41 protein-coding genes and 2 tRNA genes (1 of these 43 cut by a window edge) are annotated in these 45,351 nt (G+C 45.1%); 25 read left to right on the forward strand and 18 right to left on the reverse strand.

Translation table 11 applies throughout. The annotated features are described in order from the left end of the window. The 6 genes in view from AAKU64_RS10100 to AAKU64_RS10125 are tightly spaced (at most 21 nt apart) and all read left to right on the forward strand, a layout consistent with a single transcriptional unit that may run on beyond the window. On the forward strand, positions 1-523 hold the 3' portion of the coding sequence (locus tag AAKU64_RS10100; RefSeq protein WP_354362080.1) for a WbqC family protein. Its footprint begins 179 nt before the window's first position; 523 of the gene's 702 nt are visible here — the last part of the coding sequence; the start codon falls outside the window, past its left edge; the stop codon is at positions 521-523. Continuing rightward, positions 520-1,158 carry a class I SAM-dependent methyltransferase gene (locus AAKU64_RS10105; protein WP_354362081.1) on the forward strand — a complete coding sequence of 213 codons (639 nt, stop codon included), beginning with the start codon at positions 520-522 and terminating at the stop codon, positions 1,156-1,158. Before AAKU64_RS10100 ends, AAKU64_RS10105 begins: the two co-directional genes overlap by 4 nt. Then, the gene (locus AAKU64_RS10110; RefSeq protein ID WP_354333679.1) at positions 1,151-1,810 is read left to right on the forward strand and encodes an acetyltransferase; all 660 of its coding nucleotides are present in this window, start codon (positions 1,151-1,153) and stop codon (positions 1,808-1,810) included. Before AAKU64_RS10105 ends, AAKU64_RS10110 begins: the two co-directional genes overlap by 8 nt. Before the next feature lie 8 nt (positions 1,811-1,818). Next, positions 1,819-2,766, forward strand: a complete 948-nt coding sequence (locus AAKU64_RS10115; RefSeq protein ID WP_354362082.1) for a glycoside hydrolase family protein — start codon at positions 1,819-1,821, stop codon at positions 2,764-2,766. A 21-nt stretch (positions 2,767-2,787) separates the two neighbouring features. Continuing rightward, positions 2,788-3,621, forward strand: a complete 834-nt coding sequence (locus AAKU64_RS10120) for a phytanoyl-CoA dioxygenase family protein (protein ID WP_354362083.1) — start codon at positions 2,788-2,790, stop codon at positions 3,619-3,621. A gap of 14 nt (positions 3,622-3,635) precedes the next feature. Beyond that, positions 3,636-4,460: a phytanoyl-CoA dioxygenase family protein gene (locus AAKU64_RS10125; RefSeq protein ID WP_354334987.1), complete on the forward strand. Its 825-nt coding sequence runs from the start codon at positions 3,636-3,638 to the stop codon at positions 4,458-4,460. On the opposite strand, the gene AAKU64_RS10130 is transcribed toward AAKU64_RS10125, so the two are convergent. Beyond that, positions 4,453-6,108 carry a GGDEF domain-containing protein gene (locus AAKU64_RS10130; RefSeq protein ID WP_354334989.1) on the reverse strand — a complete coding sequence of 552 codons (1,656 nt, stop codon included), beginning with the start codon at positions 6,106-6,108 and terminating at the stop codon, positions 4,453-4,455. The genes AAKU64_RS10125 and AAKU64_RS10130 overlap by 8 nt on opposite strands. A gap of 162 nt (positions 6,109-6,270) precedes the next feature. Further along, positions 6,271-6,918 (reverse strand): response regulator, encoded by a 648-nt coding sequence (locus AAKU64_RS10135; RefSeq protein WP_354334991.1) that lies wholly within the window; start codon positions 6,916-6,918, stop codon positions 6,271-6,273. A gap of 122 nt (positions 6,919-7,040) precedes the next feature. On the opposite strand from AAKU64_RS10135, the gene greB reads away from it, so the two are divergent. After that, on the forward strand, positions 7,041-7,589 hold the full coding sequence (gene greB, locus AAKU64_RS10140) for a transcription elongation factor GreB (RefSeq protein ID WP_354334993.1): 549 nt from the start codon (positions 7,041-7,043) through the stop codon (positions 7,587-7,589). 146 nt (positions 7,590-7,735) lie between these two features. Here greB and AAKU64_RS10145 read toward each other — a convergent pair whose 3' ends face one another. The 4 genes from AAKU64_RS10145 to AAKU64_RS10160 form a co-directional block, all read right to left on the reverse strand. Further along, a complete protein-coding gene (locus AAKU64_RS10145; protein ID WP_354334995.1) occupies positions 7,736-10,060 on the reverse strand; it encodes a RelA/SpoT family protein in 2,325 nt (774 codons plus the stop codon). 51 nt (positions 10,061-10,111) lie between these two features. Beyond that, on the reverse strand, positions 10,112-10,315 hold the full coding sequence (gene rpoZ, locus AAKU64_RS10150; protein WP_322118235.1) for a DNA-directed RNA polymerase subunit omega: 204 nt from the start codon (positions 10,313-10,315) through the stop codon (positions 10,112-10,114). A gap of 14 nt (positions 10,316-10,329) precedes the next feature. Continuing rightward, positions 10,330-10,971, reverse strand: a complete 642-nt coding sequence (gmk, locus tag AAKU64_RS10155; protein WP_322118236.1) for a guanylate kinase — start codon at positions 10,969-10,971, stop codon at positions 10,330-10,332. A 137-nt stretch (positions 10,972-11,108) separates the two neighbouring features. Beyond that, positions 11,109-12,008, reverse strand: coding sequence for a YicC/YloC family endoribonuclease (locus AAKU64_RS10160; RefSeq protein ID WP_354335016.1), 900 nt, complete (start codon positions 12,006-12,008; stop codon positions 11,109-11,111). Positions 12,009-12,429: 421 nt separating this feature from the next. On the opposite strand from AAKU64_RS10160, the gene AAKU64_RS10165 reads away from it, so the two are divergent. From AAKU64_RS10165 to AAKU64_RS10205, 9 genes are all read left to right on the forward strand, one after another. Further along, a complete protein-coding gene (locus AAKU64_RS10165) occupies positions 12,430-13,443 on the forward strand; it encodes a serine/threonine protein kinase (protein WP_354334997.1) in 1,014 nt (337 codons plus the stop codon). 127 nt (positions 13,444-13,570) lie between these two features. Then, complete coding sequence (locus tag AAKU64_RS10170) at positions 13,571-14,506, forward strand: PP2C family protein-serine/threonine phosphatase (RefSeq protein WP_354362084.1); 936 nt, start codon at positions 13,571-13,573, stop codon at positions 14,504-14,506. 74 nt (positions 14,507-14,580) lie between these two features. Continuing rightward, positions 14,581-15,312 (forward strand): ribonuclease PH, encoded by a 732-nt coding sequence (gene rph, locus AAKU64_RS10175; RefSeq protein ID WP_322118239.1) that lies wholly within the window; start codon positions 14,581-14,583, stop codon positions 15,310-15,312. 214 nt (positions 15,313-15,526) lie between these two features. After that, positions 15,527-16,114 (forward strand): RdgB/HAM1 family non-canonical purine NTP pyrophosphatase, encoded by a 588-nt coding sequence (gene rdgB, locus AAKU64_RS10180; RefSeq protein WP_354335002.1) that lies wholly within the window; start codon positions 15,527-15,529, stop codon positions 16,112-16,114. Continuing rightward, the gene (gene hemW, locus AAKU64_RS10185; RefSeq protein ID WP_354335004.1) at positions 16,111-17,370 is read left to right on the forward strand and encodes a radical SAM family heme chaperone HemW; all 1,260 of its coding nucleotides are present in this window, start codon (positions 16,111-16,113) and stop codon (positions 17,368-17,370) included. Before rdgB ends, hemW begins: the two co-directional genes overlap by 4 nt. Positions 17,371-17,658: 288 nt before the next feature. Further along, positions 17,659-18,861 carry an EAL and HDOD domain-containing protein gene (locus tag AAKU64_RS10190; RefSeq protein WP_354335006.1) on the forward strand — a complete coding sequence of 401 codons (1,203 nt, stop codon included), beginning with the start codon at positions 17,659-17,661 and terminating at the stop codon, positions 18,859-18,861. Next, on the forward strand, positions 18,862-20,928 hold the full coding sequence (locus tag AAKU64_RS10195) for a putative bifunctional diguanylate cyclase/phosphodiesterase (protein WP_354362085.1): 2,067 nt from the start codon (positions 18,862-18,864) through the stop codon (positions 20,926-20,928). A gap of 67 nt (positions 20,929-20,995) precedes the next feature. Then, a tRNA-Ser gene (locus tag AAKU64_RS10200) sits at positions 20,996-21,085 on the forward strand. Positions 21,086-21,228: 143 nt separating this feature from the next. Next, complete coding sequence (locus tag AAKU64_RS10205) at positions 21,229-22,173, forward strand: patatin-like phospholipase family protein (RefSeq protein WP_354362086.1); 945 nt, start codon at positions 21,229-21,231, stop codon at positions 22,171-22,173. Positions 22,174-22,338: 165 nt separating this feature from the next. Here the strand turns inward: AAKU64_RS10205 and AAKU64_RS10210 are convergent, their stop codons facing one another. Further along, positions 22,339-22,854, reverse strand: a complete 516-nt coding sequence (locus AAKU64_RS10210) for a C40 family peptidase (protein ID WP_354362087.1) — start codon at positions 22,852-22,854, stop codon at positions 22,339-22,341. A gap of 327 nt (positions 22,855-23,181) precedes the next feature. On the opposite strand from AAKU64_RS10210, the gene AAKU64_RS10215 reads away from it, so the two are divergent. The 4 genes from AAKU64_RS10215 (at position 23,182) to greA (ending at position 28,890) form a co-directional block, all read left to right on the forward strand. Further along, a complete protein-coding gene (locus AAKU64_RS10215; protein ID WP_322119342.1) occupies positions 23,182-23,589 on the forward strand; it encodes a GlcG/HbpS family heme-binding protein in 408 nt (135 codons plus the stop codon). 331 nt (positions 23,590-23,920) lie between these two features. Continuing rightward, the gene (gene carA, locus AAKU64_RS10220; RefSeq protein ID WP_354335317.1) at positions 23,921-25,096 is read left to right on the forward strand and encodes a glutamine-hydrolyzing carbamoyl-phosphate synthase small subunit; all 1,176 of its coding nucleotides are present in this window, start codon (positions 23,921-23,923) and stop codon (positions 25,094-25,096) included. Positions 25,097-25,098: 2 nt separating this feature from the next. Continuing rightward, positions 25,099-28,317: a carbamoyl-phosphate synthase large subunit gene (gene carB / locus AAKU64_RS10225; RefSeq protein WP_354335315.1), complete on the forward strand. Its 3,219-nt coding sequence runs from the start codon at positions 25,099-25,101 to the stop codon at positions 28,315-28,317. A gap of 96 nt (positions 28,318-28,413) precedes the next feature. Beyond that, the gene (gene greA, locus AAKU64_RS10230; protein WP_322121594.1) at positions 28,414-28,890 is read left to right on the forward strand and encodes a transcription elongation factor GreA; all 477 of its coding nucleotides are present in this window, start codon (positions 28,414-28,416) and stop codon (positions 28,888-28,890) included. 119 nt (positions 28,891-29,009) lie between these two features. Here greA and AAKU64_RS10235 read toward each other — a convergent pair whose 3' ends face one another. Continuing rightward, positions 29,010-29,486, reverse strand: a complete 477-nt coding sequence (locus AAKU64_RS10235; protein WP_322119339.1) for a YhbY family RNA-binding protein — start codon at positions 29,484-29,486, stop codon at positions 29,010-29,012. Between the two features lie 32 nt (positions 29,487-29,518). On the opposite strand from AAKU64_RS10235, the gene AAKU64_RS10240 reads away from it, so the two are divergent. The 5 genes from AAKU64_RS10240 (at position 29,519) to AAKU64_RS10260 (ending at position 34,879) form a co-directional block, all read left to right on the forward strand. After that, a complete protein-coding gene (locus AAKU64_RS10240) occupies positions 29,519-30,160 on the forward strand; it encodes an RlmE family RNA methyltransferase (protein WP_354335313.1) in 642 nt (213 codons plus the stop codon). A 147-nt stretch (positions 30,161-30,307) separates the two neighbouring features. Next, positions 30,308-32,194: an ATP-dependent zinc metalloprotease FtsH gene (gene ftsH, locus AAKU64_RS10245; protein ID WP_354335311.1), complete on the forward strand. Its 1,887-nt coding sequence runs from the start codon at positions 30,308-30,310 to the stop codon at positions 32,192-32,194. 66 nt (positions 32,195-32,260) lie between these two features. Further along, positions 32,261-33,103, forward strand: coding sequence for a dihydropteroate synthase (gene folP, locus AAKU64_RS10250; RefSeq protein WP_354335309.1), 843 nt, complete (start codon positions 32,261-32,263; stop codon positions 33,101-33,103). 15 nt (positions 33,104-33,118) lie between these two features. Beyond that, positions 33,119-34,462, forward strand: a complete 1,344-nt coding sequence (gene glmM, locus AAKU64_RS10255; RefSeq protein ID WP_354362088.1) for a phosphoglucosamine mutase — start codon at positions 33,119-33,121, stop codon at positions 34,460-34,462. A gap of 340 nt (positions 34,463-34,802) precedes the next feature. Beyond that, positions 34,803-34,879, forward strand: a tRNA-Arg gene (locus AAKU64_RS10260). Between the two features lie 326 nt (positions 34,880-35,205). Here AAKU64_RS10260 and AAKU64_RS10265 read toward each other — a convergent pair. The 10 genes from AAKU64_RS10265 to AAKU64_RS10310 all read right to left on the reverse strand — a co-directional run bounded on the left by AAKU64_RS10265 (position 35,206) and on the right by AAKU64_RS10310 (position 44,923). Then, positions 35,206-36,990: a hypothetical protein gene (locus AAKU64_RS10265; RefSeq protein ID WP_354362089.1), complete on the reverse strand. Its 1,785-nt coding sequence runs from the start codon at positions 36,988-36,990 to the stop codon at positions 35,206-35,208. 1,123 nt (positions 36,991-38,113) lie between these two features. Beyond that, positions 38,114-38,470, reverse strand: coding sequence for a VRR-NUC domain-containing protein (locus tag AAKU64_RS10270; protein WP_354362090.1), 357 nt, complete (start codon positions 38,468-38,470; stop codon positions 38,114-38,116). Between the two features lie 158 nt (positions 38,471-38,628). Then, positions 38,629-41,004: a phage/plasmid primase, P4 family gene (locus AAKU64_RS10275; RefSeq protein WP_354362091.1), complete on the reverse strand. Its 2,376-nt coding sequence runs from the start codon at positions 41,002-41,004 to the stop codon at positions 38,629-38,631. A gap of 100 nt (positions 41,005-41,104) precedes the next feature. After that, positions 41,105-41,440, reverse strand: coding sequence for a hypothetical protein (locus AAKU64_RS10280; protein ID WP_354362092.1), 336 nt, complete (start codon positions 41,438-41,440; stop codon positions 41,105-41,107). After that, entirely contained in the window at positions 41,440-41,631 is a 192-nt protein-coding gene (locus tag AAKU64_RS10285; RefSeq protein WP_354362093.1) for a MerR family transcriptional regulator, read from the reverse strand. The genes AAKU64_RS10280 and AAKU64_RS10285 overlap by 1 nt, the downstream gene beginning before the upstream one ends. A gap of 129 nt (positions 41,632-41,760) precedes the next feature. Further along, positions 41,761-42,381, reverse strand: coding sequence for a hypothetical protein (locus AAKU64_RS10290; protein ID WP_354362094.1), 621 nt, complete (start codon positions 42,379-42,381; stop codon positions 41,761-41,763). Positions 42,382-42,585: 204 nt separating this feature from the next. Next, positions 42,586-42,897: a HigA family addiction module antitoxin gene (locus AAKU64_RS10295; protein ID WP_354362095.1), complete on the reverse strand. Its 312-nt coding sequence runs from the start codon at positions 42,895-42,897 to the stop codon at positions 42,586-42,588. 4 nt (positions 42,898-42,901) lie between these two features. Further along, positions 42,902-43,216 carry an addiction module antidote protein gene (locus AAKU64_RS10300; protein WP_354362096.1) on the reverse strand — a complete coding sequence of 105 codons (315 nt, stop codon included), beginning with the start codon at positions 43,214-43,216 and terminating at the stop codon, positions 42,902-42,904. Next, the gene (locus AAKU64_RS10305; protein ID WP_354362097.1) at positions 43,213-43,539 is read right to left on the reverse strand and encodes a type II toxin-antitoxin system RelE/ParE family toxin; all 327 of its coding nucleotides are present in this window, start codon (positions 43,537-43,539) and stop codon (positions 43,213-43,215) included. Before AAKU64_RS10305 ends, AAKU64_RS10300 begins: the two co-directional genes overlap by 4 nt. 46 nt (positions 43,540-43,585) lie before the next feature. Further along, positions 43,586-44,923 (reverse strand): tyrosine-type recombinase/integrase, encoded by a 1,338-nt coding sequence (locus AAKU64_RS10310; protein WP_354362098.1) that lies wholly within the window; start codon positions 44,921-44,923, stop codon positions 43,586-43,588. Between the last annotated feature and the right edge of the window lie 428 nt (positions 44,924-45,351).

The raw sequence follows: 45,351 nt of genomic DNA on the forward strand, positions 1-45,351 counted from the left end.
CGGAAATAGTCAGAACAAATTAATTTGTGAGTTATCTATTTTTGATGAATCTAAATGGCGTGAAAAGACCTTAAAAACAATTACTCAGTCTTATTCGCGTGCCCCATATTTTCGTTCTGTAATGTCTTTGATTGAAGAGATTTTTGGCTATAACGAGAGTTCTCTGGATAAATTTCTACTTCATAGTCTAGGTAAATTTGTCGATTATCTTGGTATCTCAGTTGAAATTATTTCCAGCTCAAGAAAATATGGGAATAATCATTTGAGAGCGCAAGATAGAATTATTGATATCTGCCAAAAGGAACAGAGCCAGAACTATATTAATCCTATTGGTGGCGTTGATCTTTATTCAAAAGAGTCATTCGCTAAACATGAGCTTTGTCTGCATTTTTTAAAAATGAGAGAGATCGAATACAAACAATTTCAATCTAAGCACTTACCATTTTTATCCATTGTTGATGTGTGTATGTTCAACAGTAGTAAGGAATTAACTGCATTGCTCGCAGAGAAGGAGTTGTGTTGAGCCAAGCAAAATATAATTCGATTATTCGTCATTATGAAGAATGCTTTGAGCGTCATGGCGACACGCATCTTGGAGTTGATTGGCCGAACGAACTTGATGCTGCCAAGCGTTATTCTGTGATGCTGGATGTACTCAGAAATCCTTTGGATGGTATGAGCTTATTGGATTTTGGCTGTGGTGCTTCTCACCTTTATCCGATTTTAAAAAAGACTTTTCCATCGATTACTTATGCTGGTCTGGATGCATCACAAATATTTTGTGATTTTTCCCAAAAAAAATATCCCGAAAATACTTATTATTGCCTTGATGTGATACAGCAAGCTGATCAATTGCCTGGTTTTGATTTCATCGTAATGAATGGGGTGTTTACTGAAAAGAGGGGACTTGATTTTGATGAGATGTTTGATTATTTCAAACAACTTCTCCGTATTGTTTTTTCAAAAGCACGGGTTGGAATTGCTTTTAACGTGATGTCGACGTTTGTAGATTGGGAGCGTGATGATTTGTTTCATTTGCCTTTAGATTTAGTCGGTACTTTTCTTACGCGTGAATTAAATCGTCATTTCGTTATACGTAACGACTATGGATTGTATGAATATACAGTCTACGTTTATAAGGAGTCTTGTTATGGCTAAAGTCATTATATTTGGGATAAAGGATTTTGCTGAGCTTGCTCACTTCTATTTGAAAAACGATTCTACTCATGAAGTCGTCGCCTTTAGCGTTAACCGAGAATTTCTACCTGAGGATAAAAAATTTAGAGGTTTACCCGTCGTTGCATTTGAAGACGTAGATAATATTTTTCCGCCTGAAGAATTTATGTTCTTTGCGCCCATGTCACCTAAACATATGAACGCTGATCGACAAGCAGTCTACGAGGCGATAAAGAAAAAAGCGTACCAATGTATAAGCTATGTCAGCACGAAGTTGACGATGTTTGACAACCCTATTGGAGAGAATTGTTTCATTCTTGAAGATAATACGATTCAACCATTTACTACGATAGGAAACAATGTTGTCCTGTGGAGTGGTAATCACATAGGTCATCACGGTGTGATCGCTGATCATGTGACGGTGACATCGCACGTCGTTATTTCTGGACATTGCAAGATCGATTCCTTTAGTTTTTTTGGCGTCAACTCAACTATTAGGGATGGCATCCATATCGCACAAGGTAGTTTTATTGCAATGGCATCCGCAATTACGGCTGATACCGAAGAATGGAGCGTTTATAAAGGCAATCCTGCCGTAAAGCAAAATATTCCCAGTACCAGAATTAAATTCTAAGAGTGATGATGAAACCATTCAAATGGGAAAAACATGGTTTGATCTATTGTCTTGATGATCAAGTTTCGTGGGCAAAAGGCTATACACAAATGCCAACTGTTGATGCCATGTGTGACCGGGGTATTGATATTTTTTTTAGTAGCCGTGATCAGTTAAACAGAAGTTTGATCGGACGACTGACACTGGATCGTGACAATCTAAAACGTATCGTTGATGTGCAGCAGAGTCCCGTTCTGGAGTTAGGCGATCTTGGTACTTTTGACGATTGCGGAGTAATGCCATCTTCCCTGGTAAATTTTGAGGGGAGAAAGTATTTGTACTATATTGGTTGGAACGTCCGCAATACAGTGCCATATCATAATTCGGTTGGTTTGGCTGTAAGTGAGGACAAGGGGCTCACATACCAAAAAATTTTCACTGGCCCGATTATGGACAGAACACATGATGATCCATATTTTTGTGCCACCACATGTGTCATTGTAGAAAATGGCATTTGGCGTAATTGGTATTTGTCATGCACAGGATGGTTTGTGGTGAATGGAAAGCCTGAGCCTCGCTATCATTTGAAGTACGCAGAGTCATTGGACGGCATCAATTGGAAAAGAAGCGGTACGATAGCAATTGATTATATGGATCAAAATGAAGGTGGAATTGCCAGAGCTACGGTGATTAAAGATGGATCTCTTTATCGTATGTGGTTCAGCTACCGAAGTATATTGAACTACCGCAGCGATAGTCATAGCAGTTATCGAATCGGGTATGCAGAATCAAGTGACGGTATTTCTTGGAAACGACAGGATGATCGCGCTGGGATTGATGTCAGTGGTCAAGGTTGGGACGCTTTCATGCTGGCCTATCCAGAAGTTGTTGATATTGATGGCCGAAAATTCATGTTTTACAACGGGAACGGCTTTGGTCAATCAGGGATAGGATATGCCGAGTTACTGGCTGAATAATTGAAAACAGATCGGATATCTATGGACTCTTCACCTTCTAGTACACAGTTATCACAATACCTTAACGATGGTTACTTGATTGCTTCCGATCTCATTCCGGTTGATGACGTACTGGCGGTCAGAAATTCTTTGATTAAGACATTTCAAGATCAAACTGGTGAAGTAACTAAGGGTTTTTCTAATCAGTTATTGTATTCGTTGATGCAAAAATTATTTGATCACGATATTCATCAATACAAAAAAGTCGTTGGTGCTTTATGGCGGAAGTTGGATGTGAATCAACTGACGCATCATCCCAAAGTAATTCAATTTCTCAGAAAAGAATTTGGATGGAATGATTTTTTTATTCCTGGTGGGCAGGTCGTGCTGATCATGTCACATCAGCTGAAAATACCCGGCGGATATTTTGGACTAGCACCGCATCAAGATTTTCCTTCTGTCCAAGGAAGCCTTGATGGCGTCGTTGTTTGGATACCTTTAGTCGAGGTCGATGAGCATAATTTCCCTTTAGAGATCATTCCAGGTAGCCATAAAAATGGCATTTTGCCCTTCACTCAAGATGCAAGCAGTTCTTGGGTCATTCGTGATGACCAATATGCGGAGAGCGACTTTATACAAGTGAAAGCGAAGCCCGGTGATGTCGTCTTCATGTCCTTATTCACACTACACCGAAGTTCACTTATAGGCGACGATAATAGCTATCGTCTGGCTTTATCTTCGCGTATTGATAATGCAGGTGAGCCTACGTTTATTGAGCGTGGATATCCTTCGGCTTATATGCGTAGCGTCCACAGAGATCCGATGCAAGCTGGTTTCCCGACAATTGATCAAATTCAGAATGTTTTTAAATTATAAGAATGGATCTAAAAATGTCTTCAATGATTGCAAGCGACTATATTGAGCAAGTCCGAAAAGATGGATATGTATTAATAAAAAGAGCGATAGATCCATCCATTGCACAAAATTTATTAGACTTCGCCACATCTTTTGAATATTCAGATGTTGAAAGGGATGCTTTACTCAAAAATCAACAGCGATTGAATGGCTACGGTAATAATATTTTTAATATCGCACTCAAGCGCCCGGATATTCTGCCTCTATTCATTCGTGGTGTTCAGGGCGAGATTATGAAAGGATTGCTTAATGATCGCTACTATTCGAGCATTCCTGCTGATTTGCCTAATTACATTATGCGTGCGATGTTATTGCGCAGCTCCTTAGGTGCAATGCCATACCATATTGATTCATTTATTCCCTATCAAGGAGATCACACTTCGGTCGTGCAATCGGCGATATTTTTGAATAACTCCACCATGGAAAATGGTTGTACCTTGCTAGTTCCAAGATCGCATTTGACGGGAGAATACGCCCCTCAAGGCGACAACCCGGATGCAATCGCATTGGAGGCAGAAATGGGCGACATTGCTATATGGGATAGCAGAATTTGGCATGCCACTTTAGAAAATACTGCTAAAACAGACCGGTGGGCATTGATAGGAACATTTGCTCGCTGGTATATTAAACAGGCTTTCGATTATCCGCGTGCCATTTCAAATCAAATGTACGAATCTTTGGCCGTAGACGAAAAAATTGTGTACGGATATTGCTCGTACACACCATTAAATGAATTTGAAAAAACGGAATTAAAAACAGGGATCGATAACATCAAAAGACCTCCAAATTCATTTAAGTAGCTTTTACCACCCGATTCTTTCCTGTTTTCTTAGCTTCATACATTGCTTTGTCCGCTCGCTTTACGACGGAATCTTGCGGTTCTTTAGGCGCACGTAATGCAACTCCGGCACTAAATGTGATGAATAATCGTTGTTCATTGGCAGTGAAAAAATGTGTGGTCAATTCTCGTTGTACTCTGGTCATCGCCAAGGCAGCCTCATCAAGACTTGTTTCTGGCATAACGATTAAAAATTCTTCTCCGCCGTAACGCGCAATTACATCAATCGATCGTAACGTTTGTTTTACGATACGTACCAGATGTACCAGAGCGTCATCGCCAGCCGAGTGACCGTAGGTGTCATTTAATTTTTTGAAGTTGTCCAGATCAAGCATGGCGGCGCAAAGCGGGGTGCCGCGACGATCCGCACGATCTGCTTCCCGTTCAAATACATCGTCTAGTCCACGGCGATTTAAGCTACCGGTTAATTGATCCTCCCGCACAAGCTCGCTCATGTGGGCGAGCTTGTCCTCTAATTCTTTGATGCGGGTTTCCGCTTCTTTGACTTCTTTTTGGGCGCCCAACATCATTTCATGCGACCGCATTGTTTCTGACTGGACAGTACGCGTTTCGTTGAGAATGGCACCGATCAATTGATTGACTTCATTGGGGTTGCTAGTGCTACTCAACTGGTGGGAGTAGCCATCCATCTTGCTATGATAGGTCTCAGTACTCACAGCCATTACACTTAAGCGATCGATGAAAGTCGCCATCATATTTTTGACGGATGTTTTTGACTCGTCAATACTATGTTTGAGTACGCCTTGCTTATAAATCACATCTTTTAAGCTGCGCGTCGCTTCTTCCAGTGCACGATGGTCTATTGGACCCGCGATCAAGTTCCTTACGACTTCGATCTGTCCACGCAACCAATTATCTTCATCTAGTAGCTCATGCACGTTATCTAGTAACAATCCAAAGAGCCGAAGTAAGAGTTCTTGCTGTTCTCCGGTATCACCACTTTTTAATTCAATTTGGAAGCATAGTTGTTTCAGGCGAGAAGCTATTATATTGAGTGCCGGTTCGTTATCCGCGTCACGTACTGCAACACCAATTGACTCTGACTCTGCAGCTAATTGTGGCGTTGATTTGAGTACAGAAGCTAATGCCAGTGCGAGCGTGCGGTATAGCAAATCTTGCAAAATTCGTTGACGTCCATCTTCTAAGGGTAAGTCATCAACTAGAGAGATTTTGTTAGTCGCCGGTGGCACAATTGGATCAACCAGGCTAATGGAATTAGCTGGTTTTGCCAGTGTTTTTTCTGCTAATTGGGACAAGCCTTTGCTGTAATCCTCCCAATCTCCGGTTTTAATTGCACGGCTAAAGCGGTGTCCAAAATTAACCAGATCGCCCTGAGATTGTTGCAGGCTTTGTGCGAAGCTCAGTAGCAAGGTTTCTGCCGCAGATGGTTCTGGTGTTTTCTCTTCGGTGGGCTGGACTGTAGCGGGTTTCTCAATTTCTACAGGATCTGTAACACCCGAAATTTCTTGGTACAGTTTTTTATAAGCATCCGGTGTTGGGGCAATTCTTTGAATCGCTAAACGTTTAAATGTTTCTCGGGCGATGTCTGTCGGGCTCTTGAATTGCGGATTATTTTGATTATTTGACATGATGCTTCCACGCTTGATGCTTTAGGTAAGAGGGAATGTCCTTGCGTAAAGATTTTATTCTAATTCTGATGTAAATCTATTCTTTTACAATTGAATTTTATGTAAGCAATTCATGTGGCTAGCTTACTCGGTTCAATTGGTAAATTGATCGATTTCATCAGCTTACTCAACCAACTGATTTTTAATCGCGTAGTGAGTCAATTCAGCGTTATGGCGTAGTTTCATTTTAAGTAATATTCTTGCGCGATACTCGCTAATAGTTTTTACCGATAGTGATAGTTCCCGTGCGATATCGCTGACGTTTTTACCGGAGGCGATCATGGTCATGGTCTGGAATTCACGGTCGGATAAAGTCTTGTGCAGCTCACCTTCGTACTCTTGATTTAAATTATTCGCCATTTCTTGCGCTAGCTCTGGGCTAATATATTTGAGTCCCGACGCTAGCTGTCGTATCGCCCGCAGAATTTCATCTGCGCTGGCTTGCTTATTTAAATAGCCGGAAGCGCCGGACTTGTGGGCGCGCACCGCATATTGATCTTCGCGGTGGATAGAAAACATCAAAATGGATACTTGAGGAGATTCTTTTTTGATTTGTTTCAGGACTTCAATGCCATTTTTATCTGGCAGAGAAATATCTAACAACATAATGTCGTACTCAAGCTGTCGTGACAGTTTAATGGCATCAAATCCGTTTTCTGCCTCGCCAACGACGACGATATCTTCGGTGCTACCAATAATTTGCTTTAGACCTTCTCGTATGACTGCATGATCGTCGACGATGATAAGTTTAATTGCGGTGGTATCTGTCATGCATGGACCTTGTAGGGCTAGTTCTAAACGAAGAGGGTGTGTTCATCTCTATTCTATAAGGCTTAGTGTTGCTGTGGTAGTTAGAGCAGAAGAATTTTACCTAAGTCCGTTACAATAGAAAGATGAATAAAGCATTTGTAAAAGAAACTGAGCAAGACGATGATCAGGAGTTTGGCATGCCTGAAATACCTGCTGGCGTAAAAAATTATATGACACCAGACGGACATCAAAAAATGAAGGCAGAGTTTTTGCACCTCATGGATGTAGAACGACCTGAGGTAGTGAATATTGTCCATTGGGCTGCATCGAACGGCGACCGGTCTGAAAACGGAGACTATATTTATGGTAAGCGTCGGTTACGTGAAATTGATAGACGCATACGGTTTTTAACCAAGCGTTTAGATTTGGCAGAGGTCGTTGATCCCAGAGTGCATCATGGCTTGGATCAAGTATTTTTTGGTGCCACCGTCACCTACGAAAATCAACATGGCGATGAGCTTACAATTACTATCGTTGGCGTTGATGAGTTTGATCCGCTGGCGGGGAGAATTAGTTGGGTATCGCCAGTTGCACGGGCATTAACCAAGTTCAAAACAGGTGATACCGTTACATTGCGGACACCTGCTGGTGTGGACGAGTTAACGATTACCGACGTGCAGTATCCGGAGTAATTGAATCCAGAGAATTTCTGTAAGTTCTGCTAAATTTTTATAAGATCGTTGCTTGGTAGTTGGTATCAAGCTCAGAACGAGCGGTAGGAAGTGTCGAGAGCTTGCGCAATATGGTCGCTACGTTAGTCGCGCAATTGGCTATGTACTTAACCGCGCTCTCGCCATATTTTGGTAACGCCAGCCAGATGCTTAATATTGCGCATCATGCGAGCCAGGTGGATGCGATCTTCTATTTGTATCGTGAAATGGATATTGGTCATATCGTTGGCTTGACCATCTTCTATGCTGACATGGCTGATGTTGGCATCGCATTCACCAATTTCAGCTGCAATTTTTGCCAGCGCACCGCGTTCGTTATTCACCATGACTACAATGCGGCTGTCAAAGCGACGGTTTAATTCATCTCCCCAACTGACATCAATCCAACGATCTGGTTCTTTGACTTGCATGCGTTTGGCATTTTCACAGTCGTCTGTGTGAACAATCAATCCTTGATCGCGCTTGAGCTGTCCGATAATGCCGTCACCCGGAATCGGCATACAACATGGCGCCAGTTGTACTGAAATACCTTCACTGCCATAAATGATGACAGGATCGCGTTTGCCGGATTTTTCTCCAGCCAGTTCTTGAAATGGAATCGATGACGAATCGTCTTCTACCAAATCTAATATATGACGCGCTACCAGCGCTGCCATACGTTTGCCTATGCCAATATCGGTATATATTTCATCCAGAGTTTTGGCCGTGGATTCATTGAGTAATTTTTCAATTAAGCTGGAAGGCAACACTGGATTGAGGTGAACATCCAGTAGTGCTTGCGACAGCAATTGTTTACCTAGTTCAGTGGACTCATTGAGGTTGATGGTACGTAGATAATGACGTATTGCGGATCGTGCTTTACCTGTCCGCACATAGGTTAGCCAGTTCGGTGTTGGACGAGAGTTTGGCGAAGTAATAATTTCAACGATATCGCCGTTTTTTAACTCAGATCGTAACGGCACTGGTTCATGATTTATGCGTGTAGCGATTGCCTGATCACCAATATCTGTATGGATGTTATACGCAAAATCTAGTGCTGTCGCACCTCGCGGCAGCGCAATAATTTTTGATTTTGGTGTGAAGACGTAGACCGAATCAGGAAACAAGTCGATCTTCACATGTTCTAAAAATTCTGCCGAATCACCGGTTTGTTTTTGAATATCCAGCAACGATTGCAACCATGCATGTGTACGCTGTTGCAGATCCGTCAGACTGCCTTCTTCATTTTTATACAGCCAATGTGCAGCCACTCCAGATTCTGCAACGTGGTGCATATCTTGAGTACGGATTTGGAATTCCACCGGCGTACCGTATGGGCCGATCAAGGTCGTATGAAGCGACTGATAGCCATTCGTTTTGGGAATGGCGATGTAGTCTTTAAACTTGCCTGGCATGGGCTTGTACAGCGCGTGCAAGGTCCCCAGCGCAAAATAGCTATTCGGGAAATTATCCACAACAATACGAAAACCATATACATCCAGCACTTGAGAAAAACTCAGGTGCTTGTCGTGCATTTTGCGATAAATACCATACAGCGTTTTTTCGCGGCCATATACCTGCGCATTTAAGCCACCGTCTTTAAGCGCTGTTTTGACTGCTTCCATAATCTTGTTGACGACTTCGCGTCGGTTACCGCGCGCTGCTTTTACTGCTTTTGATAAAGTGCGGTAGCGCATCGGGTAGAGATGCGCAAACGCTAAATCTTGTAGTTCACGATAAATATTATTCAAACCCAAACGATGTGCGATTGGCACATATACTTCCATCGTTTCGCCTGAAATTCTGCGCTGCTTTTCTGGCCGCATCGCACCTAGCGTGCGCATATTGTGCAAGCGATCGGCAAGCTTAACCAAGATCACGCGTACGTCGCGCGCCATCGCCAACAACATTTTGCGGAAGTTTTCTGCCTGCGCTTCTATCTGACTCTGGAATTCAATTTTTTCCAGTTTGGATAAGCCATCGACCAAGGAGGCCACCGGGGCGCCAAAGCGCTCTATCAGTTCTTCTTTTTTTACATCCTGATCTTCCATCACATCATGTAGCAGCGCAGCCATGATCGCCTGTACATCCAACTTCCATTCGGCGCAAATCTCCGCTACCGCAATGGGATGTGAGATATAGGGTTCACCAGATTTTCTGATTTGCCCAAGATGCATCTCATCGGAAAAGCGATACGCTTCTTTGACCAATTTAAGATCAGCAGGCGATAGATATTCTGCAAGACGATTGGTTAAGTCAGTGATGGATGCGACGCCAGTAACAGGTGCGCGTGGTGCAGGTGTTTCTGCTATGGAGGATGAGGCAGGAGCGATATTTTTTTTGGAAGAACTTGCAGAGGGTGTTGCAGATGAACTTGTGGATACAGCCCGTCGTGAGATTACTTTCTCAGCAGCGGAGGCGGGGAGCGAAGAATTAGTTTCAGTAAGATTCATTCTGTCAGGTTCCCGGCTCCAGGCCGCTTCATGGTGTCGTTCTGTACAGAATTAACCAGGTACTTTTTTCAACATTTCGATACCGATTTTGCCTTCAGCGATTTCACGCAAAGCGATTACGGTTGGTTTGTCTTTGGAGTCTACTTTTGGAGTATGACCTTGCAACAGTTGGCGCGCGCGATAAGTCGCACAGAGCGTCAGTTGAAAACGGTTAGGGATATTTTTCAGTGAGTCTTCAATTGTAATACGTGCCATCTTTTTTCCTTCTATTATGAATTGGCATGAATGCCCAATTGGGCAAACAGCGCTGCATTGCGGGTTGCTTGCTGTGCAAAGCGACAGCGAGTCGCTTTAACAACGGCATTTAATTCTGCTAATGCCGTTGCAAACTCTTGATTAATAATAACATATTCGAACTCAGGCGCGTGCGCCATTTCGCCGCCGGCAGCTAGAATTCGTCTGGTAATGATATGTGGTTCGTCCTGTCCCCGTTTTTTTAGCCGCTCTTCCAGTGCAGGAATCGATGGCGGGAGGATAAAAATCCTTACCGCGTCAGGGAATTGCCGTTTAACTTGTTGTGTTCCTTGCCAGTCAATTTCTAGCAAAATATCGGTGCCAGCTTGCATTTGACGCTCGATCATAATCCGGGAGGTGCCATAGTAATTTCCATGTACTTCGGCGGACTCTAGAAATTCTCCCTGTGCTTTGCGCTTTAGAAAGTCTTCTGCCGAGGTGAAATGGTATTCCCGTCCGTCTTGTTCACCCGGGCGTGGTGGGCGAGTTGTGTAAGAAATCGAGAGCTTAATTGCTGGCTCTTGTGCCAGCAAGGCATTTACCAAGGTTGATTTACCAGCACCGGATGGTGCTGCAACCATAAACAGGCTACCTGATGTTGTGGTGGATGTTTGCATAATGGCTCACTGGATTTACTTAATAAAAAATTAAAATTATGGGGGTATATCGTAAAATCGACCTTAATCCCCAGTAATCATATGGACATAAAAATATACGGGTAGCAGTATATGTAAATAGTAAAATTCATTAAAATTCACTCAAGGTTCTGAACTTGCTCACGCATTTGCTCTATCAGTAATTTTAATTCCATTGAGGCATCGGCCAGTTCTTTGAGGGCCGCTTTTGATCCCAGCGTATTTGCCTCTCGGTTTAACTCTTGCATCATAAAGTCCAGACGTTTGCCGACTTGTCCGCCTTTTTTCAAAATATGTCTGGTTTCTGTCAGGTGAGCAGATAAGCGAGCCAGTTCTTCTGCGACATCAATACGGATGCCATATAGCGTTACCTCTTGGCGAACGCGATCCAGCGCTTCTTCCCGGGTGATGCTTTGGTTGCTGGCGTTACCCACGTGCTGGCCCAAACCTAGCGCTTCTTCCATGCGACTTGTGGCTTTTTGTTGGAATTGCTGAACAACTTGCGGCACCAACGGGGTGATTCGCAGCACAATTGCCTCCATCGCCTCAATCCTGTCGGTAAGCACCAATGCCAGCGCTGCGCCTTCACGCTCACGGCTAGTAATAAAGGCATCCAGCGTGGAGCTGATTCCGCTAGTAATCACGGATTGCAAAGCCTCCGCATTAATTTCTGCTTCTTCAATCACGCCGGGCCAGCGCAGTAACTCATTGCTGGTCAGCGGTGCCGCATTGGGAAATTGTTGAAGGATGCTCGCCTGGAACTGAGCTATTTGCGATAAAACGTCTGCATTCAAGGCTTTGGCATTACCGCTACTGGTTTTTTTGCCAAAACTGAAGCGGCATTCCACTTTTCCTCTGCTTAATTTGCGGGAAATCGCTTCGCGGAAGATTGGTTCTACCGAGCGGAAATCATCGTTAATCCGAAATTGTAAATCTAAAAAACGCGAGTTGACGCTCTTGATTTCGATAGTAATCGTGCCTGCATCGGTTTCTTGGGTGCTGGCGGCGTAGCCTGTCATGCTATAAATACTCACGTTATTTCCTTGGTATGCTGTATGTTTCTGGACGGACATCTAATTTTATTATAAAGCTTACGCCAAACCTGGATGGCGCCGTTTGCTTGCCTTGTTCGAGATTCGGGCTATTTTTGCTACTGCATGTTAAGGACACAATTTTGTATAAGTGTTAATGATTTAGAGTTTGCAGTTTTTTGATACTGATAATCAAAGCTACTGCGCCACCGGCGAAATAGAAGGAAGGCTAGCAACAGGCGATCTGTCCGATGTTGACTCGAGCTCTATTTAAGCTCACTAATTAAGCTAATTAATTGGCGAACTAAGAAGCAACTAATGCAGCAATCAGCGGATTTGCTTTCTCGATATCCTTTACAAAATCACCAAACATCAACACAATCCCTCATATAAATGGATATAGGACGATATGGCCGCACAAAATAACGCACCCTTGCCGGACGGGCTGGAGATTGCTGGATACCGCATTGTAAAGAAAATTGCCTCTGGCGGGTTCAGTATTGTTTATCTGGCGTCTGATGAAGACGGTAATGCCGTCGCTATCAAGGAATATTTACCTAGCTCTTTAGCTTTGCGACAGCAAGGTGAGTTAGTGCCTTCCATTTCATCAGAAAATCTGCCGATTTATCGCATTGGTCTCAAATGCTTTTTTGAAGAAGGCCGGGCACTGGCGCGTATCGCACATCCTAATGTGGTCAGCGTGATCAATTTTTTCCGTGCGAACGAGACGGTGTATATGGTGATGGCCTATGAATCAGGCCGATCATTGCAAGAACATATTTTGCGCCGGCGCGACAAAGGCGAAAAGCCCTTGGTGTCGGAGCGTTTTATTCGTCGCATGTTTAATCTGGTGATGAACGGCTTGCGAGAGGTGCACACCAATAAATTGTTGCATCTGGATTTGAAGCCAGCCAATATTTATTTACGTTTGGATGGGACACCAATTTTGTTGGATTTTGGTGCGGCGCGCCAAACTTTAAAAACAGACTTGCCTAAGCTATACCCGATGTATACGCCAGGTTTTGCCGCACCGGAGTTGTACTCTAAAAATGGTAATCTGGGTCCGTGGACGGATATTTATAGCATCGGCGCATCTATTTTTGCCTGTATGGTTGGCGCACCGCCACAACCTTCAGATCAGCGTAAAAATGGCGACAAGATGGAGAACCATTACCGTAAGCTGGATGGTTTGTATTCGCCAGAATTGATCGAGGTAGTGCGTTGGTGTCTGAAAATGGATCCGCTGGAGCGTCCGCAAAGCGTGTTCGCTCTGCAAAAAGCTTTGCAACTTCAAAAGCAACCGCAAAAAGAATTAAGCATAGTAGAAAAAATTAAGCTCAAAGTAACGACCTTACTCAATACAGTTAAAAATAGAAAAAATGAGAACGACGATACAACGATACAAGACCATACCTTAAATTAAGTGCAGTTTTTTATCGATGTAATTCATCCTCTTTGCTATGCAATATATAAACTAGTTTGATCGGAGGGTAGTCAATACTCTTCATGGTTACTCACCCTAAACAATAGTAATTACCACTACACATCTCATGCGTTTCTCTGTTTATCAAGAAAGTCATATCGGCGGTCGCAAAGTCAATCAGGATCGCATGGGATATAGTTTTACCCGCGATGTCATCCTGTTGCTGCTGGCAGACGGCATGGGCGGTCATATCATGGGCGAGATGGCGGCAACGATTGCCATGCAAACAATAGGCAATTTGTTCCAGCAAAATGCCCATCCGATGATAGGACGGCCAGAGCGGTTTTTGGAGGACAGTTTTTTCGCTGCACACCAAGAAATACATCGGTATCGGGAGATGCACAATCTGCCTGAAACACCACGCACAACCATCGTTGCCTGTCTGATCCAAAATGGCTACGCCTACTGGGCGCATTGCGGCGATTCGCGCTTGTACTGGATGCGCCAAGGGCAAATTTTATTGCGTACCAAGGATCATTCACGGCTGGAGACATTGATCGCACAAGGCAAGGTTGATCCGTCAGAACGCCATACTCATCCTGATCGTAATAAACTATTTAATTGCTTAGGTGCGCCAAATGCGCCGATTGTGGAGCTATCGCGCAGAGCAACTTTGCAAGCTGGTGACCTGCTGTTTTTGTGTTCAGATGGTTTATGGTCGGTACTGCCAGATCATATGCTGGCGCAACGCCTGAATGACCATACTATCGTGCGCGCTGTACCGGAATTGATTCGGTCTGCCGTCGATATCGCTGGCAAACAAAGCGATAATGTCACTGCGTTAGCAATGATGTGGGAGGGCGATGATAAGCTTGAAGATTCCTCGATTATCTCTACCAATACTTTACCCATAGGATCAATTACAACGACGATACAGGCGCCCCCACCCGGCGATGCAGACAATGCCGAGGCCGACGCGTTTAACGAGGTAGAAATAGAAAAGGCGATTGCAGAAATTCGCAACGCAATTCATAAATCGTCTCGCGTGACAACCAAGCCCTGATGGAATTTGTCGCTAACTTGGCCTAAGTCCTCGTTATAAATTTTCTTAAATTTCACTCATTTTTATTTACTACTATGCCTCAATCAAATCGTCCTAGCGGACGCTCGGCCAATGCCCTGCGTCCTGTTGTCATTAATCGTCACTTCACCAAACATGCCGAAGGTTCGGTATTGATTGAGTTTGGAGATACGCGTGTGATTTGCACCGCCAGTATTGAAGATAAAGTGCCCGGTTTTTTAAAAGGTAAAGGGCAGGGCTGGATGACTGCTGAATATGGCATGCTGCCGCGTTCAACACATACCCGCATGGATCGTGAAGCCGCCAAAGGCAAGCAATCCGGCCGCACCCAAGAGATACAGCGTTTGATTGGTCGGTCCTTACGCGCAGCGTTTGATCTGGAGGCCTTTGGGGAGCGCACCTTGCATATCGATTGCGATGTAATTCAAGCGGATGGCGGTACACGTACTGCTGCGATCACCGGCGCAATGGTTGCGGCGTATGATGCTTTTTCAAAACTGGTGGAGCGCGGTGCGATTGCCGCCGTGCCGGTCAAACATTTTGTGGCAGCGATTTCTGTCGGTGTGTATCAAGGGATGCCCGTGTTAGACCTGGACTACCCCGAGGACTCTTCTTGCGATACTGATATGAATGTCGTCATGACAGACCAAGGTCAGTTTGTTGAAGTGCAAGGCACGGCTGAAGGTGTGGCATTTGATCGCGCTACCATGGATTGTTTGCTCGATTTAGCGCATGAAGGTATTACGGATTTAATCGCATTGCAGAAACAGGTCTTAGGCTTGTTGTAGTCAGCGGAGTCTCGATTTTATTGATGTAAATATAGAAGGGAGATTTAATATACTCCCCCTTATTTTTATAAAATATGCCTTATTGTCCAGTAGTTATCTGGACGATTAAAATATACTCGTGATGAGTATATTTTTTAGATTTGCTCGTACCTCCGATTTAAATGTTAACAGACCCTCCTCTGAAGATGTTTTATCTTAGTAAAAAAATCGTAAAATGAATGCCAAAAAAATTGTCTTAGCCTCGAATAATCAAGGCAAACTCAAAGAGTTTTTCCACATATTGTCGCCACTAGGCATCACGCTACACGCACAATCTGAATTTGATGTGCCCGAGGCTGAAGAACCGTATTTCACCTTTATTGAAAACGCCCTCACCAAAGCTAGGCACGCTGCCAAATTGACGGGTTTGCCCGCTTTGGCAGACGACTCAGGGATTTGTGTGAATGCGATGCAAGGCGCGCCAGGTGTATTTTCTGCCCGGTTTGCAGGAGAACCTAAATCTGATCAGCGTAATAATGCACACTTGATCAGTCAACTGGCCGCCTCAACGGACAAATCGGCATACTACTATTGTGTGTTGGTGTACGTACGTTCAGAACATGATCCGCAGCCGGTTATTGCAGATGGACTTTGGCATGGCGAGATCGTGGCTGAGCCAAAAGGTAATAATGGTTTCGGTTATGATCCGCATTTTTGGATACCGGCTTTAGGTAAAACCGTGGCAGAACTCAGTCCTGAACAAAAAAGCCTATGGTCGCATCGCGGACAAGCTTTGCGTGTGCTGCTAGAGAAGTTAAGATGATCCCGATCAAGCCAATTGAATTACTGACGCCGAAGAAGAAAACTGTCGATCTTTCGTCTGTGCCGCAAGATGTTGTCAGTCATTTTTTGGGAGCAGGGCAGTTTAATTTTACTAGCCTGCCACCACTATCGCTGTATATCCACTTTCCTTGGTGCGTCAAAAAATGTCCTTACTGCGACTTTAATTCGCATGAGGTAAAAAGTAGTTTTGATGAAACCATGTATCTGGACGCCGTGCGTGCTGATTTAGAAGCGGCCTTGCCTCTGATTTGGGGGCGCAAGATTTACACCATTTTTATTGGTGGCGGCACGCCTAGTCTGATGTCAGCAGCAGGTTTGGATCGCCTGATGTCGGATGTCAGAACGCTGTTGCCAATTGACGGCGCGGCTGAAATTACAATGGAAGCCAATCCGGGTACGTTTGAGGCCGAAAAGTTTCGATCCTATCGTCAGAGCGGTATCAACCGCTTATCGATCGGTATTCAGAGTTTTAACTCACAGCATCTGCAAGCGCTGGGGCGCATTCATGATGGCGATGAGGCCAGGCGCGCCATCGATATCGCACAACGATATTTTGATAATTTTAATCTCGATCTGATGTTTGCACTGCCAGGGCAAACCTTGGAGCAGGCAAAGTCAGATGTCGAAACCGCGATTGCCTGCGCACCGCCACATTTGTCGCTCTACCATCTGACGCTGGAGCCGAATACCTACTTTGCTAAATTTCCGCCAGTGATACCCGACGATGATCTGAGCGCAGAAATGCAGGATTTGATCCAGACCAAAATGACGCAAGCTGGTTATGGTAATTACGAAGTCTCTGCCTATGCCAAGCCAGGTAAAGAGTCACGTCACAATTTAAATTACTGGAACTTCGGCGACTATCTGGGTATCGGTGCTGGCGCCCATTCCAAACTTTCTTTCCCGCATAAAGTGGTGCGACAAGTCCGTTATAAGCAGCCAAAAACCTATATGGAAGAGAGTCTGCGCGGGGTAGCTGTGCAAGAAAGCGTTGAGATACAGCGCCATGAAATGGGCTTTGAATTTATGCTCAACGCTTTAAGACTAAATCAGGGTTTTGCCGTCAATCTATTCAATGAACGCACAGGTCTTTTACTTAATGATCTTGAAAAAGAGTTATCGATAGCAGAGCAAAAAGGATTGATTACCCGGGATCATCAGTACATCCGTCCAACCGAGTTGGGGCGACGTTTTTTAAATGATTTACAGACCTTGTTTTTAAAAGACCAAGAGTGACAGCGACAGCTGATTGTTCTTTATTCGCATGCTTTAGGGTTATTACAAGCTCACTGTTGTGAAAACAGTCTTATTCATGGCTTACTTAGAACAACACTAGACTAATACTTAAAGTAAAACGTTAAATAATATTGCAATTGATTAATTTTCAACTTAGTATTTAAAGCTGCTTACGACTTATGTAAAAATGTTTTTCTGCAATGAGCTAAAACCTCATTGCATCAGTTTTCGTAAGATCAGGCAGCAGAAAGCAAATAGAAAATCCAACTAAGATCAAAAATTGTTTATATGACCAATGCGACTGGCCTGACGTTACCAATTTCTCCACTGACTCCGATCGTTAACAACAAGCAGCAACTAGTTGCTTTGAGCGTTCATTTTGATAACGCTGTCCTTGCAAATTCTTTGCAGTTATTACATCACTTTAAAAGTAGTGATTTTTTTGATGAGTTATCCTCGCTGTCGCTCCTTCTCCCTATCGATGACGTCATTGCATTACCAGCAGATATTGATGCTCGTATTGCCGCCTCAAAAATAATTTTGTGCATTCCAGAGGCAAGTTGTAATAGCCCTGATGCACAAACCAAACTGAACTATTTAGTGTCTAAAGGTGTGCAAATTGTCGTCGACGATTTTGCTTCTCAGACTACGTTAGTCTGGGATGGATCTAGTACTGTTTGTGTCGATTGCACCGCTGGCGTACCCATGTCAATAAAGCTTTGGTTAGCCAGTTTAAGCAAGGGTCTGCATATCGCTAAAAATGTGAATACAGCAGCGCAATTACAAGCAGCGTCCGATATAGGATTTAGCTCGTTTTGCGGCGACTATGCCTTTAATCCTGCGCCGAATAATAAATCAGGCGACGCAACTGCCAGAACCCGTTTATTGAAATTGCTCGGATTAGTATCTCGCGATGCAGAGTCACGCGAGCTGGAGGAGCTATTTAAGCAAGACACCACCTTGTCGTTTATGTTGTTTAAGATGGTTAGTTCTGCCGCATTTGCGCAGACAGTCAAAGTATCGAGCTTTGGGCAGGCCATTAATTTGCTCGGGCGGCGGCAATTACAACGATGGTTGCAGTTACTGTTGTATGCCCGTCCTAGTGATAATAGCGGCGCACTTAATCCTCTGATGTTGCGCGCTGCATTTCGCGCCAGTTTGATGGAAGTGATTTGCCAAAAAAATGGCGGCAACAGGGATCAGCAAGATAGTGCTTTCATGGTCGGTATGTTCTCTTTACTGGATACCTTATTTGGAAGCCCCCTAGCTGAAATTTTATTGCCATTGAATTTGATCGATGATGTGTTGGCCGCCCTGTTAAATCACGATGGTGTTATGGGCGCGCAATTGCAACTTGTTACTCAAGCGGACCGCATCACCGCCAATCTTGATGCTGCAACATTACAAAAAATTGGCCTTGATGCAGAGATGTATTACGACAGCCTGACCAAGGCTTATGTTTGGGTTAATCAGGTTTGTCAGGACATGTAGATGAAGTCACGCGCGAACACGGGTAATCTGAACAGTGATCTGGATAATGATCTGAGTCTGGGCGCGGCCTTGGGTGAGGCCGTGTTGTGCCTGGATGGCCATTCTTTAGAGACCGAGTTGACGCGGATTGTTCAGGCTATTTTCAATACGTCAGATGCTGCTTACGTTCAGCAAGTGAGGTCCGCGGCGGACGTGAGCAATGTTCAACAGTTGCAGTCCGCTGTATCAGCAGAAGCGTTTTTTGTTCTGAGTGGCAAAAACGGAATTTATAATGAAAGTGATATCGCAAAGCTTAATAAACTAGCCGAATTGACGGCGCATTTATTTGCTTCTAAAGCACAACTAGACCAACGTTATAAAGCCTCAGCAGAAACCCAATTACAGCAATCGCAAATTCTCGATCAAATTCATGAGTCCGTTATTACCATGGATTTGGCTGGATTTATTATCAGTTGGAACCGTGGCGCAGAAATGTTGTTTGGTTATAGCGCAAACGAGGTCATCGGCAGAAATATTTTATTTTTGTATGAAGATGAAGAGTTAGACGGCCTGCGCTTGTTTGATTCTTTTTTGGAGCAAGGCGGCCGTCAGATGGAAGTTCGCCGGCGCAAAAAATCAGGTGAAGTTTTTTGGGCCAGTCTAAGCTTATCTCCATTATGTGATGCCAACACTCAACCTGTGGGAATTATCGGTTATTTAAGCGATATCACTGAACGTAAGCACGCAGAAGAGAAAATTAATCATCTGGCTTATTACGATCTCCTGACCGATTTACCTAATCGCACTTTGTTTAAAAAATTAGTTGATAAGGCATTGCTACAGTCTCAGCGTAATAACTCTATCGGTGCTTTATTGTTTATTGATCTGAATCGCTTTAAGCCAATTAATGACACTCTAGGACATGCGATCGGTGATTTATTACTTAAACAAGTAGCAGAACGATTTCGCGTAGCCTTGCGCGAAAATGATGTGATCGCTCGTTTGGGCAGTGATGAATTTGCAATTGCGTTGTTAGAAATCCCACAGCATTTTCATGCAGGTTTGGTCGCGCAAAAATTATTATCAACTTTAGATCATGCCTTTTTTGTTGATGGGCAAGAGCTGCGCATAGGCGCAAGTATCGGTATCAGTATTTATCCGCAAGATGGCATGGAGGCGGACAAACTTTTGCAAAAGTCAGACATTGCCATGTTTAAGGCGAAGCGCAATGCGGAGCGCGCTAGTGGCAGTTATGCTTTTTACGACAATGAAATGAATCGTACGATTGCCGGACGATTATATTTGGAGTCGGGTTTGCGTCGTGCGCTGCAGCACGGAGAGTTTTCTCTTTTATATCAACCGAAAATTGATATCAGTAACGGTCGTGTGATCGGTGCAGAGGCCTTGATCCGATGGAATCATCCAAAAAAAGGATTGATCCCACCAGCAGAATTTATTCCAATCGCCGAAGAGACGGGATTAATTTTGCAAATTGATGCATGGGTTTTAGAGACCGCTTGTGAGCAGGCCAGGCGATGGCAAGATTTGCATATTTCGCCACTACGCATTGCCGTCAATGTGTCAGCTAAAGAGTTTTCTTCTACTTTGCCAAGTCGGGTTAGGCAGGCGCTATCTTTTTATCAGATATCACCTGCGTGGCTAGAGCTGGAAATCACTGAGAGTATGTTGATGCATAGTGCCGAAAGCGTCATCACGATCATGGACGAGATTACCGCTCTAGGCGTGACTTTATCTTTGGACGATTTCGGTACTGGGTACTCTAGTTTGTCTTACTTAAAACGGTTTCCTATCGATACTCTTAAAATTGATCGTTCTTTTATTCAAGGCATACCAAGCGACAATGATGATTGTGCAATTGCTGACGCAATTATCAGTATGGCTAAAAAACTCCGTCATAAAGTAATTGCTGAGGGCGTAGAAAATTGGGAGCAGTTTTCTTTCCTTAAAAATGCAGGCTGCGATGAGGTGCAGGGATATTTGTTTTCCCGCCCCGTGAATCCCGATCAACTGACGCCGATGTTAGCAAGCGATTTTTGTTTTTCAGTCGAAACAGATTTACATAAGTGAATATGAAGAATAATTTGACAAAGAAAAATGCCTCAAACCGACAAAATATAGCTATAATAACGGGCTTGGAGGGTTGGCAGAGCGGTTGAATGCACCAGTCTTGAAAACTGGCGAGGATGAGAGTCCTCCGTGAGTTCGAATCTCACACCCTCCGCCAAATTTGTATGATAAATAAAATAAAAATAGTTGGAACAAATCACAAGCCCGCGTTGCTCTAATGAGAACGCGGGTTTTTTTATATGTGTTTAGTTTTTAATCTATGCAAAGCATGGATGTTAAATGATGGAGATAAACCAGTTTATGGCTACAGTTTTCCAAAGAAAATTATTGCGTAAGGTCAGAAGTTTTGTCAGCAGTTTATTAATAATTAGCTTGTGTGCATGTGTGACGACTTCGCCGCCTGTGGCAGTGGTCACCCCTGTGATTCCAGTTGCGCCAATTTTTAAAGTGCCTAAAACAATACGCATTGGTTTGGCTTTAGGTGGTGGTGCGGCCCGTGGCTTTGCACACATTGGCGTCATCAAGGCGCTGGAATCGCAAGGCATTGTGCCGGATATCATTGTTGGTACCAGCGCGGGTAGTGTAGTTGGAGCGATGTATGCAGCGGGAAACAATGGTTTTGCGTTGCAGAAAATGGCTCTGGATATGGATGAGGCAACGATTTCTGATTGGTCTTTACCTTTATTCGCCAAATCTAGCGGAGTTCTCAAAGGAGATGCCTTGCAAAACTACGTGAATAAGATGGTAGTGCAGGTGCCGATTGAGCGCTTGAAAAAGCCATTTGGCGCCGTAGCAACCGATTTACATACGGGTTTGCCTATTCTGTTTCAACGCGGGAATACCGGGTTGGCAGTCCGGGCATCTTCTGCGGTACCGGGCGTATTTCAGCCCGTTAGAATTAATGATAGGTTATATGTGGACGGTGGCTTAGTTTCTCCTGTACCAGTACGGTTCGCCCGTGAGATGGGAGCCGATTTTGTGATTGCTGTGAATATCTCTTCGCAACCGGATGCGCAATCCGCCTCTAGTTCGCTGGATGTGCTGCTACAAACTTTTACCATCATGGGGCAAAGTTTGAATCAGTTTGAATTAAAGAATGCAGATGTAGTGATCCGACCTGACTTGGCGAGTATGAAGGGTAATGATTTTGCCGGTAGAAATTTGGCGATATTGGCAGGTGAGAAGGTAACCATGTCGATGATGACGGATATCAAACAAAAAATCCGCATGATGCAAGATAGATGATTTGCATACTCCCTGTTAGTATATTTGGTCGTCCATATATAATGTGGACGTTGAGCCAATATTCTTGATATTGATGGGGAGTATGTGTTTTTTTGAAGTATTTTAAGATGCTAAGCGGGAGCATCCAGGTGCTGCGCGATGCTGGTTCTATTAACTCAATTTCGCTCAATTCTTTTCGTCATCGTTAATTCTTCTAGCGCCGTTAAAGCGTTTTTTCCAATAAGCTATATCCATGCTTTCTACTCTTACCTGACCACCAGCTGAGGGGGAGTGAATAAACTTGTTGTCGCCCAAATAAATTCCCACATGTGAGAAGCCGCGACGCAATGTATTGTAAAAAACCAGGTCGCCGGGCTGTAAATCTTTTTGGTCAATTTTTTCGCCAACTTTGCTGATCTCGTTCGAGGTTCTTGGTAAGTCTGTCCCTAGCGCGTCTTTAAATACCAAACGCACAAAACCGCTGCAATCTAAACCATTTTCTGGCGTATTACCGCCGCGTTTGTAACGGATGCCAAGCATGTCCATTGCTTTAATCGTCAGGTTAGATGCGCGTTCACGCAGTTCTTGCAGTTTGGTGTAAGCCGTAGATGATTCGGGGAAGGGGTTGTCGGCGCTGAAGCTTGGACTGCAAAAAGAAAATTGCAGAATGCTTGCTAGAAGTAGGGATAAGACTAATTTCACTTTCCTGGGAGAGCGGGAAATTTGTATTAGCATTGTTGCACCTGGTTGGAAAAACCGACCAACTGTAAATGATCTTTGTCGGAATGTAAACCTTGCTTTTGTAAAATTAGCTAAATGATATTGTTGAGGCTATCAGTTAAAAGGTATCGAATTTTTTATAATATTTCTGCTTTATTATTCATTTTTATTACTAATTTGTTTGCTCAGAATAAGCTTGTAAGCGGGCCTATTTTAAGTGGGTCTACTATCAAAAGATCAAAACTGTTTTTATCCTTAATGAATGCAGCTTGACGTACAATTCGAGCACATTTTAACCAAGAGGTACCTATGCAAACTAAACCTGTATTAACTTTAGATGACGTCAAAAAAATCGCAGCAGCTGCAGAGACAGAAGCGAAAACCAATGGCTGGGCGGTAGTGATTGCGATTGTTGATGATGGTGGCCATTTGATGTGGTTGCAACGTTTGGACGGCGTCGCACCTATTTCCGCACACATTGCACCAGCGAAGGCGACGACGGCTGCACTTGGTCGCCGCGAGTCTAAAATTTATGAGGACGTTATCAATAATGGACGCTTCTCTTTTTTAAGTGCTCCTTATATTGAGGGAATGTTAGAGGGCGGCGTGCCTATCGTCGTTGATGGTCATTGTGTCGGTGCAGTGGGCGTATCTGGCGTTAAGTCGTCTGAAGATGCGCAGATTGCAAAGGCCGGTATTGCTGCCTTGGCACTTTAGTCTGAGTGTAATTTAATCAAATACTTGCTCGCGGCAGCCAATTGCGCTGCCGCTATTTATTTCAGCATGGTTATCTACGCTAAGAGTTGTTTGTCTGGCAGGTTTAGCCAAAAATGCTCGCGTCTTTACCTCATTTTCTGGCGTTCTTGGTTTGCTTGAGGGGTGCTTTTGCGCTATAATTCGAGGGTTTAGCTAATCCAAATCCCGTCGTAGCGCATACCAAATCCACAAATCTCCTAAAATCGTCTCACACTACGCGCTACATTCGCGTGGTTCCTGAACACGGTTGTTTTGGCGCGGCGTAGCGACGGTAACAATACAGGAGTTACCCTTGCTGCCATTTCCGCAGTCTTTACGTCCCAACCAAGATGCTACGGCCATTCTTGCTCTCGCGGACGGAACTATATTCACTGGTGTTTCCATCGGCGCTGAAGGCCATATATCAGGCGAAGTTGTTTTCAATACATCCATGACCGGTTATCAGGAAATTCTGACTGATCCAAGTTACAGCTCTCAAATCGTGACTCTGACTTATCCGCATATCGGTAATACCGGTATCAATTCAGAAGATGTTGAGTCCGACAAAATTCATGCGGCTGGCCTGATCATTAAAGATTTACCTTTGATGGTGTCTAACTTCCGCTCTGAACAATCTTTATCTGACTATCTTAAATCGCAAAATATTGTTGCGATTGCAGGCATTGATACACGTAAGCTGACTCGTATTCTGCGTGAAACTGGCGCCCAAGGCGGCGCAATTTTAGTTGGTAATGATGCGACTAAGGCGCTCGCTCTGGCAAAATCTTTTCCGGGTTTGTCTGGCATGGATTTGGCAAAAGTTGTTTCTACCAGCAAGTCCTATTCATGGACAGAAACTGAATGGACTTTAGGGCAAGGTTACGGTCAACTGACCGACCCAAAATTTCATGTGGTCGCATTTGATTTCGGTGTTAAACGGAATATTTTGCGGATGCTGACAGCCCGTGGCTGCAAAGTAACCGTGTTGCCAGCCCAATCAACTGCTGCTGCTGTATTGGCCTTGAATCCTGACGGTGTATTTTTATCCAATGGCCCTGGCGATCCAGAGCCTTGCGATTACGCGATTGCTGCAGCTAAAGAATTGATTGAAAAAGGCATACCTACTTTTGGTATTTGCCTCGGTCATCAGATTATGGCGCTTGCTTCCGGTGCCAAAACGCTCAAGATGAAATTTGGTCATCATGGCGCTAATCATCCGGTGCAAGATTTGGACACTAAACAAGTATTGATCACGTCGCAGAATCACGGTTTTGCAGTTGATGTAAATTCACTGCCTGCTAACTGCCGCATTACACATGTCTCTTTGTTTGATGGTTCTTTGCAAGGCTTTGAACGTACTGATAAGCCAGCATTTTGCTTCCAGGGACATCCAGAGGCATCACCAGGTCCGATGGATATCGCCTACCTGTTTGATCGCTTTACTAATTTAATGAGCGCAGCAAAAGCGCAGGCAAACGGAGAACAATAAAAATGCCTAAACGTCTCGATATAAAAAGCATCCTGATTATCGGTGCTGGCCCTATCATTATTGGTCAGGCTTGTGAGTTCGATTATTCCGGCGCTCAGGCATGTAAGGCTTTGCGTGAAGAGGGCTATAAAGTCATTTTGGTTAACAGCAATCCAGCGACCATCATGACTGATCCTGAAATGGCTGATGTGACTTACATTGAGCCAATTACCTGGCAAGTGGTAGAACGCATTATCGCCAAAGAAAAGCCAGACGCCATTTTGCCTACGATGGGTGGTCAGACCGCCTTGAATTGCGCACTCGATTTGCACAAACACGGCATCCTGACCAAATATAATTGCGAACTGATCGGCGCTTCACCAGAAGCAATCGACAAAGCAGAAGATCGCTCTAAGTTTAAAGATGCGATGACCAAAATTGGTTTGGGTTCTGCCCGTTCCGGCGTCGCGCATAACATGGATGAATCATGGGAAGTGCAGAAGACACTCGGTTTTCCAGTGATTATTCGCCCGTCTTTTACTATGGGCGGCACCGGCGGTGGTATTGCATATAACGAAGAAGAGTTTGAGACTATTTGCAAGCGCGGTTTAGAGGCGTCACCTACTAGTGAGTTGCTGATTGAAGAATCAATGATCGGCTGGAAAGAATTTGAGATGGAAGTTGTACGCGATAAAGCGGATAACTGCATTATTGTTTGCTCTATTGAGAATCTTGATCCTATGGGAGTCCATACCGGTGACTCAATCACGGTAGCGCCTGCGCAGACACTGACTGACAAAGAATACCAAATCATGCGTAACGCCTCGCTGGCAGTTTTGCGTGAAATCGGTGTCGATACTGGCGGCTCTAATGTTCAATTCTCTATCAATCCTGCTGATGGTCGCATGATTGTGATTGAGATGAATCCGCGTGTATCCCGTTCATCTGCCCTGGCATCGAAAGCAACAGGTTTTCCAATTGCGAAGATCGCTGCCAAATTGGCGGTTGGTTTTACTCTGGATGAACTGCGTAATGAAATCACCGGTGGCGCTACCCCAGCGTCATTCGAGCCGTCGATTGATTATGTCGTTACCAAAATTCCTCGATTTGCTTTTGAAAAATTCCCGCAAGCAGACAATCATCTGACAACGCAAATGAAGTCGGTTGGCGAAGTCATGGCAATCGGTAGAACTTTCCAGGAGTCTTTCCAAAAAGCCTTGCGTGGCTTAGAGGTTGGCGTTGATGGGATGAACCAAAAAACGCTGGATCGTGAAGTTATCGCAGAAGAATTGGGCGAGCCTGGTCCTGATCGTATCTGGTATGTCGGTGATGCGTTTGGTCTTGGCTTTAGCTTGGAGGAGGTACATCAGCTGACGCATATTGATCCGTGGTTCCTAGCGCAGATCAAGGATATTGTCGATATCGAGCTGTGGTTAGATCACCAGAATCTGGATGAGCTAGATAAAGAAGTGTTGCTAAAGATTAAGCAAAAAGGGTTCTCTGACCGTCGATTGGCAAAGCTGCTCAAGACTACGGACACTGCGGTGCGTGAGCGTCGCCATGCCTTAAATATTCGACCAGTCTATAAACGTGTAGATACTTGTGCTGCGGAGTTTGCAACTAAAACTGCTTACATGTATTCGACTTATGAAGAAGAGTGTGAGTCTGCACCGACCGATAAGAAAAAAATCATGGTGTTGGGTGGAGGTCCAAATCGTATCGGTCAGGGTATTGAGTTTGATTATTGCTGCGTCCATGCGGCTTTTGCGATGCGCGAAGATGGCTATGAGACCATCATGGTCAACTGCAATCCAGAAACGGTTTCGACCGATTACGACACATCCGATCGCCTGTACTTTGAGCCTTTGACTTTAGAAGATGTATTAGAAATCGTCGATAAAGAAAAACCAGTCGGCGTGATTGTGCAGTACGGCGGACAGACGCCATTGAAATTAGCTTTGGATTTGGAGGCGAATGGCGTACCGATTATTGGTACATCGCCAGACATGATTGACGCAGCTGAAGATCGCGAGCGTTTCCAACAAATGTTGCATAAGCTTGGTCTGCGTCAACCACCTAATCGTACAGCGCGCACCGAAGCCCAAGCGTTGGAGTTAGCGCAGGAAATTGGTTATCCCTTAGTAGTTCGCCCATCCTATGTGTTGGGTGGACGTGCAATGGAAATCGTACACGAGCAACGTGATCTCGAGCGTTATATGCGTGAAGCAGTCAAGGTGTCGCATGACTCACCGGTATTACTTGATCGCTTTCTGAATGATGCAATCGAGGTCGATGTTGATTGTATTTCTGACGGCGAACACACCTTCATTGGTGGCGTGATGGAGCATATTGAACAAGCAGGCGTGCATTCTGGCGACTCTGCATGCTCCTTGCCGCCGTATTCACTTGCCGCAGAGACGATTGAGGAATTAAAGCGTCAGACATCATTGATGGCGAAAGGCTTGAACGTTGTCGGCTTAATGAACGTACAGTTTGCAATTCAACAGCAAGATGGTAAGGATGTTGTGTTTGTTCTGGAAGTAAATCCAAGAGCATCTCGCACAGTACCTTACGTATCGAAAGTCACTGGTTTGCAATTGGCTAAAATTGCTGCACGTTGTATGGTGGGTCAGTCACTGGCTTCTCAAGGTATTCATAAAGAAGTTGTGCCGTCTTACTTCAGTGTAAAAGAAGCGGTATTTCCATTCGTGAAGTTTCCTGGTGTGGATACGATTCTTGGTCCAGAAATGAAATCCACTGGTGAAGTGATGGGCGTCGGTAAAACTTTTGGTGAAGCCTTCGTCAAGTCACAACTAGGTGCTAGTATCAAACTACCAACCTCTGGCAAAGTTTTCCTTAGTGTCAAAGGTAGTGACAAACCACGCGCAGTAAAAGTAGCTGGTGATCTAGTTGAGATGGGATTTGCTGTCGTAGCGACTAAGGGCACGGCTGCAGCGATTGCAGCAGCGGGTATCCCGGTCAGTACGATCAATAAAGTGGCCGAAGGCCGTCCGCATGTCGTTGATATCATCAAAAATCATGAGATCGCTTTGGTGATTAATACCGTAGAAGAAAAACGTAGTGCGATTACGGATTCCCGTGCTATTCGTGTATCTTCGCTTGCAGCGCGCGTACCAACCTACACCACGATTGCTGGTGCGGAGGCTGCAGTGCAAGGTATGCGTCATCTAGATGAATTGCATGTCTATGATTTACAAGGTCTGCATAAAACCTTACACTAAGCAAATAGCTTAAACTTCGATACAGAGGTCACAGACGGTGTCCAATCCGGATGCCAGATGTGGCCTCTGTATTTCTACTTTATGAGTGTGAATGAAATGAGTACAGTACCTCTTACCAAATTCGGCGCGGAACTGCTTAAGCAAGAATTACATAATTTGAAGACCAAAGAGCGTCCAGATGTAATTAATGCGATTGCAGAAGCTCGCGCTCAAGGCGACTTGTCTGAAAATGCAGAATATGATGCGGCTAAAGAGCGTCAAAGTTTTATTGAAGGTCGTATCGCCGAGCTGGAAGGCAAGCTCAGTGCGGCGCAAATCATTGATCCGACAACTTTAGATGCAGAGGGACGTGTGGTATTTGGAGCGACCGTGCATTTGGAGGATTTAGATAATGAACAGAAAGTCAGCTATCAAATTGTAGGCGACGACGAGGCAGATATTAAACTCAGTAAAGTATCAATCAGCTCCCCAATTGCTCGTGCATTGATCGGTAAATATGTTGGCGATATCGTTGGTGTGCAAGCACCCGCAGGTATTCGTGAATATGAAGTATTAGAAGTGCTGTACATTTAAGCAGAACAAAAAAATGGTCAGCACTATATAGAGCTGACCATTTTTAAATAAATAAAAATATTATTTAGTATATTGAGCGCAGAGCTACTTAGTTTTATGGCGTTATCACTTTAATGTGATCAGGTATTACCGAGGGCTGATTTTTTGACGCTAGTTTGACGTGGTTTAGCACGTTTGATTGAGCCGCCCTGAGTTACCCGCTCATTACCCTTTACCATGACTTTTGAGACACTAGGTTTTTTGGTGCCACTTGCGCTAGGTTTGACGATAGTTACCTCGCGCATACCTTTGCCTTTTTTGACTAGTTTGGTTTCCTTAATGCCGTCTAACTTAGGACGGTAAATAACCAGTAATTTGCCAATATGCTGTACCGGCGCAGCTTCTAAAGAGCTACAAATGGTATCGTACATGGCAATGCGTGCTTCACGATCATCGCCAAACACACGTACCTTAATTAATCCATGAATATTAAGGCCAGCATCGATTTCCTTCATCACGGCAGGCGATAAACCGGCTTCACCGATCAATACGATGGGTTTCAGTGCATGGGCTTCAGAGCGCAGTTCGCTGCGTTCAGCGGGCGTGAGTTTCAACATATAAATTCCTTTAAAAGCAGTATTTTACGCGAATGGCAAAAAATAAATTCAATCAAAATTGGGTGCACGATCATATTAACGATCCTTATGTCAAATTGGCACAAAAGGAAGGTTATCGTGCGCGTGCTGTTTACAAGCTCAAGGAAATCGATGAGGCTGAAAAATTAATCAAGCCAGGTCAAATTATCGTCGATCTTGGCGCAACCCCTGGTAGTTGGTCGCAATATGTACGCAATAAACTAGCCGGTAAAGACGGTGGCGGCATCTTGGGCGAGATTTTTGCGTTAGATTTGCTGCTAATGGAACCGATTGCAGATGTTCAGTTCATCCAGGGAGATTTTCGCGAAGCCGACGTGCTGAATCAGCTAGAGGCTAAATTGCTGGGGCGCAAGCTTGATCTTGTATTATCAGACATGGCACCCAATTTATCAGGCAACTCCACAGTGGATGCGGCGCGCATTGAATACATTATTGAATTGGCGGTTGAGTTCTCTAATGCGCACTTAAAACCCTCTGGTGCTTTGCTAGTAAAATGTTTTCATGGACCTGCTTACAACACGATTGTAACCATGTTTAAAACACAATTTAAAACTGTCATCAGCAAAAAACCCAAAGCCAGCAAAGACAAGTCTTCTGAGATTTTCTTACTCGGAAGAGGTTTAAAGAATAGTTAAAAAGCAAAAAGTAATAATTTATATGTTAATTCGCTCTTGATAATTACCAAGAATGACAACATATGCGCTCTAGCAAGCTCTATCTAATACGGGTATGATGCAAAATTATTGTGTGTACAGGCGTAGTTCTACGTCCAAGGAGTTCTCGTGAATAATATGTTTTCAAAAGCGGCGATATGGGTAGTCATTGCCTTAGTGCTGTTTATGGTATTTAAACAGTTTGACAAAGGCATGTCTGCTAACACTGCCTCTATGCCGTATTCCGAGTTTCTGGATGAGGTTAGGGCTAAGCACATTAAAGATGCAACGATTGATGATGCCAATCGTACTGTTACAGCGACTACGCTGGATGGTAAAAAGGTCAAATCACAACTCACGATATTTGATCGTGGTTTAGTAGGTGATCTGGTAAATAACGGCATTAAATTTGATAACAAGCCGCCTGAAGAGCAGTCCTTCCTGTCCCAAGTCTTTATTTCATGGTTCCCAATGCTGTTGTTAATTGGCGTTTGGGTGTTTTTCATGCGTCAGATGCAAGGCGGCGGCAAAGGTGGTGCATTTTCATTCGGTAAATCTAAAGCACGTATGCTGGACGATACCAACAACAATGTTTCTTTTGCTGATGTCGCAGGGTGTGATGAAGCGAAAGAAGAAGTTGGCGAAATTGTTGATTTCTTGCGCGATCCAAGTAAATTCCAAAAGCTCGGTGGCCGCATTCCACGCGGTGTTTTAATGGTTGGTCCACCGGGTACAGGTAAAACTTTGCTGGCTCGTGCGATTGCGGGTGAGGCGAAGGTACCATTCTTCACTATTTCTGGTTCTGATTTTGTTGAAATGTTTGTTGGTGTTGGTGCTTCCCGTGTCCGTGATATGTTTGAAAATGCTAAGAAGCATGCGCCGTGTATTATTTTCATCGATGAAATTGATGCTGTCGGTCGCCACCGTGGTGCCGGTATGGGTGGTGGTAATGATGAGCGTGAGCAGACATTGAACCAAATGCTGGTTGAGATGGACGGATTTGAGGCTAATTCCGGTGTTATCGTAATTGCAGCAACTAACCGTGCTGACGTCCTTGATAAGGCTTTATTGCGTCCTGGTCGTTTTGATCGACAAGTCTCCGTTGGGTTGCCAGATATCCGTGGCCGTGAGCAAATTTTGAATGTTCACATGCGCAAAGTGCCTATCAGCACTGACGTTAAAGCCGATATCTTGGCACGTGGTACCCCTGGGATGTCAGGCGCTGATCTTGCCAATCTTGTCAACGAGGCAGCTTTATTTGCTGCGCGTCGCAATAAGCGTATCGTTGAAATGCTTGATTTTGAAGATGCTAAGGACAAAATTTTCATGGGGCCTGAGCGCAAATCTATGGTCATGCGTGAAGATGAACGCCGTAATACGGCTTATCACGAATCTGGCCATGCTGTTGTCGCTAAACTTTTACCAAAGGCAGATCCAGTTCACAAAGTAACTATCATGCCACGTGGTTTTGCATTGGGTCTGACATGGCAGTTGCCGGAGCATGATCCGATTAGCGGCTATAAAGATAAAATGCTGGAGGAAATTTCCATTTTGTTTGGCGGTCGAATTGCTGAAGAAATTTTTGTCGGTCAAATGTCCACTGGTGCATCGAACGATTTTTCACGTGCAACTAAGCTGGCTCGTGCAATGGTGACCCGCTTTGGTATGTCTGACAGCATGGGCGTGATGGTGTATGAAGATAGCCAAAGTGAAGGTTACTTTGGTGGTTCGTCAAAAACGATTTCTGAAGTGACACAGCAAAAAGTGGATGCGGAAATTCGTAATATTCTGGATACACAATATGCCCTGTCCCGTAAATTGCTCGAAGAAAATCGTGATAAAGTCGAAGCAATGACTAAAGCTTTGTTAGATTGGGAAACGATAGATGCTGATCAAATCAATGACATTATGAGCGGCATAGATCCACGCCCGCCAAAGTTAGGTCAGTCAACACGTAAGACTCCGACAGATACAACGTCTGGTGGCGTATCTCCAAACGCGGCGGCACCAGCTTAAATATCAATTAATAGTTTGACTTTAATTTAGGGTGAGAAGGGATTCTCGCCCTAATTTTTTATATTCATGAATAATTATTTCGAATGTGGTCGATATCGATTTCCGTTACAGGGGTCACAGTTTCGTCCTTTAGTAATGGGAATACTCAACATTACGCCTGACTCATTTTCAGATGGAGGGCAATTCCAGGGATTAGATGCGGCGCTCTCACATGCGGAGCAGATGATACGAGATGGTGTAGATATTATTGATATTGGCGGCGAATCCACTCGGCCAGGTGCAACGCCTTTGTCGCTCGATGAGGAGTTGAGCCGGGTTATGCCAGTGATTTATGCTTTGCGTGATTGTGGTAAACCTTTATCCGTCGATACCTACAAGACACAAGTAATGCGAGAAGCCATTCTTGCAGATGTTGATATGATCAATGATATCAACGGCTTTAGAGCACCAGGCGCTATCGACGTTGTTGCCAAGGCTGATGTTGGCTTATGTGTGATGCACATGCAAAATACGCCGTCAGATATGCAACTGCAACCTGAGTATGACGATGTAAATACTCAGGTAACTGATTTCTTAGATACGATGGTGGCCGATTTATTAAATGCTGGAATTGCGCCTCAACGTATTTGCCTTGATCCCGGATTTGGCTTTGGAAAAACCTTGCAGCATAATGTGGCAATGCTGAAAAATATAGATCAGTTTCAAGCCAGATTTGGTATGCCTATACTTGCTGGTTTATCGCGTAAATCGATGCTGGGAGCAATCACAGGGAAAAGCGTAGAGCAGCGTCTTGCCTCAAGTATTGCTGCCTCAATCGCAGCCGTCGCCAATGGCGCGAAAGTTTTACGAGTGCATGACGTAGCCGAGACCGTCGATGCGTTAGCCGTGTGGCGCGCGTTATCAAATTAAAGAAAGAAAATAAAAATGACGAGAAAATATTTTGGTACCGACGGTATCCGCGGCAAAGTTGGCGTCGCACCAATTACCCCTGATTTTGTAATGCGCTTAGGTTATGCTGCCGGCAAAGTGTTAGCGCAACGTGGACATAAAGGAGAGGGTAAGCCTGCTGTCTTGATCGGTAAAGATACTCGGGTGTCTGGCTATATGCTAGAGGCTTCTTTAGAGGCAGGATTTGCTGCAGCTGGAGTTGATGTGATGCTCTCAGGGCCGATGCCTACTCCTGCTGTAGCTTACTTGACCAGAGCCTTACGCTTGTCGGCTGGTGTCGTGATTTCTGCCTCACATAATCCTTATTATGACAACGGGATTAAGTTTTTTTCTTCGCAGGGCAATAAATTACCTGATGAAGTCGAGCTCGCAATTGAGGCCGAGCTAGAAAATGGGATGGACTGTGTTAGTTCAGATTTACTCGGCAAGGCGCATCGTCTGCGTGACGCAAATGGTCGCTATATTGAATTTTGTAAAAGTACTTACCCCAACGAATTGGATTTGCGAGGACTTAAGATCGTAGTTGATTGTGCACATGGCGCTGCCTATGATATTGCCCCGCATGTATTTCATGAATTAGGTGCTGAAGTTATCTCTATCGGTAATCAACCGAACGGTTTTAATATTAATGACCAGGTCGGTGCTACCGCGCCAGATGCGTTGGCTATTGCCGTCAGAGCGAATCATGCAGATATAGGTATCGCTTTGGATGGTGATGCTGATCGCCTCGTTATGGTGGATAGAAACGGTAAAATTTATAATGGCGACCAGCTGCTTTATTTGATGGTGATGGATCGTCTTGCAATTGGTTCAGTTCAGGGTGTGGTTGGTACTTTGATGACCAATATGGCGGTAGAGTTGGCATTGCAGGATTTGGGCGTTGGTTTTGTCCGGGCTAAAGTGGGCGACAGATACGTGCTGGAACAAATGCAAGAGCGTGGCTGGATGCTAGGTGGTGAAGGTTCCGGACATTTACTCTGCCTGGATAAGCACACTACGGGCGATGGTATTGTCTCTGCGTTGCAAGTTTTATCTGCACTGCGTCGCAATGGCAAGACCCTAGATCAAGGTTTTGAACATTTGATCTTATTCCCACAAGTTTTACTCAATGTTAAAGTGCCTGCCGGATTTAACTGGCAGAAAAATGAAGCGGCTGTTTTAGAAAAACAGCGCGTAGAAGCAGAGTTAGGTAATAAAGGGCGAGTATTGATTCGTGCCTCGGGTACTGAGCCATTAGTGCGAGTTATGGTAGAAGCAGTTGATTTAGAAATGGCCAATAAATTTGCTCGTAGACTAGTTGACTGTATAACACCTGCCTGATTTATTAGGACTTACGTAAAACCGCCCTAGCTGCGTTGCAGCTCCTAGCAGTAAAGATGTACTATCTTTGTCGCTACGCCTTACTGGGACAATTTTGCATAAGTCCTATTTATATTTGAATTTGTGTTAGTCGCATTATTGAATATGGAGGCGATACCATGTACTATTCAGCCTTCAGTTTTTTTATATTGTTTGGCTAGTGCAGCGAATAATATACGTGCTAAATAATACAATAGCACTTCAGAATTTGATTGAATTGAATCCTAGTATTCTGTACCAGAACACTAGATTGTTATGACGAGCATCATCATTTCATAATAAGTTCACATATTTCTCCCGCGCGTCGGTAGCTCAGCTGGATAGAGCAATGCCCTTCTAAGGCATGGGTCGGGGGTTCGAGCCCCTCCCGACGCACCAAATAACGCGAATATAATCAATGAGTTGCAAGTTTGTGCTTGTGACTCATGTTTTATTTGTGTCATCCTTTATGTTCCATGTACCCACTGTGTACCCCGATTTGCGGAATACTCCTAAAAATGGGCTAATTTTTAATTGATTCTAGATAACCGCAAATTGGGTATCTATCTTTGGAAATTCCGAAGATGCGGCAAACCCTCGTCTGATTTCAGACTAGGGTGCCATTGCCAGTGCTACCTTTATCTATTGCTTGTCATTGGAAACGGTTTCCAGTTGTGGCGTTACAGAATGTGACAGCGCGTTACGCTTCTAAATTTTCTATTCGCTTACCTGAACACATCGTCCACTCTATTAGTGTCGCGGTTTTCCGTAATGCAAGCGCAACGCTCACGTATTGATTTCAACTTTGCGGAGCCAATTCCTTTAATAGCCAATAGCGTCTCATCGGATGCGGCAGCAATGCTGTTCGGCGTGTCCAGGCCATCGGCCAGATAGATAAATTTAGGAAAGAAATATTGGACAATTTTTTCTGTTCCACCATGTTTATCGAGATACTCATGCCAGTCGCAAGTAGACAGCATGTTACGTAGCTTGTCGATGCGCTTTTCGATAGCATCGTTTATTTCAACTATTCCCCGAATGGCAATAAGAAACGGCAAATATTCGCAAGGCAAAATCGGCCCAATGGATGAAGCATGTTTTCCCTGTGGAAATTCTGGCATGTCAATTCCCATTTCTTTGAAGGTTTTTGGTTTTGGAAGCCAGATACCCTCCCACGGTTCACGAGCAATTTGCGGTTGACGGCCATCGATTTTCAGATACAGCTCGTCATGCCGAAGCAAAACACGAAGCGGAGTGCGCAACTGTAATGTGGCACTAAAACTTAATCCCAAGTAGTCCTCATTCATCCAACTTGGTATCGGTGTGTTTTGCAACTCTCCCATCGTGAAGCGGACACGCTCCAAAGCCGAATTCAATGGCTTCGGCGTATTTTCGCCTTGTAGAATCAGCCTCACTGGGTTTGTTGCATTCTCATTACCTTCTTTTTTAAGAAATACTCTCATTTGGTTAGCAATTCTTGGCTGTGAGAATTGGTCAAGGTATCGAAGATTAAGGCGGTTTAGCTCGTCCCATCCTTCGTCGTTCCTCCCATCAAGCTGAAGGTACATCGGAAGGCGTAATCTATCTTCTATCATGAGATTTTCAGCACCTTCTGCGGAGTATGCTTTACGCAACTTTTCGCAAGCCTCAATATATTTTTTTTCTCTTTTTAATGCGGTCGCTACTTTCAAGAGATTGCGCGCAGCACTGGAAAATTCAGTATTTACTTCAATATGTGGCATTCCTGCAATCTCTGTCGGTGCGCACGTTCTAATTGCTTCTTCAATCCTCGTGATTTCAGCTTCAGCCACATCAAAGCCATCAACCTTAAGAGAAAATTGACTGGCTTGCTTTTGCGCTTCCTTCAAGCAATCCCGTGCTACGCCAATCCGGGAAATTTGTGTTTCTCGGTTCTTGCTTTTCCGTGCTATCGCGATTGATTCATTTACGACCCGGAAACAGCTTTGAATACACATAAGTATGGCATGTTTATTGTCTGCGCTGAAATGCGGTTGGTCTTGTCCGCTTCTTTCGGGACTTTCAATCTCTTTCCTCTGCAATTCGAAAGATGTTGGTTGAGCCTTATCTGGCACGTCTTTGATGCTGGGGTCAGCTAATTCGTTGTGGGGTAGCGAGCGGGTTTCGTTCTCTACTGCAATAATGCTCGCCTCAAAGCTATGCAAGTCAATCGGCTTAATGGCTGAAAATTTCGCTACGATTTGTTTGAGATATGCAAGTTCGCGTCGGACGATACTAAACTTGTGTTCGCGTGTGCCTCTATCTATGGAGTTATTTGCGATTCCAAGAGATTCGTTCATAATTCGGACCGCGCTCTGTGCACGAATTTTAGCCTCTAAAACATCGTCCTCAGAAAAATCCTCGCTATGTTTGGCATCCGTAATCTGTTGGATTTTCTCTGGCTGTGGCATTAACGTTGGCAAGGACGGTTGCGTCAAGTTCTCAGTCCTTGCACCGAAAATCATTCCTTTGAACTTGTTGATGATGCCCATGGTATTTCCTCCGATACTTCATCATTACTGAAATCACTCGCCAGCACAACAGTTCAATTGGTGGATTCAATAACTTTCTGTACGCAGACTCACGCTGGTGCGTTTAAACAAACGACACAATTCTTTCACAGGACTGTTACGTCATTAAATCTGATGGCGCAAAATTGCGCTCAGTGAACCCAAGCATTCCCCATCATTTAAGACCGTCACTTTGGCGGTGCAAAATTGAGCCGTGAAAACCTCAGTTTGGTACATGCTCACTCGCCCTAATTTTGGGGGCAGTGCAATCTCAGGTTTTCTTAGGTCGCCTCGAGCGCGGGCGAGTGCATGGCACGGAAACATATCGTGCAACGTTGCACCATTACACACCGGCGCGCGGGCGCGTACGTCTCCGCAACTTTACGGAGATTGAATATAGGGTGCCTAGTCGCGCGCGCGGGCCTGTACTGCTCAGTGAACCTTAGCAAACCTTAGCATTTACCAGACCGTCAGTTTGGGACAGGCTATCCAATTTCCCGACACTCCCGAATATTAATTCGCCCTAGTTCAAGTCAAGTCGCTCTAGGTCAAGTCGAAGCCCCCGTTTCGGGTGTCTCGGTCGTCGCCCAAAAATTCGGGTGATGCTATTGTGCCTTACCCTTGACGTAACCTTGGCGTACATACTCCCCAGCGCCACATCTGGCAACGTTGCCAGGTGCGGACTTATAATTGCGGTAATTCGGGTTTATTTCCGAACAATAAACAGCCTTCCTTCTATGAAAACGTGTTCGGAAAATTCCGGCTATTCTGCGAACCAATGCGGTGTTATTTTTCCGCTGAACCTTAAGAAAACACAAGATTCTTGATTCCATAAAATTGTGGAGGCGGTGGACGCGGTCTCCGTAAAATTGCGGATGTCGCCGCGTGAGTATCGCGTTTCAAACGCGGTACTACCGTGTGACCGCGTTGCACCGCCTCAATTTTGAGGTGGTTCATTGAAGGTCAAGATTTCAAATCCTACCCTTATGGATTTTAAAGTGGATAGGGTAAGTTACATTTCAAATGCTGCTTGCGTTCACCTTTGAATTATCAGTTTCTCACCAATAAAAAACCAGCTTGTCAGGCTGGCCAATCTCTTTAATCATCACTTGGTTAATTCCCTCAATACGTCCCTGCAATCCCTCGCCATGAAAGCCACGCCACCAGCGCACCGGATACGCTCCAAGAAAATAGATTGCTCCGGTCTTAGTTTTCCCTTCTCTGCCTTTACTTCCACGCCAAGCAATCGACCATCTTTTAACTGGCCTATCACATCAGGGCAGCCAACCCAGCCAAAGCGAATAAACCGAGTGCCCACCCTCACGGCTCCGCTATTCATTCTTTCGCACCATGCAACCATTGAATGACCGCGCAATGTCATTAAAACTTCCACCAATGCGGCGGCTTCAGGCTTGGTATTGGTACGCTTTACATTCAATTCATCGCCAAACAAGTCCGTCATAAAGCCACACCTAAAAATCTGAACGGGTGCGGGGGGTGCGGATAAATGCCTGTTTTCGTAAACTCTTCTAATAACTCTCTATGTAAAAGTTTTTGAAATAGGGGGTAGAAGCGCACCCCCCCGCACCCGCACTAATTGATTGACGTTGATTAGTGCCATTAATAGCCACCTTTCCGGTTTGCGTAACTTTTTACATCATCTTCATGGCGTAAATCAGTCAGGCTTAAACCGCACCAAATACGCTTACCATGTGACTGTCTAACACTGTAGCCACGCTCCCCCAATCGTCGCCCAAGTGATACCGCACTGGCTGGCCTTAGGCCGTTATCAATGCTCCACAATTTATAGTTGGCGTATAGGTCTGTTGTGGATGTTTCGCCAAATTTATCCACTGTCGTACATTCACTTAACCAAGTGCCCGTCAAGTCTTGGTCGACTTGGTAAGCATCAGTAGCTTGTCGAATCGTTGCAGGCGTTACGCTTAATCCGACACGTTGCCAATCAATGCAGCCTTGCACCATCCACGCCAAAATATGCGGCGTTTCGGCTCTTAGCTTGGTGAGTAATAGCGGGTCTCGTTCATCAGGCGCAAACGTTCGGTTGAATGGTACTAGCCTTACCCGTCGCCAGATACCGTTATCATTGCCGCGCACAATGGGCTTATGATTGCCCGCCATGACCAGCTTGAAGTTAGGCGTGAATTGAACAGGCGCGGCATACAACTGTCGAACGGCCATACTATCGCCAGATACCAGGCTCTTCACCAGTGATTCTGCCAGCGCGGTATTATCTTCAGTCTCCGAACAGATAACTAATCTTGCACCAATTAGAGCGGCTAGGTCAGGCGTTGCACCACCAGCAGCCCGTTTGCTTTCGCTCAGTGTTTCGGATGCAATGGCGCGGCTGTAATCGCCTATGATGTGTTTCAATACTTCGATAAAAACACTCTTGCCGTTTGCGCCATGACCAAAGCAAAACAAGAATATTTGCTCTTGTGTTGAACCCGTTAAAAGGTATCCGCAAAACCGCTGCATCCAGTCAATTAATCCTTGGTCGCCATTAAATACTTGGTCTAAGAATTGAAGCCATCTAGCGGCCTTTGTAGCGTCTCCGATTGTTTGCGCGCCTAGGCTCTTTGTGATGTAGTCCAAAGGAATGGCAGCCCGTATAGAGCCATTGCGAAGGTTAATTATTTGCGTCGAGTTATTGAAGCCAATGATGAAATGGTCAGCGTCAACATTGGCCAGTGGCAGGCGTATATCTGCGAAGTCAGACAGCATCGAGACGGATGCAATTATTGTGCGTTGTTCCTGGCTCTTCCTTGACCACTTAGCGAAGTGTTCGGCATCGCTCGCAAACCCGACACCTTCACTATATATTTGATTTGGCAGCTTGGCAGCGATAGAGCGCACCCCGTCGCCACCATTCCACGCCCATGATGAACCATTCCAGATAATCCATGATTGCGCGTCGTGTACGTATTTAAGGCGGTCACCAGCCACATCATATAAGCGTTGCGCGTTGCCCAATTCGGTCAGTGGGCGTGTGTTGGCTGTACCGTCGCGGGCATCACAACTATATAAAAGTGGTTGCATGAATGGCGCAATCTCACGCGAAGTTAAATCTAATTCCGCTAACAGTTGCAGGCGTACCGCTTCCAGTCCTTCCGCTTGGTGTAAGTCGTTAAAATCACCCGACTCGCTACCATCAGAAAATACAGGCATCACCACCACGGCAGGCGAACCAGCAGCGGCGGCGGATTGGGCATACTCTAAACCTTTGCCGTGTTCGTCTAAGTCACCAGCCACCCGCAATAATGAATCTGGATAGTGAAGCCTTAAGTCAGCAGCCACCATCGCCAAATTAGAACCTGAATATCCAATGACCACAGTTTCATTAGTCGCTTCGTGAATACTGCAACCCGTCGCCCAACCTTCAACCAACACAAGCGGCGAACCGTTTGCTGGCTCGCCAATAAATAAGCGGCCACCTTTCATTTTTCCCTGATACAGAAACTTCTTGCTGGTATCTGGTCGGATAGTTTGCAAGCACTGTAATGTGCCATCACTAGCGAATACAGGCAGCACGATAGAGCCATCATTATTTTGGCGCGCGTGATATGGGGTAATTTGCTTTAGTGTGATGTAAGTGTGTTGTGGGTCTATATCAACGGTCTTGCTATAGATGAGCAAAGCATTACCGGCAGCTTGGGCATATTGCGCGGCTCTTTCAATATCGGCTTGCTTGCGTTGCTCGTCGGCTTTCGCTTTGGCTTCTTTGCGTTCTGTCAGGCTCGGCGCTGGTGCGTTCGCGTCTCTCAGTTGCCAAATATGAGATGTGCCTTCACGATTGCACCCAAAGGCGGCACCCGCGCCATCAGGATACAGTTTGCACCATCCAGCGGTATCGGTGGGTTTGCCATTGGCCGAAAAACGAACCAGCTTACCCGCAACCATCCCCCTTTCGGGGTAGGTCATGCCAACACTGGTAAAGGCATCGAGTAGGGAGGCGCAGAAAATAACGTTATCTTTCATTATGCAAACCTCCACGCGGTTACTGATAACACCAGCGCCATGATTGCAATCTCTGGTGATACTGTCGAAGTAATGCGGATTAGCAGTAACTTGGAGCGCGTCATTTAGCACCCTCAAAGGTTTTTTGAATCGTCTCAGGTGAGAGGAAATAACGGCTTATATATCGCGCTGGTGCTTCGGGTGTTGGAGCGGGTATATCCCAAGAATCAACAGGCCAGCCTAAGCCCTTAAGCGTGAATACAACGGCAGATAATCGCCAACTTCCCGTTTGTTCCTCAAACTCTGGGTGGGTGAATGTGCGGCTGGTCAATAGCATTGATAAACATTTTGCGGGTAGGGTATTTGGTGTCGGCCAAAGTGGGTTAAACTCAGGCTCAGGCAAGAATGATGTTTGCTTAAACCCAGATGATGCTTGGTGGCTGTCTGGGTTTTTCATTATGCGGCGCTCCCGTTTAGCAGGGCGGCGATTTCATCCAGTGGCCAAGCAAGACGGCCATTAATGCGGATTGGACGAATCGGGCCATTTTCTAAACATGCCCATTTTCTGAGGGTTTGCGGTGCTCGGTTTAATGCTTTTGCGGCCTGTGCTGTATTGACAGCTTGGCGCAGTGCTTGAAGTGTTTGCATTTCTATTCCTTATCGTTGAGTAACGATTGAGGAATCTACGCATGGCAACCAATGCTATCGGTTGCGGCAACCATTGAAGCTATATTCTATGCGGGTTTGCGGCGGGTTTGCGCAACCAGGTAACGCAACCTATTTTTTGCCGGACTTCACGAACGAAGTAAATGCGTTGGCTTTTGGCGGGGCGGCTTCCTTCAATTTTTTTGAAATAAATTGACGAGTTACATTGTATTTTTGAGCCAATTTACTATGTGTCATATCCGGTTCTTTGCTCTCCCTTATAAGTTTCTCTACTTCGAGTTCTCCCCAAGTGTACTTAGTCCGTGCTTTATCAACGATAGGTGGCGAGGTCGTACATTCCATGGGCTGAAACGCTTCGACTAATTGAGTATCGCCAATAGTGATGGCATAGGACAATGCTTGTTGTCTGTAATGCTCACGTCTTCCATAAATTTCTCTCTCTTGATTTTCATCCATGCCAACATCAAGGCGCGGCTCGTCATAATCTTGGGCTGGATAGGCAATTTCAAATATTGCGCGGCTTTGAATTAAATAGGTCGCTTGAACATTTAAAGCATTTGCTGCGTCATGCTCACGGGGTGTCAGTCCAAATTGGATTGGCCGTTCAAGCATGGGCTGGGTTAATTCTCTATCTGCAATTGGAGCATGTTCTCTTAGCCAATAATGCGCAGGTGGTATAAGTCGCTTTAAGTCTTCAAGTGCAAAATTGCGTAAGCGTTGGTCTGAGTTCATGCGCCACCCCTTCAGGTGTCAGCCTTCAAAATAGGGGCATCAAGCAGGCAGTGAAGGTCGCCGCTTTTCGTTCCGTCGAACTAGCTTGATGCTTAAAACTAATTTAGTGTTTGCGGAGTTCTTCCTGAATAGTTTTTTTAATCGCGGACTCGATACTTTTCGCTTGTAATGCTTGCTTCAGAGTACGTCATTGTGTTCATGGTGTTACACGGCGATTAAAGTAGAAATTACTGCTCGACTTACTTTAGGTGTTCCGGCTTTGCGCGCTTTCCATAAATCATAAGCGGCTTGTTCTGCTATCCATAAGTCTGCGCGCCCGCCATTTTCCACGCCTAGCCAGCCTTCCAAACGCAATGCCATTTCAGGTGAGATGGCAGCACGGCCATTCAGCACGCGAGATAGTGCCGCGCGCGTTACTCCTAGCTGTTCAGCGGCCTGTGTGATGGTCAAGTTGAGCGCAGGTAATATATCTTCCCGCAGGGTTTCGCCTGGGTGTGATGGGTTAGGCAAATGCATAGATTTATGCTGCAACTGCCCGATGTACACCTAGCTTTAGGCCGGCCGCATCCAATACCGCAAGTAGTGTTTTTATTGTTGGGTTACCAGTCGGTGATAGGGCGCGATAAAGACTTTCACGCGGAATGCCTGCTCGTTCGGCAACGGCAGCCATGCCTTGCGCCTCCGCTACGTGCCGTAAGGCCGCTAGCAGTGCTTCACGGCCACCATCTTGGTCAGCTTCTTCCATTGCAGCGGCAAGGTATTCATCCGCAAAAGACGGGTCTTCGCGTAGCAGTTCAACTACTGCATCATCATGTGGTCTGGATGTCTTGTTCATGGTGCATTTCTCCTATTCCAATCTTTCAGGTACGTTATAGCAGTATCAATATCGGCCTGTTGTTTACGCTTGTCGCCACCGATGAGCAGTAACACCAGCTTTCCACCAGTTCTCGTGTAATACACACGATAACCAGCGCCGTGGTCGATTCGCAATTCCCAAACGCTATCTCCAACGGGTTTGCAATCGCCAAAATTACCGGCTGCCATTCGCTGCAATCTTACTAAGACACGCGCGCGGGCTTGACGGTCAGCAAGGCTTGCAAGCCACTCTTTGAAAGGGTCTTGCCCTTCTTCGGTTAGATAATCTGTTATTTGATACATGGCATATTGTGGATTATACGTTACAAGTTAAAAAATTCAAGGTACGTTACTTTATTGCTCGCAAACCCACCTGTACTGGCACAAAATCAATTTGCGCTTGTTCCAATATCCATGATTCAATTTTGACATGCCACATGCGTAACAGGTCAATCGGGCGGCGGCGGTAATGTTTCTCGGCCAATGCGCTTGGCTTATGTCCTTGAATTTGCGCCACTACGCCAGTCGGTACTTCCACCCATTCTGACAGTGTTCCAAATGAACGGCGTAAGCCATGCAACGAAACATGCGGTAAGCCTGCCATCTGTAACGCCTTTGTGTGGGCAATGCGCGGCTCGGTAATGTATCCACTGGCGGCGGTCGGGCTGCTAAATACCCATTCACTGCGGCGGGGTAGGGTGGACAGAATGTGTGATACATATGGCGTTAATGGAATGGTGCGCAATCCTTCCACCTTGTCGCGTATGGTCATGCTGTTCCATTTAAAGTCGATGTCGTCCCATTTTACAATCGCCAGTTCGCCACGGCGTGCGCCAGTAAGTAAGAGTGATTGTAAGTAAGCACAAATTACAGGGTTTGCAATTTTGCGAACGGCGGAAAACCAATCGGGCAATTGCTCACGCTGCAAACAGTCGCCTTCTTTCGTCTTGCTGGATGGGATGATGTCTTTTACTTCGCTGGTTGTGCAGCAGTCGGCATGGGCAATGTTTTTGTATTCTGAATGTTTTGCGCACCACTTAATAAATGTCCGAAATTTACGGAATGCGTTATGTGTAAACGTCGGGCGCGTGGTGCATTCATTCGCTAGCCAATCAAGAACGACGGGCGCGGTTATTTCGTGCAAGGGTTTGCTTAATAGGTAGGACAGCGGTGCGGGCTTGGTCGTGTTTTTACCAACTTTGCAGGGCTCTCCGCCTGCATTGGCGACGGTGTTATGGTCGATGCGGTATTGCGCTCCCCATTTTGGGTGAGGTATGGCGAGGTAAGTATCCCAAACATCACGGGCAATTAAGTTACGCCTATCGTGTTCGATTGCTTCTTGCTTCGATTTGGACGTTCTTGCCGATTCCTTGGCATCACGCGCCATTTGCGCGGCTTCCAGTCCATCTGCTTTTACTTGGCGTGGGTCTTGGCCATTGTCGATAATAACTTTCAGGCGGCGCGCTTCAGCTCGTGCTGTGTCAATTGTCCATGTGCTTGGTGAGCCGATAGTGATACGGATGACCTCGCCGTTTAACTTGGCTTGAAAAATATAGGCTTTACTTGCCTTGGACGTGACCCGCAAACCCAAACCGTGGGCTGTAGTGTCCCAAAGGAAAGACTGATTTTGTCCACTTTCACATGAAAAGTCGGAAATACGACCAGCCGTAAAATTAATCTTTGCCATTGTGATGTACTCCGTATCTGTACCATGTACCCGCCATGTACCCCGATTTAGAGTATATCAATCAATTCTAATCAATACAATAAAGTAACGATTAATTAGTAAGTCATTGATTTTTAATGATTTGTCTTATTTTAGCTATGTTAATCAACGGCAATAAATGGCGTTTTGTTTAGCCTTCTAAGGCATGGGTCGGGGGTTCGAGCCCCTCCCGACGCACTTCTTTTCTACATACCCCGATTTTCTAAAGTCATCAGCCTCAAGAAAAATTTGAGGCTGATCAGTGATCAGAAACAGCGGTTAATCATCTGCATGTTGGCGCGGCCCCAAAAATTTTACACATGTGGCAATATTTTTGGCGGCCCACAAAAGGACCCCAAAACAAAAAAAAAAACCCCACGTGGTTTTGTATAACAAAAAAAAAAAAAAAA

The organism is Undibacterium sp. GrIS 1.8 (genome assembly GCF_040544445.1).
Classification (GTDB): domain Bacteria; phylum Pseudomonadota; class Gammaproteobacteria; order Burkholderiales; family Burkholderiaceae_D; genus Undibacterium.

Coding starts and splice junctions, on each gene's coding strand:
- AAKU64_RS10110 (WP_354333679.1), top strand. CDS start 1,151: ATGGCTAAAGTCATTATATTTGGGATAAAGGATTTTGCTGAGCTTGCT.
- AAKU64_RS10115 (WP_354362082.1), top strand. CDS start 1,819: ATGAAACCATTCAAATGGGAAAAACATGGTTTGATCTATTGTCTTGAT.
- AAKU64_RS10120 (WP_354362083.1), top strand. CDS start 2,788: ATGGACTCTTCACCTTCTAGTACACAGTTATCACAATACCTTAACGAT.
- AAKU64_RS10125 (WP_354334987.1), top strand. CDS start 3,636: ATGTCTTCAATGATTGCAAGCGACTATATTGAGCAAGTCCGAAAAGAT.
- AAKU64_RS10130 (WP_354334989.1), bottom strand. CDS start 6,108: ATGTCAAATAATCAAAATAATCCGCAATTCAAGAGCCCGACAGACATC.
- AAKU64_RS10135 (WP_354334991.1), bottom strand. CDS start 6,918: ATGACAGATACCACCGCAATTAAACTTATCATCGTCGACGATCATGCA.
- greB (WP_354334993.1), top strand. CDS start 7,041: ATGAATAAAGCATTTGTAAAAGAAACTGAGCAAGACGATGATCAGGAG.
- AAKU64_RS10145 (WP_354334995.1), bottom strand. CDS start 10,060: ATGAATCTTACTGAAACTAATTCTTCGCTCCCCGCCTCCGCTGCTGAG.
- rpoZ (WP_322118235.1), bottom strand. CDS start 10,315: ATGGCACGTATTACAATTGAAGACTCACTGAAAAATATCCCTAACCGT.
- gmk (WP_322118236.1), bottom strand. CDS start 10,971: ATGCAAACATCCACCACAACATCAGGTAGCCTGTTTATGGTTGCAGCA.
- AAKU64_RS10160 (WP_354335016.1), bottom strand. CDS start 12,008: ATGACAGGCTACGCCGCCAGCACCCAAGAAACCGATGCAGGCACGATT.
- AAKU64_RS10165 (WP_354334997.1), top strand. CDS start 12,430: ATGGCCGCACAAAATAACGCACCCTTGCCGGACGGGCTGGAGATTGCT.
- AAKU64_RS10170 (WP_354362084.1), top strand. CDS start 13,571: ATGCGTTTCTCTGTTTATCAAGAAAGTCATATCGGCGGTCGCAAAGTC.
- rph (WP_322118239.1), top strand. CDS start 14,581: ATGCCTCAATCAAATCGTCCTAGCGGACGCTCGGCCAATGCCCTGCGT.
- rdgB (WP_354335002.1), top strand. CDS start 15,527: ATGAATGCCAAAAAAATTGTCTTAGCCTCGAATAATCAAGGCAAACTC.
- hemW (WP_354335004.1), top strand. CDS start 16,111: ATGATCCCGATCAAGCCAATTGAATTACTGACGCCGAAGAAGAAAACT.
- AAKU64_RS10190 (WP_354335006.1), top strand. CDS start 17,659: ATGACCAATGCGACTGGCCTGACGTTACCAATTTCTCCACTGACTCCG.
- AAKU64_RS10195 (WP_354362085.1), top strand. CDS start 18,862: ATGAAGTCACGCGCGAACACGGGTAATCTGAACAGTGATCTGGATAAT.
- AAKU64_RS10205 (WP_354362086.1), top strand. CDS start 21,229: ATGGCTACAGTTTTCCAAAGAAAATTATTGCGTAAGGTCAGAAGTTTT.
- AAKU64_RS10215 (WP_322119342.1), top strand. CDS start 23,182: ATGCAAACTAAACCTGTATTAACTTTAGATGACGTCAAAAAAATCGCA.
- carB (WP_354335315.1), top strand. CDS start 25,099: ATGCCTAAACGTCTCGATATAAAAAGCATCCTGATTATCGGTGCTGGC.
- greA (WP_322121594.1), top strand. CDS start 28,414: ATGAGTACAGTACCTCTTACCAAATTCGGCGCGGAACTGCTTAAGCAA.
- AAKU64_RS10235 (WP_322119339.1), bottom strand. CDS start 29,486: ATGTTGAAACTCACGCCCGCTGAACGCAGCGAACTGCGCTCTGAAGCC.
- AAKU64_RS10240 (WP_354335313.1), top strand. CDS start 29,519: ATGGCAAAAAATAAATTCAATCAAAATTGGGTGCACGATCATATTAAC.
- folP (WP_354335309.1), top strand. CDS start 32,261: ATGAATAATTATTTCGAATGTGGTCGATATCGATTTCCGTTACAGGGG.
- glmM (WP_354362088.1), top strand. CDS start 33,119: ATGACGAGAAAATATTTTGGTACCGACGGTATCCGCGGCAAAGTTGGC.
- AAKU64_RS10265 (WP_354362089.1), bottom strand. CDS start 36,990: ATGGGCATCATCAACAAGTTCAAAGGAATGATTTTCGGTGCAAGGACT.
- AAKU64_RS10270 (WP_354362090.1), bottom strand. CDS start 38,470: ATGACGGACTTGTTTGGCGATGAATTGAATGTAAAGCGTACCAATACC.
- AAKU64_RS10275 (WP_354362091.1), bottom strand. CDS start 41,004: ATGAAAGATAACGTTATTTTCTGCGCCTCCCTACTCGATGCCTTTACC.
- AAKU64_RS10280 (WP_354362092.1), bottom strand. CDS start 41,440: ATGAAAAACCCAGACAGCCACCAAGCATCATCTGGGTTTAAGCAAACA.
- AAKU64_RS10285 (WP_354362093.1), bottom strand. CDS start 41,631: ATGCAAACACTTCAAGCACTGCGCCAAGCTGTCAATACAGCACAGGCC.
- AAKU64_RS10290 (WP_354362094.1), bottom strand. CDS start 42,381: ATGAACTCAGACCAACGCTTACGCAATTTTGCACTTGAAGACTTAAAG.
- AAKU64_RS10295 (WP_354362095.1), bottom strand. CDS start 42,897: ATGCATTTGCCTAACCCATCACACCCAGGCGAAACCCTGCGGGAAGAT.
- AAKU64_RS10300 (WP_354362096.1), bottom strand. CDS start 43,216: ATGAACAAGACATCCAGACCACATGATGATGCAGTAGTTGAACTGCTA.
- AAKU64_RS10305 (WP_354362097.1), bottom strand. CDS start 43,539: ATGTATCAAATAACAGATTATCTAACCGAAGAAGGGCAAGACCCTTTC.
- AAKU64_RS10310 (WP_354362098.1), bottom strand. CDS start 44,923: ATGGCAAAGATTAATTTTACGGCTGGTCGTATTTCCGACTTTTCATGT.